General features: G+C 69.0%; 56 protein-coding genes (1 of these 56 cut by a window edge). 17 read left to right on the forward strand and 39 right to left on the reverse strand.

Annotated features, from left to right (window positions below):
• From ABD378_RS04310 to ABD378_RS04340, 7 genes are all read right to left on the reverse strand, one after another.
• On the reverse strand, positions 1-1532 hold a 1532-nt coding region (locus tag ABD378_RS04310), incomplete at its 3' end, for an NADH-quinone oxidoreductase subunit G (RefSeq protein WP_344519010.1).
• Positions 1529-2890 (reverse strand): NADH-quinone oxidoreductase subunit NuoF, encoded by a 1362-nt coding sequence (nuoF, locus tag ABD378_RS04315; protein ID WP_344519011.1) that lies wholly within the window; start codon positions 2888-2890, stop codon positions 1529-1531. The genes ABD378_RS04310 and nuoF, both read right to left, overlap by 4 nt.
• Positions 2890-3696 (reverse strand): NADH-quinone oxidoreductase subunit NuoE, encoded by an 807-nt coding sequence (nuoE, locus tag ABD378_RS04320; RefSeq protein WP_386546739.1) that lies wholly within the window; start codon positions 3694-3696, stop codon positions 2890-2892. The genes nuoF and nuoE overlap by 1 nt, the downstream gene beginning before the upstream one ends.
• 53 nt (positions 3697-3749) lie before the next feature.
• Entirely contained in the window at positions 3750-5072 is a 1323-nt protein-coding gene (locus tag ABD378_RS04325) for an NADH-quinone oxidoreductase subunit D (protein WP_344519014.1), read from the reverse strand.
• The gene (locus tag ABD378_RS04330) at positions 5072-5770 is read right to left on the reverse strand and encodes an NADH-quinone oxidoreductase subunit C (protein WP_386546741.1); all 699 of its coding nucleotides are present in this window, start codon (positions 5768-5770) and stop codon (positions 5072-5074) included. The genes ABD378_RS04325 and ABD378_RS04330 overlap by 1 nt, the downstream gene beginning before the upstream one ends.
• A gap of 29 nt (positions 5771-5799) precedes the next feature.
• On the reverse strand, positions 5800-6354 hold the full coding sequence (locus ABD378_RS04335; protein WP_005313804.1) for a NuoB/complex I 20 kDa subunit family protein: 555 nt from the start codon (positions 6352-6354) through the stop codon (positions 5800-5802).
• Between the two features lie 21 nt (positions 6355-6375).
• Positions 6376-6735, reverse strand: a complete 360-nt coding sequence (locus ABD378_RS04340; RefSeq protein ID WP_003992243.1) for an NADH-quinone oxidoreductase subunit A — start codon at positions 6733-6735, stop codon at positions 6376-6378.
• A gap of 952 nt (positions 6736-7687) precedes the next feature.
• Here ABD378_RS04340 and ABD378_RS04345 point away from each other — a divergent pair.
• Positions 7688-8503, forward strand: a complete 816-nt coding sequence (locus tag ABD378_RS04345) for a C40 family peptidase (RefSeq protein WP_344519017.1) — start codon at positions 7688-7690, stop codon at positions 8501-8503.
• 81 nt (positions 8504-8584) lie between these two features.
• On the opposite strand, the gene ABD378_RS04350 is transcribed toward ABD378_RS04345, so the two are convergent.
• Genes ABD378_RS04350 through ABD378_RS04360 form a run of 3 tightly spaced genes read right to left on the reverse strand, consistent with a single transcriptional unit; the run spans position 8585 to position 11006 of the window.
• Positions 8585-8911 carry a putative quinol monooxygenase gene (locus tag ABD378_RS04350; protein ID WP_344519019.1) on the reverse strand — a complete coding sequence of 109 codons (327 nt, stop codon included), beginning with the start codon at positions 8909-8911 and terminating at the stop codon, positions 8585-8587.
• Between the two features lie 48 nt (positions 8912-8959).
• Positions 8960-9709 carry an IclR family transcriptional regulator gene (locus ABD378_RS04355; RefSeq protein WP_344519021.1) on the reverse strand — a complete coding sequence of 250 codons (750 nt, stop codon included), beginning with the start codon at positions 9707-9709 and terminating at the stop codon, positions 8960-8962.
• Positions 9710-9716: 7 nt separating this feature from the next.
• A complete protein-coding gene (locus tag ABD378_RS04360; RefSeq protein WP_344519022.1) occupies positions 9717-11006 on the reverse strand; it encodes a geranylgeranyl reductase family protein in 1290 nt (429 codons plus the stop codon).
• 97 nt (positions 11007-11103) lie between these two features.
• Here ABD378_RS04360 and ABD378_RS04365 point away from each other — a divergent pair, with 97 nt between their 5' ends.
• Both ABD378_RS04365 and ABD378_RS04370 read left to right on the forward strand, forming a co-directional pair.
• Positions 11104-11628, forward strand: a complete 525-nt coding sequence (locus ABD378_RS04365) for a GNAT family N-acetyltransferase (protein WP_344519023.1) — start codon at positions 11104-11106, stop codon at positions 11626-11628.
• 74 nt (positions 11629-11702) lie between these two features.
• Positions 11703-12014, forward strand: coding sequence for a PASTA domain-containing protein (locus ABD378_RS04370; RefSeq protein ID WP_344519025.1), 312 nt, complete (start codon positions 11703-11705; stop codon positions 12012-12014).
• Positions 12015-12065: 51 nt separating this feature from the next.
• Here the strand turns inward: ABD378_RS04370 and ABD378_RS04375 are convergent, their stop codons facing one another.
• From ABD378_RS04375 to ABD378_RS04400, 6 genes are all read right to left on the reverse strand, one after another.
• A complete protein-coding gene (locus ABD378_RS04375; protein ID WP_344519026.1) occupies positions 12066-14756 on the reverse strand; it encodes a zinc-ribbon domain-containing protein in 2691 nt (896 codons plus the stop codon).
• 254 nt (positions 14757-15010) lie between these two features.
• Positions 15011-15703, reverse strand: a complete 693-nt coding sequence (locus tag ABD378_RS04380; RefSeq protein ID WP_344519027.1) for a demethylmenaquinone methyltransferase — start codon at positions 15701-15703, stop codon at positions 15011-15013.
• 172 nt (positions 15704-15875) lie between these two features.
• Positions 15876-16475 (reverse strand): imidazolonepropionase-like domain-containing protein, encoded by a 600-nt coding sequence (locus tag ABD378_RS04385; RefSeq protein ID WP_344519028.1) that lies wholly within the window; start codon positions 16473-16475, stop codon positions 15876-15878.
• Between the two features lie 7 nt (positions 16476-16482).
• Positions 16483-17682: a cyclic dehypoxanthinyl futalosine synthase gene (mqnC, locus tag ABD378_RS04390; protein WP_344519029.1), complete on the reverse strand. Its 1200-nt coding sequence runs from the start codon at positions 17680-17682 to the stop codon at positions 16483-16485.
• Between the two features lie 71 nt (positions 17683-17753).
• Positions 17754-18473 (reverse strand): prepilin peptidase, encoded by a 720-nt coding sequence (locus ABD378_RS04395; RefSeq protein ID WP_344519030.1) that lies wholly within the window; start codon positions 18471-18473, stop codon positions 17754-17756.
• Positions 18474-18563: 90 nt separating this feature from the next.
• On the reverse strand, positions 18564-21551 hold the full coding sequence (locus ABD378_RS04400; RefSeq protein ID WP_344519031.1) for a BTAD domain-containing putative transcriptional regulator: 2988 nt from the start codon (positions 21549-21551) through the stop codon (positions 18564-18566).
• 442 nt (positions 21552-21993) lie between these two features.
• Between ABD378_RS04400 and ABD378_RS04405 the strand changes: the two genes are divergently transcribed.
• The 3 genes from ABD378_RS04405 (at position 21994) to ABD378_RS04415 (ending at position 24297) form a co-directional block, all read left to right on the forward strand.
• On the forward strand, positions 21994-22626 hold the full coding sequence (locus ABD378_RS04405) for a hypothetical protein (protein ID WP_344519032.1): 633 nt from the start codon (positions 21994-21996) through the stop codon (positions 22624-22626).
• Positions 22623-23711: a hypothetical protein gene (locus tag ABD378_RS04410; protein WP_344519033.1), complete on the forward strand. Its 1089-nt coding sequence runs from the start codon at positions 22623-22625 to the stop codon at positions 23709-23711. The genes ABD378_RS04405 and ABD378_RS04410 overlap by 4 nt, the downstream gene beginning before the upstream one ends.
• A gap of 229 nt (positions 23712-23940) precedes the next feature.
• Positions 23941-24297 carry a hypothetical protein gene (locus tag ABD378_RS04415; RefSeq protein WP_344519035.1) on the forward strand — a complete coding sequence of 119 codons (357 nt, stop codon included), beginning with the start codon at positions 23941-23943 and terminating at the stop codon, positions 24295-24297.
• Here the strand turns inward: ABD378_RS04415 and ABD378_RS04420 are convergent.
• From ABD378_RS04420 to ABD378_RS04490, 15 genes are all read right to left on the reverse strand, one after another.
• Entirely contained in the window at positions 24294-24989 is a 696-nt protein-coding gene (locus ABD378_RS04420) for a hypothetical protein (RefSeq protein ID WP_344519036.1), read from the reverse strand. The genes ABD378_RS04415 and ABD378_RS04420 overlap by 4 nt on opposite strands.
• Positions 24986-25708 carry a hypothetical protein gene (locus ABD378_RS04425; RefSeq protein WP_344519037.1) on the reverse strand — a complete coding sequence of 241 codons (723 nt, stop codon included), beginning with the start codon at positions 25706-25708 and terminating at the stop codon, positions 24986-24988. The genes ABD378_RS04420 and ABD378_RS04425 overlap by 4 nt, the downstream gene beginning before the upstream one ends.
• A 29-nt stretch (positions 25709-25737) precedes the next feature.
• Positions 25738-27066: a WXG100 family type VII secretion target gene (locus ABD378_RS04430; RefSeq protein ID WP_344519038.1), complete on the reverse strand. Its 1329-nt coding sequence runs from the start codon at positions 27064-27066 to the stop codon at positions 25738-25740.
• Positions 27063-27368 carry a hypothetical protein gene (locus tag ABD378_RS04435; protein ID WP_344519039.1) on the reverse strand — a complete coding sequence of 102 codons (306 nt, stop codon included), beginning with the start codon at positions 27366-27368 and terminating at the stop codon, positions 27063-27065. Before ABD378_RS04435 ends, ABD378_RS04430 begins: the two co-directional genes overlap by 4 nt.
• Before the next feature lie 40 nt (positions 27369-27408).
• On the reverse strand, positions 27409-28251 hold the full coding sequence (locus ABD378_RS04440) for a hypothetical protein (protein WP_344519040.1): 843 nt from the start codon (positions 28249-28251) through the stop codon (positions 27409-27411).
• 197 nt (positions 28252-28448) lie between these two features.
• Positions 28449-28985, reverse strand: coding sequence for a hypothetical protein (locus ABD378_RS04445; protein ID WP_344519041.1), 537 nt, complete (start codon positions 28983-28985; stop codon positions 28449-28451).
• 319 nt (positions 28986-29304) lie between these two features.
• The gene (locus tag ABD378_RS04450) at positions 29305-29763 is read right to left on the reverse strand and encodes a TadE/TadG family type IV pilus assembly protein (protein WP_386546743.1); all 459 of its coding nucleotides are present in this window, start codon (positions 29761-29763) and stop codon (positions 29305-29307) included.
• A gap of 2 nt (positions 29764-29765) precedes the next feature.
• Complete coding sequence (locus tag ABD378_RS04455; RefSeq protein WP_344519044.1) at positions 29766-30266, reverse strand: TadE/TadG family type IV pilus assembly protein; 501 nt, start codon at positions 30264-30266, stop codon at positions 29766-29768.
• Positions 30266-30643, reverse strand: a complete 378-nt coding sequence (locus tag ABD378_RS04460) for a TadE family protein (RefSeq protein ID WP_386544261.1) — start codon at positions 30641-30643, stop codon at positions 30266-30268. The genes ABD378_RS04455 and ABD378_RS04460 overlap by 1 nt, the downstream gene beginning before the upstream one ends.
• Positions 30644-30746: 103 nt before the next feature.
• Positions 30747-30998 carry a hypothetical protein gene (locus ABD378_RS04465; protein ID WP_344519046.1) on the reverse strand — a complete coding sequence of 84 codons (252 nt, stop codon included), beginning with the start codon at positions 30996-30998 and terminating at the stop codon, positions 30747-30749.
• A gap of 79 nt (positions 30999-31077) precedes the next feature.
• Positions 31078-32013 carry a type II secretion system F family protein gene (locus ABD378_RS04470; RefSeq protein ID WP_344519048.1) on the reverse strand — a complete coding sequence of 312 codons (936 nt, stop codon included), beginning with the start codon at positions 32011-32013 and terminating at the stop codon, positions 31078-31080.
• On the reverse strand, positions 32010-33086 hold the full coding sequence (locus tag ABD378_RS04475; RefSeq protein ID WP_344519049.1) for a type II secretion system F family protein: 1077 nt from the start codon (positions 33084-33086) through the stop codon (positions 32010-32012). The genes ABD378_RS04470 and ABD378_RS04475 overlap by 4 nt, the downstream gene beginning before the upstream one ends.
• A 7-nt stretch (positions 33087-33093) precedes the next feature.
• Positions 33094-34404, reverse strand: coding sequence for a TadA family conjugal transfer-associated ATPase (locus tag ABD378_RS04480; protein ID WP_344519051.1), 1311 nt, complete (start codon positions 34402-34404; stop codon positions 33094-33096).
• The gene (locus ABD378_RS04485) at positions 34401-35285 is read right to left on the reverse strand and encodes a hypothetical protein (RefSeq protein WP_344519052.1); all 885 of its coding nucleotides are present in this window, start codon (positions 35283-35285) and stop codon (positions 34401-34403) included. Before ABD378_RS04485 ends, ABD378_RS04480 begins: the two co-directional genes overlap by 4 nt.
• 17 nt (positions 35286-35302) lie before the next feature.
• Positions 35303-36040 carry an RcpC/CpaB family pilus assembly protein gene (locus tag ABD378_RS04490; RefSeq protein ID WP_344519053.1) on the reverse strand — a complete coding sequence of 246 codons (738 nt, stop codon included), beginning with the start codon at positions 36038-36040 and terminating at the stop codon, positions 35303-35305.
• Positions 36041-36686: 646 nt separating this feature from the next.
• Between ABD378_RS04490 and ABD378_RS04495 the strand changes: the two genes are divergently transcribed.
• Positions 36687-37586, forward strand: coding sequence for a S1 family peptidase (locus tag ABD378_RS04495; RefSeq protein ID WP_344519054.1), 900 nt, complete (start codon positions 36687-36689; stop codon positions 37584-37586).
• A gap of 89 nt (positions 37587-37675) precedes the next feature.
• Here ABD378_RS04495 and ABD378_RS04500 read toward each other — a convergent pair whose 3' ends face one another.
• The 6 genes from ABD378_RS04500 to ABD378_RS04525 form a co-directional block, all read right to left on the reverse strand.
• Complete coding sequence (locus ABD378_RS04500; RefSeq protein WP_344519055.1) at positions 37676-38287, reverse strand: aldehyde dehydrogenase family protein; 612 nt, start codon at positions 38285-38287, stop codon at positions 37676-37678.
• Position 38288: 1 nt separating this feature from the next.
• Positions 38289-38909 (reverse strand): hypothetical protein, encoded by a 621-nt coding sequence (locus ABD378_RS04505; RefSeq protein WP_344519057.1) that lies wholly within the window; start codon positions 38907-38909, stop codon positions 38289-38291.
• 31 nt (positions 38910-38940) lie between these two features.
• Positions 38941-43527: a DUF6531 domain-containing protein gene (locus tag ABD378_RS04510; RefSeq protein WP_344519058.1), complete on the reverse strand. Its 4587-nt coding sequence runs from the start codon at positions 43525-43527 to the stop codon at positions 38941-38943.
• Positions 43528-43644: 117 nt separating this feature from the next.
• Entirely contained in the window at positions 43645-44286 is a 642-nt protein-coding gene (locus ABD378_RS04515) for a hypothetical protein (RefSeq protein ID WP_344519059.1), read from the reverse strand.
• Positions 44287-44390: 104 nt separating this feature from the next.
• Entirely contained in the window at positions 44391-44948 is a 558-nt protein-coding gene (locus tag ABD378_RS04520) for an NUDIX hydrolase (protein ID WP_344519060.1), read from the reverse strand.
• Between the two features lie 55 nt (positions 44949-45003).
• Positions 45004-45801 carry a hypothetical protein gene (locus ABD378_RS04525; RefSeq protein WP_344519061.1) on the reverse strand — a complete coding sequence of 266 codons (798 nt, stop codon included), beginning with the start codon at positions 45799-45801 and terminating at the stop codon, positions 45004-45006.
• 330 nt (positions 45802-46131) lie between these two features.
• Here ABD378_RS04525 and ABD378_RS04530 point away from each other — a divergent pair, with 330 nt between their 5' ends.
• The 10 genes from ABD378_RS04530 (at position 46132) to ABD378_RS04575 (ending at position 55855) form a co-directional block, all read left to right on the forward strand.
• Complete coding sequence (locus tag ABD378_RS04530) at positions 46132-46446, forward strand: hypothetical protein (RefSeq protein WP_344519062.1); 315 nt, start codon at positions 46132-46134, stop codon at positions 46444-46446.
• Between the two features lie 55 nt (positions 46447-46501).
• The gene (locus tag ABD378_RS04535; RefSeq protein ID WP_344519063.1) at positions 46502-47710 is read left to right on the forward strand and encodes an enoyl-CoA hydratase/isomerase family protein; all 1209 of its coding nucleotides are present in this window, start codon (positions 46502-46504) and stop codon (positions 47708-47710) included.
• 19 nt (positions 47711-47729) lie between these two features.
• Positions 47730-48626 (forward strand): hypothetical protein, encoded by an 897-nt coding sequence (locus ABD378_RS04540; RefSeq protein ID WP_344519065.1) that lies wholly within the window; start codon positions 47730-47732, stop codon positions 48624-48626.
• A gap of 14 nt (positions 48627-48640) precedes the next feature.
• Positions 48641-49315 (forward strand): hypothetical protein, encoded by a 675-nt coding sequence (locus ABD378_RS04545; RefSeq protein ID WP_344519066.1) that lies wholly within the window; start codon positions 48641-48643, stop codon positions 49313-49315.
• The gene (locus ABD378_RS04550; protein ID WP_344519067.1) at positions 49312-49581 is read left to right on the forward strand and encodes a hypothetical protein; all 270 of its coding nucleotides are present in this window, start codon (positions 49312-49314) and stop codon (positions 49579-49581) included. Before ABD378_RS04545 ends, ABD378_RS04550 begins: the two co-directional genes overlap by 4 nt.
• Positions 49582-49612: 31 nt before the next feature.
• Positions 49613-51829, forward strand: a complete 2217-nt coding sequence (locus ABD378_RS04555; protein ID WP_344519068.1) for a hypothetical protein — start codon at positions 49613-49615, stop codon at positions 51827-51829.
• Complete coding sequence (locus ABD378_RS04560; RefSeq protein ID WP_344519069.1) at positions 51819-53186, forward strand: hypothetical protein; 1368 nt, start codon at positions 51819-51821, stop codon at positions 53184-53186. Before ABD378_RS04555 ends, ABD378_RS04560 begins: the two co-directional genes overlap by 11 nt.
• An 81-nt stretch (positions 53187-53267) precedes the next feature.
• Positions 53268-54029: a hypothetical protein gene (locus ABD378_RS04565; protein WP_344519070.1), complete on the forward strand. Its 762-nt coding sequence runs from the start codon at positions 53268-53270 to the stop codon at positions 54027-54029.
• Between the two features lie 147 nt (positions 54030-54176).
• Entirely contained in the window at positions 54177-54836 is a 660-nt protein-coding gene (locus tag ABD378_RS04570) for a hypothetical protein (protein WP_344519071.1), read from the forward strand.
• 8 nt (positions 54837-54844) lie between these two features.
• Positions 54845-55855 (forward strand): hypothetical protein, encoded by a 1011-nt coding sequence (locus tag ABD378_RS04575; protein ID WP_344519072.1) that lies wholly within the window; start codon positions 54845-54847, stop codon positions 55853-55855.
• 25 nt (positions 55856-55880) lie between these two features.
• On the opposite strand, the gene ABD378_RS04580 is transcribed toward ABD378_RS04575, so the two are convergent.
• Together ABD378_RS04580 and ABD378_RS04585 are read right to left on the reverse strand one after the other, a co-directional pair.
• Complete coding sequence (locus ABD378_RS04580; protein ID WP_344519073.1) at positions 55881-56450, reverse strand: hypothetical protein; 570 nt, start codon at positions 56448-56450, stop codon at positions 55881-55883.
• A 3-nt stretch (positions 56451-56453) separates the two neighbouring features.
• Positions 56454-57010, reverse strand: the 3' portion of a protein-coding gene (locus ABD378_RS04585) for a hypothetical protein (RefSeq protein WP_344519074.1). 112 nt of this gene lie beyond the right edge of the window; the window shows 557 of its 669 coding nt (coding positions 113-669); its start codon lies off the right edge, out of view; the stop codon is at positions 56454-56456.

A 57010-nucleotide genomic window follows, 5' to 3' on the forward strand; every position in this document is an offset into this window, starting at 1 on the left:
GACGCGGCCCGTGCGGCGGCGGTGAGCCCGCCCGCCACGGCGGCGAGGCGCTCGCCGACCACGATCACCGCTCCCGAAGTGCGCAGCGCCTCGGCCGCCTTGGCGCCGTCACCCTCAAGACCGGCTCCACCCGCGAGGGCGTCGAGCCACTCCGTCTCGGTGCCGGGAGCCGCGGGCAACAGCGTGCCGCCCGCCTTCTCCAGGCCCCGGGTCCGGTGCGTCGCGAGGGAGTAGGTCCGCTGGCCGTGCTTGCGCCAGGCCTTGCGCAGGCGCAGGAAGATTCCGGGCGCCTCCTCCTCGGACTCGAGCCCGACGAGCAGGACGGCGGGTGCCTTCTCCACGTCCGCGTACGTGACTCCGGTGCCGTCGAGATCCCGGCCACGGCCCGCGACACGGGCGGCGAGGAAGTCGGCCTCCTCGCTGCTGTGCACGCGCGCACGGAAGTCGATGTCGTTCGTGTCGAGCGCCACGCGCGCGTACTTGCTGTACGCGTAGGCGTCCTCCACGGTGAGGCGCCCGCCGGTCAGCACACCGGCACGGCCGCGCGCGGCGGCGAGCCCGGCGGCCGCGGCCGCGAGAGCCTCGGGCCAGCCTGCGGTCTCCAGCTCACCCGTCTCGGAGTTGCGCACCAGCGGCGTGGTGAGCCGGTCCGGCTTCTGCGCGTAACGGAAGCCGAAGCGCCCCTTGTCGCAGAGCCACTCCTCGTTGACCTCGGGGTCGTCCGCGGCGAGGCGCCGCATGACCTTGCCGCGGCGGTGGTCGGTGCGGGTCGCGCAGCCACCCGCGCAGTGCTCGCAGACCGAAGGCGACGACACCAGGTCGAAGGGCCGGGAGCGGAACCGATACGCCGCCGAGGTCAGCGCGCCGACCGGACAGATCTGGATGGTGTTCCCGGAGAAGTACGACTCGAAGGGGTCACCCTCGCCCGTGCCGACCTGCTGGAGCGCGCCGCGCTCAAGCAGCTCGATCATCGGGTCGCCCGCGATCTGGTTGGAGAACCGGGTGCAGCGTGCGCAGAGCACACACCGCTCGCGGTCGAGAAGCACCTGGGTGGAGATCGGCACCGGCTTCTCGAACGTCCGCTTCTTGCCCTCGAAGCGGGAGTCCGTGTCGCCGACCTGCATCGCCTGGTTCTGCAGGGGGCACTCGCCGCCCTTGTCGCAGACCGGGCAGTCCAGCGGGTGGTTGATGAGGAGCAGCTCCATCACACCGCGCTGCGCCTTCTCGGCGACCGGCGACGACAGCTGCGACTTCACGACCATGCCGTCGGTGCAGGTGATGGTGCAGGAGGCCATCGGCTTGCGCTGGCCCTCCACCTCGACGATGCACTGGCGGCAGGCGCCCGCAGGGTCGAGCAGCGGGTGGTCGCAGAACCGGGGGATCTCGATGCCGAGGAGCTCGGCGGCCCGGATGACCAGGGTCCCCTTGGGGACGCTGATCTCGATGCCGTCGATCGTCAGTGACACGAGATCTTCCGGCGGTACCGGCGCCTCGCCCCCTCCGGAGGGAGCGCTGTTGGTGGTCACTGTCATGCGTTCACCTCCGAGTTTTTGGCGGGCCTGTCGGCCCAGAGAGTCGACTTGGCCGGGTCGAAGGGGCAGCCCTTGCCGGTGATGTGCTGCTCGTACTCCTCGCGGAAGTACTTGAGCGAGGAGAAGATCGGCGACGCGGCGCCGTCACCGAGGGCGCAGAAGGACTTGCCGTTGATGTTGTCGGCGATGTCGTTCAGCTTGTCGAGGTCGGACATGACGCCCTTGCCGGCCTCGATGTCGCGGAGCAACTGCACCAGCCAGTACGTCCCTTCGCGGCAGGGCGTGCACTTGCCGCAGGACTCGTGGGCGTAGAACTCGGTCCAGCGCGTGACCGCCCGCACCACGCAGGTCGTCTCGTCGAAGCACTGCAGTGCCTTCGTGCCGAGCATCGACCCTGCGGCGCCCACGCCCTCGTAGTCCAGCGGGACGTCGAGGTGCTCGTCGGTGAACATCGGCGTCGAGGAGCCGCCCGGCGTCCAGAACTTGAGCCGGTGTCCCGCCCTGATCCCGCCGCTCATGTCGAGCAGCTGGCGCAGGGTGATGCCGAGCGGGGCCTCGTACTGACCGGGGCTCGTGACGTGCCCGCTCAGCGAATAGAGCGTGAATCCCGGGGACTTCTCGCTTCCCATCGACTTGAACCAGTCTTTTCCGCGATTCAGGATCGCGGGAACCGACGCGATGGACTCGACGTTATTCACGACAGTGGGGCATGCGTAGAGGCCCGCGACGGCCGGGAAAGGGGGACGCAGTCGCGGCTGGCCACGGCGGCCTTCGAGCGAGTCGAGCAGCGCGGTCTCCTCACCACAGATGTACGCGCCCGCGCCCGCGTGCACGGTGAGTTCGAGATCGAGTCCGCTGCCCAGGATGTTCTCGCCCAGGAATCCCGCCTCTTTCGCCTCACGCACGGCCTCGTGCAACCGCCTGAGCACGGGGACGACTTCACCGCGCAGGTAGATGAAGGCATGCGAAGAACGGATCGCGTAACAGGCGATCACAATGCCCTCGATGAGGCTATGCGGGTTGGCGAAGAGGAGCGGGATGTCCTTACAGGTCCCCGGCTCCGATTCGTCGGCGTTGACAACTAGATAGTGCGGCTTTCCATCTCCCTGCGGAATGAACTGCCATTTCATTCCGGTGGGGAATCCCGCGCCGCCACGGCCGCGCAGACCGGAGTCCTTCACGTACGCGATGAGGTCGTCCGGCGCCATGGCCAGGGCCTTGCGCAGGCCCTCGTACCCCTCGTGCCGGCGGTAGGTGTCGAGCGTCCAGGACTTCTCCTCGTCCCAGAACGCCGAAAGCACCGGCGCGAGCAGCTTCTCCGGGCTCGTCTCGTGGTCGATCTCGGCGGCCAAGGTCATCACTCCCCCTCCTCGGCGGTCGGTCCGGCCGGGTGGGCCGGGTCGGATGCCGAGGTCTCCTGCGGTGCGTCGTGCGAGCTGAGGTGCTCGGCAGGCGCCTCGTCCTGCGGTCCGCCCGTGCGCGGGTGGACCACCCGCGCCTGCGGCAACTCGCCCTTGGCCAGGCGTAGTCCGATCAGCGAGGCCGGGCCCGCGCCGCCGGTCGCCTCTACGGCGCCCGCGCGCTCGTCCGGGAAGCCCGCCAGGATCCGGGCCGTCTCCTTGTACGTGCACAAGGGGGCGCCGCGGGTCGGCTCGACCTGCACGCCCGCGCGCAGGTCGTCGACGAGCCGCTTGGCGGTCTCGGGAGTCTGGTTGTCGAAGAACTCCCAGTTGACCATCACGACGGGAGCGAAGTCACAGGCCGCGTTGCACTCGATGTGCTCCAGCGTGACCTTGCCGTCCTCCGTGGTCCCTTCGTTGCCGACGCCCAGGTGCTCCTGGAGCGACTCGAAGATCGCGTCGCCTCCCATGACGGCGCACAACGTGTTGGTGCAGACGCCGACTTGGTAGTCCCCGGAGGGCTTCCTGCGGTACATCGTGTAGAAGGTCGCGACCGCGGTGACCTCGGCGGTGGTCAGGCCGAGCACGTCCGCGCAGAAGGCCATGCCCGTGCGCGTGACGTGGCCCTCCTCGGACTGCACGAGGTGCAGCAGCGGGAGCAGCGCGGACCGGGAGTCCGGGTAGCGGGAGATGATCTCCTTGGCGTCCGCGTCGAGCCTGGCCCGTACGTCGGCCGGGAAGTCGGGGGCGGGGAGTTGGGGCATGCCCAGGCTGACGCCCGCGCCCTGCCCCGCACCCTGCTGGGAAGGAGTGGTGGTCACCGGTCGACGCCTCCCATCACGGGGTCGATGGACGCGACGGCGACGATGACGTCGGCGACCTGGCCGCCCTCGCACATCGCCGCCATGGCCTGCAGGTTGGTGAAGGACGGGTCGCGGAAGTGGACCCGGTAGGGGCGGGTTCCGCCGTCGGAGACGACATGCACCCCGAGCTCGCCCTTGGGCGACTCGACCGCGGTGTACGTCTGCCCGGCCGGGACCCTGAAGCCCTCGGTCACCAGCTTGAAGTGGTGGATCAGGGCCTCCATGGAGGTGCCCATGATCTTCTTGATGTGATCGAGCGAGTTGCCCAATCCGTCCGGGCCGAGCGCCAGTTGCGCGGGCCAGGCGATCTTCTTGTCCTCGACCATGACCGGACCCGGCTCCAGGCGGTCCAGGCACTGCTCGACGATGCGCAGCGACTGGCGCATCTCCTCCAGGCGGATCAGGAAGCGTCCGTAGGAGTCACAGGTGTCGGCGGTCGGCACGTCGAACTCGTAGTTCTCGTAACCGCAGTAGGGGTCCGACTTGCGCAGGTCGTGCGGCAGGCCCGCCGAGCGCAGGACGGGGCCCGTGGCGCCGAGAGCCATGCAGCCCGCGAGGTCGAGATAGCCGACGTCCTGCATACGGGCCTTGAAGATGGGGTTCCCGGTGGCGAGCTTGTCGTACTCGGGAAGGTTCTTCTTCATCTTCTTCACGAACTCGCGCATCTGGTCCACCGCGCCAGGCGGCAGGTCCTGGGCGAGCCCGCCGGGCCGGACGTACGCGTGGTTCATGCGCAGGCCGGTGATCAACTCGAAGATGTCGAGAACGAGTTCACGATCACGGAAGCCGTAGATCATGATCGTCGTCGCGCCCAGCTCCATGCCGCCGGTGGCGATGGCCACCAGGTGCGAGGAGATGCGGTTGAGCTCCATCAGGAGCACGCGGATGATCGTGGCGCGGTCCGGGATCTGGTCCTCGATGCCGAGGAGCTTCTCGACCCCGAGGCAGTACGCCGTCTCGTTGAAGAACGGCGTCAGATAGTCCATGCGCGTGACGAACGTCGTGCCCTGCGTCCACGTGCGGTACTCGAGGTTCTTCTCGATGCCCGTGTGCAGATAGCCGATGCCGCAGCGGGCCTCGGAGACGGTCTCGCCCTCGATCTCCAGGATGAGCCGGAGCACACCATGGGTGGAGGGGTGCTGCGGACCCATGTTGACGATGATGCGCTCGTCGTCGGACCGGGCAGCGGACTGGACGACCTCGTCCCAGTCGCCGCCGGTGACTGTATATACAGTCCCCTCGGTCGTCTCGCGCGCGGATGCATGTGACGTGCTCATCAGCTGTACGACCTCCGCTGGTCCGGAGCCGGGATCTGGGCGCCCTTGTACTCGACGGGGATGCCGCCGAGGGGATAGTCCTTGCGCTGCGGGAAGCCCTGCCAGTCGTCCGGCATCATGATCCGCGTCAGCGCCGGGTGACCGTCGAAGATCAGGCCGAAGAAGTCGTACGTCTCGCGCTCGTGCCAGTCGTTCGTCGGATAGACCGCGACCAGCGAGGGGACGTGCGGATCGGCGTCAGGGGCACTGACTTCGAGCCGGATCAGGCGGTTGTGGGTGATCGAGCGCAGGTGGTAGACGGCGTGCAGCTCGCGGCCCTTGTCCTCGAGGAAGTGCACCCCCGAGACGCCCGTGCAGAGCTCGAAGCGCAGGGCCGGGTCGTCGCGCAGGGTCTGGGCGACCCGGACGAGGTGCTCGCGCGCGATGTGGAAGGTGAGCTCGTCCCGGTCGACGACCGTCTTCTCGATCGCGTTCTCCGGCAGGAGCCCCTGCTCTTCCAGGGCCCCCTCCAGCTCGTCCGCGACTTCGTCGAACCAGCCGCCGTAGGGGCGCGCGGAGGCGCCCGGCAGGGTGACCGTCCGCACGAGCCCGCCGTAACCGGACGTGTCGCCGCCGTTGTCGGCGCCGAACATGCCCTTGCGGACGCCGATGACCCTTCCGGCCTCGTCGCGGGGGGCGGGAACGCCGTTCCCGTTCAGGTGCTCGTCGTGCTCGTCGTGCGCGTCACTCACCGCAGCAGCCCCTTCATCTCGATGGTGGGGAGGGCCTTGAGGGCCGCCTCCTCCGCCTCGCGGGCCGCTTCCTCGGCGTTGACCCCGAGCTTGGAGCCCTGGATCTTCTGGTGGAGCTTGAGGATGGCGTCCATCAGCATCTCGGGCCGCGGCGGACAGCCGGGCAAATAGATGTCAACAGGGACAATGTGGTCCACACCCTGCACAATCGCGTAATTGTTGAACATCCCGCCGGATGAAGCGCAAACCCCCATGGAAATGACCCACTTGGGGTTGGGCATCTGGTCATAGACCTGCCGCAGGACCGGCGCCATCTTCTGGCTCACGCGTCCGGCCACGATCATCAGGTCCGCCTGCCGCGGTGAACCGCGGAAGACCTCCATGCCGAAGCGGGCCAGGTCATAGCGCCCGGCTCCTGTCGTCATCATCTCGATGGCGCAGCACGCGAGGCCGAAGGTCGCGGGGAAGACGGATGACTTGCGCACCCAGCCCGCGGCCTGTTCGACGGTGGTCAGCAGAAATCCGCTCGGCAGTTTCTCTTCGAGTCCCATTGCTCTTTGCCCCTCAGACCCTTAGTCCCATTCCAGGCCGCCACGCCGCCATACGTACGCGTACGCGACGAAGACGGTGAGCACGAAGAGCAGCATCTCCACGAGCCCGAAAATCCCCAGCGCGTCGAAGGTGACGGCCCAGGGGTAAAGGAAGACGATCTCGATGTCGAAGACGATGAAGAGCATCGCCGTCAGGTAGTACTTGATGGGGAATCGCCCACCACCGGCCGGAGTCGGCGTCGGCTCGATTCCGCACTCATACGCCTCGAGCTTGGCGCGGTTGTACCGCTTTGGACCGATAAGCGTGGCCATGACCACGGAGAAGATCGCAAAGCCTGCCCCGAGGGCTCCCAGCACGAGGATGGGCGCATAGGCATTCACGCTCCTCGCTCCTCTCAGTCGGCACTGACTGTTGGCGGTTGCATTGGACTGCGGCCCGCGAAGATCGCGTACATGTGAAGCAGGTCACAAGCCCAACTGCCCCGCATCTTATGCCCGCCGGTCTGTGATCTGCGACACGGGGTGCGACAACGGCTTTGTGATCTCCACCACCTGACGAAGGATCATGAAGTCGGATGAGCGGTGATCTTCATACGCGAAGCGCCTGAGTGATCACCAGAGGTGACATCTCAGCGAGTTACCGCTGGTCGGGAGGGGGTCGCCCTATCAAGCGATGGCCGCCGCAAGCAAATTGGTGCTGGACACGACGGCTTGATAGTGGCGGCTCGTTCACACTTTGGCGGGAGGGGTGTGGATGAAGGTGGACAGCCGTCGATGCGTGCACGAATTCACGAGCGGAACACGAGTGGCCGGCGCGCGGGCGACGCGGCGTCGGCTCGCGAGTGAGAACGGCGTCGGCCCGCGAGTATGAGCGACACCGACCCGAGGGTCCGAGCGACGTCACCCGAGGACGAATCGGCATCCGGTCCGCATCGCCTCGACACCACCTCGTCGTCGATCCACCGTCGATCCGCCGTCGATCCGTCACCGATCCCCCACGCGGACAACACCCCTGATTTCTTCGGGAGATCTCAGGAAGGTCTCGGCGGGATCTCAGGGAGATCCCCTAGGGTCAAACCTGTGACCTGCGCCACACCGCGCACCGCGGCGGAGAAGCGGGGCTTGGCCAACCGACTCAACGGGTGGTAGTCCACGGGCAATTCGGGCGTATTGCAGAAACCCCATGATCACAGGCGTGATCGCCGGTGTCCGCATCGCCCGTTACGGCGTCAATAAGAAGTGACACGCCCGGGATTCAAGGCCGCCGCGGGCAACTGTGGCGCAGCCCACGTTTCTTGAAGGGAACCCTGACTCCCTGATAGCGGTTGTTCTCATGTCCCACACCGCTCACATACCCAGCCACCGGAAGCCCCGTCGTAGCGCCTCGAAGATGGCCCTGCGCGCCGGAGTTGCCGGTGGCGTCCTCAGCACCCTGGCAGTGGCCGCGGCAGCCGGCACGGCGAACGCCGCCGAGCCGGTGACCGAGACCATCGAAATGCCCACGCTCACCGCGGACCTCTCCACGCAGATCGCGCAGTCCGCGGAAGTCACGCAGCAGACCGCCGACAGCTACGAGCTCCGTGCCGAGCGCAACGCTGCCGTCGTGAAGGCCGCCAAGCAGGCCAAGGAAGACCAGGCGCAGGCCGAGAAGAAGGCCGAGGCCAAGGCGAAGGCCGAGGCCGCCGCCAAGAAGAAGGCGGAGGAGGAGCGCGCCTCGCGTTCCGCCGAGCGCACGACGCTCAGCGCCTCCGGTTCCGGCGCCGACGCCTCCGCCGATGTGGCCGCCCCGGCCAGCGGCAGCGTCGGCACGGTCATCAGCTTCCTCAAGGCCCAGCTCGGCGACGCGTACGTCATGGGTGCCTCAGGACCCAACGCCTGGGACTGCTCCAGCCTCGTCCAGGCCGCGTTCAAGCAGGCGGGCGTGGACCTTCCGCGCGTCTCGCAGGACCAGTCGGTCTCCGGTACGCCGGTCTCGCTCTCCAACGTCCAGGTGGGCGACATCCTTTACTGGGGTGGCGCGGGCTCCGCGCACCACGTGGGTGTGTACATCGGCAACGGCCAGTACCTCGACGCCGCCAACCCCGGCAAGGGCGTTGTCATCCAGGACCTGTCGGGCTACCCCGCCGACGGCGCCGTGCGCGTCCTCTGAGGGCCCTCACAGCTATCTAGAAGGGCCGGGAACCCCCAGCGGGGTTCCCGGCCCTTCTGTGTGTCCAGCGAGGCGCAGGCGTCAGCCCTTCGGCGAGAGCTCGCCCATCTCGGACCAGCTGCTGCCCGGGATCTCGGTGTGGATGATCTCGGGAGTCGAGGCGATCGCCTCGGACATCGTCTCCATGGCGGCCTTGAAGTGGTCGGAACCGACGTGCGCGGCGCCCGCCTCCTGCGAGGCGAAGCCCTCCAGGAGGACGAACTGGTTGGGGTCGTCCACGCTGCGGGACCAGTCGTAGAAGAGGTTGCCCTCCTCCGCGCGCGTGGCCCGGGTGAACTCGGCGGTCCGCTCCAGCCAGGTGTCGGCGTGCTCGGGGCGGACGGTGAACTTGACGGCGATGAAAATCATGCGGCCAGCGTGCTGCCGACCGCCGCGCACGGCAAGCCGGAGATGTCCCTATTCCGGCAGCGTCGGAAACCCGCACCGCGCGGCCCGCGTGAGAACCCGCGCCAACTCCCGCTGCCGCCCTCGGTAGGCGGCGGTCGGCAGCGACACCGACAGGGCCCGCGCGCTGTCCGGCAGCGGCACGGCCACGCAGGTGAAAGCCGGGTCCGTCTCCCCCACCGACACCGCGACGCCCGCCGCACGCACCCGGCGCAGCTCGGCCTCGAAGCGGTCGGGGCTTGTGATCGTGTTCTCGGTGAGGCGCGGCAGGCCGTGCGCGTCGAGATAGCGGCGCCTGGCCGCCCGGCTCAGCGAGGCGAGCAGCACCTTGCCGTGGGCGGTGGCGTGAGCACCGTGATCGAGTCCGACTTCGAACGGATCGTCCAGGTTCTCGCTCAGCGATGCGGTGCTGTCGACGACCGCGATCCGGCTGCCCCGCCGCGCGCTCAGATAGGCATGGGCGCCGGCGGCCCTGCGTACGTCCAACAGCAGCCCCCTGCTTGCCTCGTCGATCCCGGCGTGCCGCTGGAAGGAGCGGTAGAGGGCGGGGACCCGCGGCCCGAGCGCGTACCCGGCGCCCGTGCGCTCCACGTGGCCGCGCGCGGTGAGCGGCGCGAGCAGGTGGTACACGGTCGACAGGGCGCAGCCGAGCTCACGGGCCAGCACCTTGGCGGGGACGGGTCCGGGGGCCCGGGCGATCGCCTCCAGGAGGTCGAGCGCCCGGTCCACCGACGCGGGACCGGTCACCGGGGCCCCGCTCATGGAGTACTCACGCCTTCGGTGCCACCTTGCTCAGGCCGTTGATGATGCGGTCCATCGCGTCGCCGCCCGTCGGGTCGGTGAGGTTGGCCAGCATCTTCAGGGTGAAGCGCATCAGCATCGGGTGCGTCAGGCCGCGCTGCGTGGCGATCTTCATGACCTTCGGGTTGCCGATGAGCTTCACGAAGGCGCGGCCGAGTGTGTAGTAGCCGCCGTAGGTGTCCTTGAGGACCTTCGGGTAGCGGTGCAGCGCCAACTCCCGCTGGGCGGGGGTCTGACGGGCGTGCGCCTGGACGATGACGTCCGCCGCGATCTGCCCGGACTCCATGGCGTACGCGATGCCCTCGCCGTTGAACGGGTTCACCATGCCGCCCGCGTCGCCGACCAGGAGCAGGCCCTTGGTGTAGTGCGGCTGACGGTTGAAGGCCATGGGCAGGGCGGCGCCGCGGATCGGCATCGTCATGTTGTCCGGGGTGTAGCCCCAGTCCTCGGGCATCGAGGCGCACCAGGCCTTCAACACCTCGCGCCAGTCCAGCTCCTTGTAGGCGGATGAGGAGTCGAGGATGCCGAGCCCGACGTTCGACGTGCCGTCGCCCATGCCGAAGATCCAGCCGTAGCCGGGAAGCAGCCGGTCCTCGGCGCCGCGCCGGTCCCACAGCTCCAGCCAGGACTCCAGGTAGTCGTCGTCGTGGCGGGGCGAGGTGAAGTACGTACGGACGGCGACGCCCATCGGGCGGTCGTCGCGGCGGTGCAGGCCCATCGCGAGGGAGAGCCGCGTCGAGTTGCCGTCGGCGGCGACCACCAGCGGGGCGTGGAAGGTGACCGGGGTCTTCTCCTCGCCGAGCTTGGCGTGCACGCCGGTGATGCGGCCCGTGCGGTCGTCGACGATCGGGGCGCCGACGTTGCAGCGCTGGTGCAGGCGGGCGCCCGCCTTCTGCGCCTGGTTCGCGAGCTGCTCGTCGAAGTCGTCGCGCTTACGGACCAGGCCGTAGTTCGGGTAGGCGGCGAGTTCCGGCCAATCGAGCTGGAGCCGTACGCCGCCCCCGATGATGCGGAGGCCCTTGTTCCGCAGCCAGCCCGCCTCCTCGGAGATGTCGATCCCCATGGAGACGAGCTGCTTGGTGGCGCGCGGCGTCAGGCCGTCGCCGCAGACCTTTTCCCTTGGGAACGCGGTCTTCTCCAGGAGGAGTACGTCGAGTCCGGCCTTCGCCAAGTAGTAGGCGGTCGTGGAACCGGCTGGCCCGGCCCCGACGACGATCACATCAGCGGTGTGTTCGGTGAGGGGCTGGGGCTGGGTCACGGCGGGTTCTCCCCAAGGCTCGAAATCTGTGTGCCGGAGGGCACGGGATATGGGCAGTCTATGCAGCGGTACTGATCAGCCACCCGAAGGGCCACCCGTGACAAAGCAGGCACTGCCGACGAAGCCCCTGCCCGCCGTACGCCTGCGCGTTCCGACGCACGAGGACGCCTTCGTCTGGCACCGGCTCTTCGACGACCCGGACGTGATGGAGTTCCACGGCGGCGCGTCGGCCGAGCTCTCCGTGTACGAGGAGCTGACCGCCCGGCAGCGCAGACACGACGCCGAACTCGGCTTCTGCTTCTGGACGTTGCTCGACGCGGACGGCGAGCCGATCGGCTTCACCGGAGCGCAGCCCTGGCCGCACGACTGGGGGCCCAAGGGCGAGATCGAGATCGGCTGGCGGCTCGGCCGCGCCGCCTGGGGGAAGGGGTACGCGACCGCCGCCGCGCAGGCCACCCTGGAGCGGGTGCGCGCGGCGGGCGTACGGAACGTGGTGGCGATGGTCGACGCCCGCAACGCACGGTCCGCCGCGGTCACCCGGCGGCTCGGCATGGAGCTGGCCGAGACCTTCACGATCCCGGCGTCGGAACGGGAGGCACACCGCTTCCGGCTCGCGCTGTAGCGGGTCTACCCTGCGGGTACCGCCGGGGGGTGACAGCTGTGCCGAGGACGCCCAGGACGCCCAGTACAGACGAAGTGCGCGTGCCGCGGCTGGTCGGTCTCATGGCCGCGGACGCGCGCGAGTCGGCCGCGAAGCACGGCCTGCTGCTCGCAGCGCCCGACCGCCCCGACTTCCATCTGATCGTCCTCGACCACGTGGTCCGGCAGTACCCCCTGCCCGGCATGTGGATCCCTCGCGACGCCGTCGTCACCGTCTGGTTCGAGCTCGGCCCCGGCGAGGGCGAGGGCGGCGCGGGCGTACGCGAGCCGCGCCGCCCGGGGCCTCCGGACGGCGGGCTGCGACAGGAGCTGGACGAGCCGGACAGCGAGGTCGGGGCCAGTCGGTGAGGTCGGGGCCAGGCGGTAGGGACCGCCTGGCGTCATCGGCCTCCGGGCGCCTCAGCCGTTGATCCGCCAGTGTTCAAGGGCGGTCCGGTGTACCTTCGCGCCCTCGCCCGCGGGCCAGAAGTCCGCGCGCCAGGAGAGCTGGATGGCGTACTCGGTGCCGTTGTCCGCGACGTAGCTCTGGTTCAGCGCATGGATCTCACGGCCCGCCGTGTCGTTGTAGGTGTACTCCCAGATCGCGCCGCCGCGCCCCTGGAAGGTGTTCGGCTCCAGCCTGATCCGCTGGTAGTCCGACTTCTCCGGGTCCTTCTTGGCGTCCTTCTCGATGGTCGTGAAGTTCTCGTACGAGGTGTACGTGGCGTTCGGCACCACGCCGACGATGAACCCCTCCCGGCCGGTCGACCCCGCGTACACGATCTGCCCCGGCCGTTCCTCGCCCTGCCGGGTCCAGCCCTCGGGCACGGCGAACTCGAAGCCGCTCACATCCGACACCAGGTCGGAGTCCGCGGGCAGTTCAGGGGCGCCGCCCCCGGTGTCCGGGCTCGCGCTCGGCTCTTCGGTGGGAGTGAACGAGGGGGACGGCGATGAGGACGGCGAGGAGGACGGTGAGGGCGAATCGGTGGGGTCCTGGGTCCGGCTGACGGCGGGCTTGTCGTCCTTGCCTCCCGCCTTGTCGGCCTTGCCGTCGTCGTCGTTCTGCCAGAGCAGGACGCCGGCCGCGATGCCGCTGCCGATGAGGAAGGCGGCGGCGAGGGTGCCGACCCAGACTGCGGTGCGGCGGGAGTCGGGCGCGGCGGGCGGCTGCTGGCGCAGCTGGAAGGTGTGGGGGTCGTAGGCGGCGGGGGCGTAGGCGGGGTTCGCGGCCGGGTCGTACGTGGGTTGGGGCGCGGGTTGGGGCGCCGGGGTGGCAACTCCGGGCGAGGGGGCGTCTGTTGTGACGGGGCCCACGGCACCGACGGCACCGACGGCGCCCTCGGTGGGAGCGGTGTCCAGGGAGCCGGGCATGGCAGATGCGGCGGGTGCGCCGGGTGCGCCCGCGGGGCCGTTCGGCATCGGCGGGAGCGGCGGCATCGGCGCCGCGATGATCCCCGTCCGCTGCCCCGCCATCTGCAGCAGGTACGGCGCGAGGAGTGCCGCTACGAAGACCCAGAGCAGCCCGAAGAGCAGCGCGTCCGGCACGCTCACGCCCGCCTCGAAGCTGCCGTTGCCCGAGCCGTTCGCGCTTGTGCCCGAGCTACCGCCGAACTCCGACGACGCGCTTCCGGTGGCGTCGATGCTGAGCCCGCCGACCCCGGCGAGGAGCAGGAAGAGCCCGAAGAAGACACCGGCGGCGAGCAGTTGTTCGCCCCGGTGCGCGGAGCGGCGCGCGGCGAGGACGCCGAGGACGAGCGCGCACACGAGCCCGAGCGCCAACGCCCCCACGATCGACCAGTCGTTGGTGATGTCCCCCAGCTCGGAGAGCCCGAAGGACTCGCTCTCGCGGCCGCCGCCGTACGCCGAACTGCTCCCCTGCACCGACGCTTCGAACGGCGCTCCCCAGCCGAGACCGAGGGCGGCGACGCCGAGGTTCGGCAGCACGAGCAGGGCGATGAGCAGCGGGGAGACGTCGGCGTCGTCGAGGTCGGTGATGCCCGCGAGGTCGTCGGTCTGGGCGAGGCTGATGAAGGCGACGACCGAGCAGAGCGCCAGCACGATCGCGAGCGCCCGCAGCGCGGTGCCGGTGGCGCGGAACGCCGCCTGCCAGCCGGGCCGCCCGGCCTGCCAGTGGGCGAGGTCGTGGCGGTGCAGCACACCGCCGGAGACGGCGAGTCCGAGCACGAAGGCACCGAGCGCGGCGAGCACCGGCGAGGAGGAGAGCTCGACGCCCTCGATCTCGGGCTGCGCGAAGAGGCTGAGCGCGAGAATGCCCACGGTCACCAACAGGGTGACGCGCACGGCCGCTTCGAGCCCCGGCGTGCCGCCGCCGTGGCCTCCGCCGTGGCTTCCGGCGCGCAGGAGAACGCGGTTGCGCAGGATGCGTACGCCGATGAAGAGCGCCCCGATCCACAGGGCGGTGGCGGTGAGCGGGATGAGGTGCAGCGTGGCGCTGCCGTCGAAGGCGACATCCACACTGGAGCTTTCGCCGCCGAAGACGGACGACTGCTGCCGCTCGCTCCCCGAGATCTCGAAGCCGCCGCCCACGGCCTGGAGCAGCAGCGCGAGGGCGATCCGCATCCGCTCGCCGAACCCGACGACGACGTCACTTTCGTCGCCCTGCCCGTAGGAGGGAATGGCCAGCGCCACAGCCGCGACGAGCACCAACCCCACCGGCCACAGCGCGGCTTGGGCGGCCCCGGCCCAGTCCCCGCGGAACGCCCGCCCGAAGAAGGCACCGAGCGGCGAGGGTGCGGAGGGCGCCCCCGGCACGTATCCGGGAGGGGGCGGGGACGCGGGGGCGGGGGCGGCGGGCACCGGGGAAGGCGGAAGTGCGGGAGCGGGAAGGGAGGTTGCCGTGAACCCGGGTCCGGCAGGCGTAGCTTCGGGCACAGCGTCGGGCGCAGCTTCGGGCGCCTCGCTGCCGGGTGCGTCAGGCTCAGGTTCCACCGGCGCCGCGTCCGCGGAGGTCGGCACCCCCAGCTCCGCCGCGGGCAGCTCCGCGGGCCCCGCGTCCACCGAGGTGTCACGCGGACGCTCCCGCCCGCACTTCATGCAGAAGCGGGCCTCGTCAGGGGTGGGTGCCCCGCAGTGAGGGCAATACGACGCCATGGGAACGCTCCGTCATTGGGGAGATGACCAGAAAGGCCGACCCGTGCCGAACGATCCCGCGGCGGGCGATGCGAAAGAGCGGATTCGCACCGACACCGTCGCGTCGGCGGAGTCGTATCACAACGGACACATCTTGCCCGGCGGCTGGTTCCCGTCAACTCGGTTCACAACGCAGGATTCTGCGCGCCCCGGCTCAGGCGCCCCCGGTTCAGGCGGCCGGGTTCAGGCGTCCCGGGTTCAAGCGTCCGGCGGGGCTAGGCCTTGAAACCCCGGTGCAGCGCGACGACTCCACCGGTCAGATTCCGCCACGCCACCTTCGACCAGCCCGCGTCCTGCAGCCGCGCGGCCAGCGTCGGCTGGTCCGGCCAGGATCGGATGGACTCCGCGAGATAGACGTACGCGTCGGGGTTGGAGGAGACCGCGCGCGCGACCGGCGGCAGCGCCCGCATCAGGTACTCCTCGTAGACCGTGCGGAACGGCGCCCACGTCGCGTGCGAGAACTCGCAGATGACGACCCGGCCGCCGGGCTTCGTCACGCGGTACATCTCCCGCAGCGCCTCGTCCGTCTCGTGGACGTTGCGAAGCCCGAAGGAGATCGTGACGGCGTCGAACGTGTCGTCCTTGAACGGCAGCTTCGTCGCGTCCCCGGCCGTGAACGGCATCCAGGGGTGGCGCGCCTTGCCGACCTGCAGCATGCCGAGCGAGAAGTCGCAGGGCACGACGTACGCTCCCGCTCGGGCGAACGGCTGGGACGAGGTGGCCGTCCCCGCGGCGAGGTCGAGCACCTTCTGCGCGGGGCGCGCGTCGACCGCCTTCGCGACCTCCTTGCGCCACAGCCGGGCCTGCCCGAGCGACAGCACGTCGTTCGTGAGGTCGTACCGTTCCGCCACGTCGTCGAACATCGAGGCGACTTCGTGCGGCTGCTTTTCCAGGGAGGCTCGCGTCACCCGGCCTATTGTGGCAGGCCGGTCTTCTACCTTGGCCGCGGCCCGCCTGCCTGCGGCTGGCACTTCGCCTGCGGCGGGCTTTACGCAGGGGCGTCTGCCTGGTGGGGCCGTCTGGCGGGTGCGGCTAGTTCTGGGTTGCTCGCGCAGTTCCCCGCGCCCCTAAAGGCGGCCCTCAGCGGCCCCGGTACACCATGCGTCCGCCCACCACCGTCGCCACGCACGTTCCCGCGCCCTGGCGCACCAGCTCCGCACGCGTGGGTACGTCGAAGATCGCGAAGCACGCCGGGGCGCCCTCCTTCAGGGGTGGCAGGAGGACCAGTGGGGTCGGTGACAGGGACGGCGGGCCCGGAAGCTGTGGTGGGCGTTGGCCGATCGCCAGGCCCGCCCTGCGGACGGTGTCGAGCACGGGCCTGACCCGCAGTTCGCCCGCGATGGCCACCGTGCCGTGCGCGAAGAGCCGCTGCACGCCCCGGCGGGCGCTGGCGCCCACCCGGGACGGGTTGACGCGGAAGAGGGCCCGCGCCCGCTCCCCGCCGATGGGCTCGGTGCCGAGCCAGTCGGCCTCGCGCGGGTCGGGGTGGTAGGTGGCTTCGAGGAGTTCGGGGCCGTACGGGTTGAGCAGGCCCGGCGTGAGGATGCCGGGCCAGCGCCGGACGCGCGCGGCGGGGTGCGCCGCAGCCAGCTCTTCGTACGGGCCGACGGCGGCGATGACCGCCCCGTCGACCAGTACCGCCGCCTCCGGTGTCCCTTCGGCGACGTGAAGTGTGCGCACAGCGGCCTCAGTTCGTGGCGAGGAGCTTCAGCTCGGGGTGGGCCGTGCCGCCCTCGATCGCCGTGGAGGAGATGTGCGAGGCGACGCGGTCGTCGGTCGGGTCGTTCGCCGGGTCGTCGTGCACGACGAGGTGCTCGTACGTCGTGGCGCGCTGGGCCGGGACGCGGTCCGCGGTGCGGATCATGTCGATCATGTCGCGCAGGTTGTTGCGGTGCTTGGCACCGGCGGAGGAGACGACGTTCTCCTCCAGCATGACGGAGCCGAGGTCGTCCGCGCCGTAGTGCAGGGTGAGCTGACCGGCCTCCTTGCCGGTGGTCAGCCAGGAACCCTGGATGTGGGCGACGTTGTCGAGGAAGATCCGCGAGATCGCGATCATGCGGATGTACTCGAAGATGCTGGCCTGCGTCCGGCCCTTGAGGTGGTTGTTCTCGGGCTGGTACGTGTACGGGATGAAGGCCCGGAAGCCCCCGGTCCTGTCCTGTACGTCGCGGATCATCCGCAGGTGCTCGATGCGCTCGGCGTTGGTCTCGCCCGTACCCATGAGCATCGTGGACGTCGACTCGACGCCGAGCCCGTGGGAGATCTCCATGATCTCCAGCCAGCGCTCGCCGCTCTCCTTGAGCGGGGCGATGGCCTTGCGCGGGCGGGCCGGGAGCAGCTCGGCGCCCGCACCGGCGAAGGAGTCGAGCCCGGCGGCGTGGATCCGCTGGATCGCCTCCTCGGCGGACACCTTCGAGATGCGGGCCATGTGCTCGATCTCGGAGGCGCCGAGGGAGTGGATGACCAGCTGCGGGTAGTTCTTCTTGATCGCCGAGAAGTGCTCTTCGTAGTACTCGACGCCGAAGTCAGGGTGGTGTCCGCCCTGGAACATGACCTGCGTGCCACCGAGCTCGACGGTCTCGGCGCAGCGCCGCAGGATGTCGTCGAGGTCGCGCGTCCAGCCCTTCTTGGTGTCCTTCGGCGGGGCGTAGAAGGCGCAGAACTTGCAGGCGGTCACACACACGTTGGTGTAGTTGATGTTCCGCTCGATGATGTACGTCGCGATGTGCTCGGTACCCGCGTACCGGCGGCGGCGAATCGCATCGGCGGCGGCGCCGAGCGCGTGCAGCGGGGCATCGCGGTAGAGGTCGAGCGCCTCTTCGGCGCTGATCCGCCCACCTGCGGCGGCACGGTCGAGGACGGACTGAAGTTCGGCCTTCTCGGTCACCGGGGCGTCCCTTTCGTAAGGGTTCTGGACGGACCGATCCAGCGTACGCCAGCTGTTTGTGGCGCCCGACGTCAGGCGGCGTACGCCCCGATGAGCAGCCCCACGAACGCCCCGCCGATCAGGAAGGGCCCGAACGGGATCGCCGTCTTGCGCCCGGCGCGGCGGGCGATGACGAGCCCCGTCCCGTACAGGGCGGCGAGCAGGAACCCGGCGAAGGTGCCGAGCAGCACCCCGCCCCAGCCGTACCAGCCGAGGACGGCCCCGAGGCCGAGCGCGAGCTTCACATCCCCGAAGCCCATGCCGTTCGGGCTGATGAGGAAGAGCACGAAGTACGCGGCGCCGAGCGCGAGGCCCCCGTACAGCGCGTGGATCCAGGACCCGGCGTGCTCGGGCAGCAGCGCGGCGCCCCCGAGGAGGGCGAGCGCGGCGGCGGCGAGCGGGAGCGTCAGCACATCGGGCAGCCGGTGCACGCCGAAGTCCACGACGGCGAGCAGTACGCCGAAGGGCGCGAGCAACAGCCAGACGCCCAGCTCGGGCCGCGCGCCCGTCGCGGCGGCGAGGGCGGCGCAGACGAGGGCGGTGGCGAGGGAGACGGCCAGGGTGCGGGGCCCGAAGCGATCTCCTTCCGGGCACCGCGCAAGCCCGACCCAGCCACTCAGGGGATGCCCGTCGGGGCAGCTGTCGCGCCAGGCCTCATCGGGAGACACGGAGAGCCGGTACGCGGCGCGCGGGACGAGGGCCCCGAGGAGGGCGCCCCAGAGGAGGGCGCCGACGATGAGCGTCACGTACAAGAGGTCCTTCCCCCGTTGTGGGCAGGCGTTCCGCAAGGCGGAACGGGTGGGCACAACGCCGAAGCTGCTGGGTTCCGATGCAGCCGGGCGTCAGCTGACCGCGGTGAGGCCACTACGCCAGGTAGGAAGCAACTCGTCCAGCAGGGCTTCGGTCCGCGGCGGCACGCCCCGAGCCCCACTCCGGGCAACGAGATCCGCGGCCACCTGCTGAAGGCGACCCGGGTCGCCCACCGCATGCGTGGCCCGCAGCAACTCGTTCCAGAGCCGCTCATCCCCCGGCGCGGAATTCAGCGAAGCGTTCAACGCCTCGATGGCCTTCTCCGCGCGCCCCTTCTCCAGGTGGAACTCGGAGAGCGCGAGCCCGATGTCGGCGACGAGCAGCGGCAGCTGCGCGTCGATGATCTCGTGCGTGAGCCACGCGTACCGCCCCTGAGGCCGGTCCGAGAGCAGCGGCCCCCGCACGAGCACCAGGGCATCGGTAAGCATCCGCCCACGCACGGCCCGACTGTTGGCCCCGCGCCCCTGAGTCGCCTCGTGGTACAGCGACCGCAGAACATCCAGATCAGAAACCACGGACTTGGCGAGCGTGAGCCGCCCGCTCCGGTCGGCCCGCAGCCGCGGCGACCCGTCCGGCTCGGTGCCGAGCCACTCCCGCAGCCGGTCGACGAGCGCGTCGCGTACGTCCTCGGTGACACCCCGCGGCCACAGCGCGGAGGAGAGCACCCGGGGGTGCACACCCTCGCGGTGCAGCAGGAGCAGCGCAAGCGCCTCGTGCATCAGCGGGCTGCGTTCACCGTCAGGCGTGTCGAGGCCGATGATCTCGTACGTACCGACGAGGCGCGCGTACACCGCGGGCCGCCCCTGCTCGGTGACGTCGACGAGGAACGGCGGAGTGGCGCCCGTACGACCGGAACCGGCAGAACCAGCTCCCTCACCCTCGCCCGGGTCGGCGTCGACGAAGAGCTCCACGACGGCCCGCTGCTGGGCCTCGGGCAGCGCCTGCGCCTCGAGCTCGAGCCCGAGCAGCGGGGCGAGGAGCTTGCCATCGGGGGTGATCTCCATCTCCCAGGCGGCACCCGGCAGGTCACCGGACTCGGTGCCGACGAGGTACCCGATGCCCAACCGACCGGCGTCGGCGGCCAGTTCGGCGAGCTTCACGGCATCGTCCCCTGCGGGCTCGGCTGCGAGGAGCACCAGGTGCGGCGCCCAGCGGGTGTGCTGGGCGGGCCCCGTACGGCCGGTGAGCACCGAGTCGTGCCCGGCCGCCCCCAGGGCCCCGCGCCGCTGCCGCGTCTCGGCCTCCATCGTCTCGATGAGCGCCTCGATGTCGTCGAGGTGCCGCAGACGGTTGGGCGCGAGCGGCGTCAGGTCCTGCCCGAAGCCGACGAGGGTGATGGTCATGCGGTCGGACCACCCGTTGGTGGCGAGCTCGGCGGCGACGGAGGCGAAGACGGCGGCACGGTCGGCCTCGCGCCCGCTCAGCGACACGACACCGGGCACGGCTTCAAGGTTGAGCAGCAGCCGCGAGTCATCAAGCGTTCCGAGACTGACGAGCCCCGGATAGGGAGCGGCGGTATCCACGTCCTCGTACCGCTCGGCATCCGTACGCGCCAGCATCCAGAACGTCTGGTCCTGCCCCAACTGCCAAGGAGCGGGCGGCCGTCCGGCGGGCTGGGCGAGCTGCAGATGCAGATCGCCGTTGCTGAGCCAGGCGGCGTAGACGGTCGGCAGGGCCCGCGATTCCTCGGCGAGCGAGGCGGCGAGCCCACGGAGCGAGAGGTCGAGAAGCCGTACGCCCTCGGGGTCGGCCCCCACGAGCAGCGCGTCCTGCACATCGGCCGCGCCCCCGGTCGGCGTCGGCGGCTCCATGCCGCGACGTCCGCCGATGGCACCCATGGCCGACTGCCACAGCGCGTGCCGCCGACGGCGTCCGAGCGCACCGAGGAGACCGGCGGCGAGGAGAGGAGCCCCGATGAGAGCCTCGGGCAGCCCGAAGGAAGAACCCTCGGACTCACTCCCGCTGCCGGCGACGGGCGCTTCCTGCTGCCCGCCCTGGGAGGGCCGCTGCTCGGGAATGGTGATGTGCGCGGTGTCGCGATCGCCGGAGCCAGACCCGGAGCCGGACCCGGACCCGCTGCCGCCTTGCTGACCGCCGCCCTGCTGGTGATCGCCGGACTTGGCGTAGTCGGAGATCTGCTCCTTCACGTCCTGCGAGACCTTGGGCGCCTCGTCGGGCATCTCGACGAGCTCGCCGCCGTGCGCGTCCGCGGGCATCTCCATGATCCATCCGGGCCGGATGAGGCTGGCCTCGGAAAGCCGCGACCCGTCGGGCTGCTCACGGTCCTTGTTGAGCTGGTAGATCTCCTTGTACCGGCGGCCGTCGCCCAGGTGCCGCTCGGCGATCTCCCACATGGAGTCGTGGTGGCGCCCTTCAGGCGGCTGGATCCGGTAGTACTTCGTGTCCCCGTCCTTGGCGCTGCTCCCCGCGTGGGCAGCCGCCTGCTCGGCCTGCTCGGCGACGGCGCTGGCGGCGCTCCCGGCCTGCTCCTGCCCGAAGAGACCACCGGGTGTCTGCTGGGCGGAAGCGGCGGAAGCAGGCTTCTGGTTCCCTTCCAACGACTGCCCGAACTGCGAGAGCCCCGGCGCGAAGCTGGCGGCGGTGGCGCCCACCAGGAGCAGGGCTGCGACGAGTTGCCGGGCGAGGAGCTGGCTCCCGCCGGCGCCGGGAATACGGCCAGGCATGCCGACACCGGAGAGCGCTGCCTTGACCTCGACCAGCACACAGGCGGTGAACTGGGCCCAGGCAAGCCAGACGACAACGGTCAGTACGTTGATGAACGTCCCGACCGTGATCTCCTGCTGCAACCAGTCCAGCGAGGGAGCACCGCCCGGAAGCGGCCACCCCACGGCGTACGCGAGGGCGCCAGGCACGCCGAAGACCAGCGCGGCCAGCGCGACGAAGGCGAAGAACGCCTTGACGAAGTCCCCGAACGTACGACGACGCCGGGGCAACGGCTGCGGCGTCCGGTTCCGTGGAGCCGACGGGCCGCCTGTCGAACTTGAAGTGGTGCGCGCCATGGCGGGTGTCCTGATGTCCTCTGAGAGGGAGCGGATGGAGATCTGCGATCAGCGGTGGTCTGTGCGCTGAGCGTACTGAGGCGATGGTACGGAAGGGGCCGGAGGTCAGACAGAGGCAACGGCTCCCGAGGCGCCCCAAGGGACTTCTCCCGCTGCCCGTTTACGCCCGAGTTGCACCGTAAGCCCAGCTCTTCCTGAGCGGTTGCCGTCCCGTGATTGACCGCCCGGAACAGCATTCATCCCCACGCGTCACAGTTCCGGAACGGATTCGCTGCGCCCACGTAGCACTTGGAGACCCTTCACTTCCGTCACCGCACGGAACGCGGGAGCCTTCACAAGACCCACCAGTACTGGAAACCCACGACTGGTAACGTCGTCCGGCTCCATTCTCTCCTGCATACAAGTCGAACTCTGGGGGACTGCAATCGTGGCCCGTCGCACCATGCCCATCGTGACCGCTCTGGTGACGAGCGCGGCTCTGCTTCTGACTGCCTGTGGGGGCGGTGGGAGTGATGACTCCTCGGACAAGATCGAGGGTGCGGGGGGCGGCTCGGAGAAGTCGAAGTCTTCGCCGCCCGCGAAGCCCGGCGAGCCGGACCTCGGCCTGCCGAGCGACCTGAAGGTCGAATTCGGCTCCTCAAAGCCCTCCGATCTGCGTCACGCGGCGGCTCAGGAGAACGCCGAGAACTACATCCGGGCCCTCAATCACGGGATCACGGCTCAGGACCCCAAGGATCCGGCGTACCAGTTCTATTCGTTGGGCAATGCCACCCGCTATGCGCAGAAGCAGATCAAGTCGTGGGTGGACGACAAATGGACCGCCACAGGAACGGACAGCTACTACCGCGCCAAGACCGACAAGGTCGGCACGGCAGGCGTGCTCGTCACCATGTGCCGCGACCAGAGCAAGTTCTACGGCAAGAACGTCGAGACCGAGAAGATCAGGTACACGAAGCCGAGCCTCGACGACTACCAGGAATTCCGTCTCCTCATGAAGCAGCCCAAGGGTTCGGAGAAGATCTGGAAGGTGCTGCAGATCGAGGTCGAGGGTCGAGTGAAGGAGTGCCGGCGATGACATCCTCACGACGTGCAGTGCGATGGTCCGCGGCATTGGCGGCGACAGCCGTGCTGTGGTCGGCCGGAGCCGCCCACGCGGCAGGGCCGGGGGACAACACCACCCAGCCTCCGTCCAGCGAAAAGCCGAGCGGCGGATCCGACAAGAACGGCAACCTGTCCGCCGGGGTCTCCTCGATCCAGCTGTCGTACCCCACCGGTGGTGACGGCGGCGGCAAGAAGGGCAACCTCGCCCCGATCGACCCCAACTGGGAGCCACCAGCCTGCTGGTACGAGCCGGCCTTCACCTCCAAGGAACTCAAGGAGTTCGTGGACAAGGACGGCGGCGGCGACGTCGGCATTCACGAGTCCTGGTTCGGCAAGGGGCTCTGGACCGACCACTACCGGGACGGCAAGCCTGCCGACAATTTCGACCTGCACGCGGACTCGAACAGCCAGGCCGAGGGCTACAAGGACTACAACGAGGGCAAGGACGGACGCTTCTGGCGAGGCGTGGCGCCCGACTCCTCGGACCCCAAGTCGTGGGACTGCGGCCGCATCATGTTCTGGGTGAACGCGAACGAGATCCCGGACGACCCGAACGCCCCCACGCCGAAGATGCTCGCCGAGTACGCGTACGACAAGGTGAAGGTCCCCGACACCAAGGTCGAGCTGAAGCCCGAGGCCAAGTCGACGGTGAACCTGCCCACGTGGGTCTGGCTGGACAAGGGCACGTTCAAGGACGTCACGGTCCGCGCCGAGCTCCCCAACACCCCGCTCTGGGCGGAGACCACGGCAAAGCCGAAGAGCCTCCACCTGGAACCGGGCACGGCGGACGCGGAAACCTTCCCCTCGTCCGGCGAATGCAAGATCAACGAAGACGGCAGCATCGGCACGCCCTACACCAAGGGCAAGTCGAAACAGGACCCGCCGTGCGGCATCAACTACCTCCGGGCAACGGGCGGAAAGCCGTACCAGCTGACGGCCTCCATCACCTGGGAAATCTCCTGGGAGGGCTCGGGCGGCACGGGCGACACGATGCCTGACGGCACCTTCGAGACGACCCAGGACATGAACGTCCAGGAAGTCCAGTCGATCAACCGCTGAGGTATCGCCCAATTCGGGGAGTTCGACTGGTAATTCGCTGGGGGGGGGACGCAGGGATGCCGGGTTTCGGGTTTCGGGAATGGCGTTGACCGCGATTCGCGGCCGTGGTTCTGACTGTCGCCCGGACAGACGGACGGACGCATGAACGGACGGACAGACCTGCTTCCGAAGGGGCACGCGATATCGTCGCTTCCCGTCGGCGGGACGCGGAGAGCAACGCAAGGGGGACATGACGATGGCCGGTAAGGGCAAGAGCGACCTCGCGCTGCCGCTCAGCGACCTGGAGGACTACGGAGGCCGGTTGCGGTCCGTGAAGGACCGGATGAACCGCACGAAGAAGACCTTCGAGTCCTACAAGGACGACATCGGCGACGGCGGGGTGTACGACGCGCTCGAGGACTTCGAGTCCAACTGGGAGGACGGCCGCGAGGACATCACCCAGCAGCTGGACGCGCTGGCGGACATGTCCGACGCGGTCGTACGAGAGTTCAAGAAGCTGGACGACAAGCTGGCGAAGGACGTCTCCGAGGGCGTGAAGGACAAGGGTGGCAAGGGGAAGGGCAAGGGCAAGGGAGAGGGCGACTAGCAGGTCGCCCGAGCCTTACCCGGTTCACCCTCAAGTGGATTCTCAAAGCTGACCAGTTCCGTGATCTGACGGAGCAGCGTCCTGTACTCCTCCCGGCGAGCCGCAGCCGCGGTGCTCAGGGTGAGGACTGCCATGCGCTTACCCGTTGGATGCGGGAGGTGGGCGTGGAGTTGAAGCAACGGGCCTCGGGGGTGAGGGAGGCCTGTTGCGGGGGCCGGTGCCCGCAGGGTTTCGCTGAGGGTGGCCGGACCGCACGGCAGGTCGGCGTACTCGACGCGAGTGTGGTGGTCGGCGGTGGCCACGGCCCGGGCGGCAGCGAAGGAGCGTGGGGCCCACGCCGTGTCTCTCCAGGTGATCGTGAAGAGGGAGAGGAGGGGGCTGCCGTCGCCGTTCTCCGTGTCGTCACGGTGCAGGCCGATCGAGCTGTGGACCGTGCCGATTTCCCGTAGGGCCAGCAGGAGTTGTTGGGCCGTGGCCAGTTGGGCGATGAGCGCCTGACGGCTCGCGGCGTCCGGAGCAGCTTCGAGGAGCGGGCCCAGGGCGATGTGTAGCTGGGCCGCGGCAGGGGTGCCGGGGGTTGCGAGGATGGTCACCAGCGGGAGGTCGGTGAAACCCGCGGGGAGCGCGTACCAGATCGCCGTGTCGGGGGCATGGACGGAATCGTGGAGCGTGAAGCGGGGGACAGCGCTCATGTTTTGCTCTGATCGGCCTGTTCGTTGTCGCGGTGCCGTGCATCGCGGGGGTGTGGGACCGGGTCGGGCAGTCTGGCTCCGGCGCGGCGCGCACGCTCGAGAGCTGCGGGGCTTGCGTCCCACCCAGCGTTATCGGTGCGCCGGTTGAAAGCAGTTCGCTGATAGAGCAGGTGCAGGCGCTTCGGGGCTTTGGCGTTGCGGCCTGGTGCTGCGACCACGGCCAGGAAGCGGGGGTCTCCGGCGAACCAGATCGGTTCGATCTCGGCCTTCAGCCGCGGGTCTGTACGAGGGCCACCGATTCGCCTCATCCACCAGTGCTGGCGGCCATGGGCGAGGAACACCAACGGGATCTTCTCCGCGGGGCTCTCCGGATTGAGGAGCTCGAACCACATTCCGTCCTCCGGCGCCTCGGGGTGCTTCCCCAGGCCACGGGGGACGTCGGCGAGGACCTGCCAGGGGTACTGCGACAAGACGCGCTGCATGCGTACGGCTGCGGGAAAGTAGCCCTTGAGCTGGAGGTAGACGCGGTGGGGCGCGTAGAGGAAGTACGGCATGAAGATCCACACGACCCAGTCGGGCGTGTTCGTGGAGATGCCGAGGAGCGCGATCCACCCGCCGATCCAGCCGACGAGGCCGACGGCGTTCATGGCCATGTGCTGGAACCAGGCACGACGTGTCGGCGGATGGTCCCAGGCCGTGGGGTGATCGGTGAGGTTCATCGGAAGGGTCTCTCTTCAGGGGGAGATGGTCAGGGGAAGGCGTGCCGGGCAAGATCGATGAGTCCGCCGCTGTCGAGGCCGAGCCGTACGCCATCCACCCCGGTGGTGCCGCCCGTGGCCGTGTCGTTGTCGAGTGCCTCCGCAGCACTGACGGCCAGGCCGTAGCCCGCTGTGGCGACGCCGAGCGAACTGGACGTCACCTCGACGACTCTCCCGGCCTTCTCGGCGTCCGATGCGCCGCGCACCGTGAAATCGAGGAACGGGTTGCCCAGGCGGGAGATGGCACGGGCCTCGTCCACGGTCTTGGTCCCGACGGTGGTCAGTCGCTGCCCGAGGGTGACGGCTTCGGCTCCTGCGCTGAGGCTGCGTACCGCTCCAGCGCCTCCCTTGACGATTGCGCTGAGCCCGGGTGCCATGCCCACCACGTCGCTCGTCACCCCGACAGCATTGCCCCAGAAGTCGGAGTCCAGCTCGCACTTGGTGACGCCGTCCCACAGGGATGCCTGCACCGCCGGATCCGAGACCCGCAACCCGACTGCCCCCGCACTCAACGCCCCCGCCACCAACAACAAGACCGCAGCCGCAACCCCACCCGTAACGACGAACAACGCGACCAGCCCCACCACCCCCGCCACAAAGCTGAGGATGTCCGGCAGGTTCTCGGTAAGCCACTCGCCGATCTCCTCGAAGAGACCCGGCTCTTTGGGTGCCAGCTTTCTCGTCGCGTCGCGGATCTTGCGAGCCCGGTAGCCCGCCTTCTCCTCGTGCTCCGAGGCCAGGCGCCGCGCCTTGCCGAGGATGCGGTCGAGCTCGGCCTGGGCTTCGTCGACCTTGCCGGTGGCTCGCTTCAGGGCAGCCTTGCGGTCGTCGGCCCCGTCCGGCACCTCGGAAACCCGACCCTGCGCCGCCTCCACCGCGGCCCTCGCGTCCTTCGCGTCCTCGTTCAGGAGCTTCGCGCGCCGTTGGAACTCGTCGAGCTCGTCGTGCCAACGACACAGCTGCTTGGCCGCCTTCGTCAGCGAATGCGCCGCATTCTTGAGGTTCAGGGGAAGCGGGCCCCCGTCGATCTGCTCGCGGAAGGCGACCGCCGCGTCGCCTTCCCAGTAGCTGCCGGCCATGAGCTTGGTGACCTGGCCGTGGGTGTCGTCCAGAACCTTGGCGCAGTTCGCGAGCTTCTTGTGCAGGGAGCGCACCGTGTCGGGACTGCCGGGTACGGGGTTGAAGCCCAGCGCCGGGTAGGTGGGGTTCGGGATGTGGGGCGCGGACTTCAGGCCCTGGGGCTTGGTCAGGTCGTCCAGGGTGCCCTGGTGGGAGGAGGCGGACCGGCGGGGGGTCTCCTGCCCCGGCGCGTACGTCATCCCTTGTTCCGCCTCGCCTTCTCCAGGGCCTCCGCCAACGCCTTGTCGACCTCCTCGTAGCTGTCCTTGCTCTGGCCGATGATCTTCGCGAGGTCCTCGGTCTGCTCCCCGATCTCTTCCGCGCCGTACTTCCAGTCCGACTGGAAGTCCTCGCAGGCGCAGTCGAGATCGTCGGTGCCCAGGCCGGTGATGGTCGCGTTGCTCAGGGCCTTGCGGAGACCCTTGAGGGAGTCGGTGGATCTGTTCAACAGCTTCATGAAGTGGGCGAGTTCGTCACCGTCGGTCTTGAGCTTGTCGGCCATGGAGGGCTCCTGGGCTGCCGGACCTGGTCAGGGGCCAGGGTCAGCGGTTCACGGACTGGATCTCCTGGACGGGAACCCGCTGGGTCGCGCCGAAGGAGCCGGACGGCAGCGTGCCGCCCTCGCCGGTGGTGCTGGTCCAGTGGATCTTCCAGGTGAGGGTGGCCCGTAGGGGGTACGTGGCGTTCGCCCCCGGGGAGCGCCGGTACGTCACCCCGCAGGGCGGTACCCGGTTCGCCTTGCCCCGCGCGTAGGGCTCGCCGATGCCGCCGCCCCGCTCGGCGAGAGCGCAGCTCCCGGATGCCGGGAAGACGTCGGCGTCTGCCGTGCCCGGCTCGATGCGCAGGGACTCCGGCTCGGCGGTCGTCGTCGCCGAGAGGCCCGTACCGGGCAGGCTCGCGGAGACGCTGACCTTCTTGAACCTGCCCTTGTCCAGCCAGACCCAGGTGGGCAGATTCACCGTGGATCTGCCGCTCGGGGCCATCTTGATCTCGGTGCCGGGGACGGGGAGTTCGTCGTACGCGTACTGGGCGAGGATCTCCGGCGAGGCCGCCATGGGCTCGGCCGGGGTCTGCCCCTTGTCCACCCAGAAGGGCTGCCGGTCGCACGACGTCGCCTCGGGGTCGTCCTCGCGGTTCGGGTTGACCACCGACGCCCAGAACATGCCCTCGCCTTGCTTGGAGAGGTTGTAGTTCTTGTACGGATGGCCGTCCTTGTAGCGGTGATCCAGCGCTTCGCTGATGACGTGGCCGATCCCGCCGACGAGCGGAGCGGTCGCCCCGAAGGTCCGCCACGCCTTGACGACGCTCTGGATCTCCTTCGGCGAGAACGCGGGCTCGTACCAGCAGGCCGGGGAGGGGCGGCTCCCGGCCGTGACAGGGGTCAATGTCCCCGTCTTCGACGAGGCAACGCTGCCGCTGACTGCCGTGCGGATCCTGGTCTGAGCGTGGATCTGGCCACCGCTCGAACCGCCTGTGGCGGCGACGTCCCTCTTACCGGCTCCGCCCGTCCCGATGCCAAAGGCGGGCAACGACCACGCAGCCACTGCCAGAACCACCACCGTCACCGTGGCGCAACGGCCCTTCACCGCGGGAGGCACGTGTCAGCCCCTCGCTTCGAGAATCCCTCAATGCTCTGCCAGACACCCTTCGAGTTCAGTGTCAGCCGCGTGTTGTAGAGCACGTAGTTGTCATCGCGCCGCGTCTGGCCGGACTTCCTGGTCTTGCCGGTCCTACGGTCGGTGTTGACCGCGCCGCTCTCGTCGGCGCAGTAGACGAGCGTCGCCGTCTTGTCGTCGACGACGGTCACCCGGCGGTCGAAGTAGCGGATCGTGCCCTTGTAGCTGATGCCTCCGTCCAGGAAGCTCTGCACGTACTTGACCTCCGACAACAAGGTCTCGCCCTTGTTGTAGAAGCGCAGGGCGGCAGAGGTCGGAGTGCCTCTGACGATGGCATCGCTCTCGGCGTCGATCCCGCGCTCGCTGTCCGCGAGCACCGCGTCCTTCGCCGCATCCCCCGTCCTCCGCCCCTCAAAGACGTTCTTCACGCCGTTCGGCAGTTTGATCACCGGCCGCTCGATGGCGTCGCCCGTGGCGGAAGGTGACGGCCCCGCCGACGTCACGGTCGATGAGTCCGCACCCGCGATCCTGTCCGAACCACCCGGCTCGCCCCCGCTGCACCCCACCGCCAACAGCGCAACCGCACCCACCCACGGCAACCCCACCCTCATACCCACCCGGCCCGACCTCCTGTACCTCCCGCAAAGGGGAACAGGCGGTAAAACCCCCCGCCCCCGCCGAAGGTCACCGCAAGATCGAGGACCGGCAGAGTGAAAGTCGGATGAGTCGGGTGACCCTCCGGGTGGACGGGCCCCGGACCTCGGACCTCGGGCCCCGGACCGCGGACCTCGGCCCCCTGCCCCCGGACCCCGGGGTCCATCCTCAGCCGACCGCGTTCTCCGCCACCGCGCGCCCCCGCACCGTCACATCGCCGCCGTAGAACATCCCGGTGAACACCGGGCTGTAGGTCAGCTGGACCTCGACCTCGACCTGATTCGCGTTCGCCGTCACGCACTGCGTCGCCGCGACGTCCGCGCCGCTCATGCCGGTCGAGCGTGCGTACTGCTGCGCTCGCGCGCCGCAGTTCTCGAAGTTGATGGGCGCGCCCTTGGCGCCTTCGTATATGCCCTCGCGGTCGATGTCCTGCGCCGCGTAACGCGCTGCCTGTTCCGCTATGTCAGCGGCCCGCTCCCGCTTGGAGATGGACAGGCCGCCGTCGATGACGAACGCCGACAGCGAGAGGAAGACGAGCGCGAAGATGATGACGGCGCCCGCACCCGAGCCGCGGTCGTCGAGGCGTTCGCGGCGGGCGGCGGCCCATTCTCGTATGCGAGGACTGATGCTCACGCCGACCTCCGGAGCGGGTCCAGTGAAGAGCTGAAGCTGGCCTTCAGTGTCGTCTCCATATCAAGGCCGAGGATCGCCAAGCCCCTTACCTGACAGCTCACTTCGACCGTGAAGAACGTGCCGGACTCAAAGCCCGTGCTCGTCTGGTTGACGCTGACCGGACCGACACACATGCCCTCGAGGTCGGCCTCCGCCGCCGCCTTCGCCTCGGCCATCGCCGTGCCCTGGTCCTTCTGGATCGAACCGGCACGCGCGGCGTCACGCGCCGCCCCGTCAACGCCTCCCCGGGCGTCGACGAGCTGGCCGAAGGCCACCAGGATCAGGATGAAGAGGATCATCACGGGCGCGAGGATGACCACCTCGATGGTCGAGAGCCCTCGGTCCGACCGGCTGATCGAGAACCTCCGGTCCGACCGGCTGGTCGAGAGCCCTCGGTCCGAGCGGCCGCCCGACGCGCGCATCCCGTGGAGGACGGCACGGGCCCATGCGTTCCTCATCAGCCGTTGTCCTCCACGAACCGCTCCACCGGGCCCGACGACTGCGCGCGCACCGTCATGTCGAGGCCGGGAAAGACGGACGGCACCTTCGCGGTGATCTCCACGCCGACCGTGTTCGCCTTCGGCTCGACCGTCTTCACGTCCGGGCCGAGCACCAACTGCGGTCCCAGCTGCTGGATGTAGTCGTCGACCACGTCACGCGCCTCGCCCCGCCATCCGCCCGGGTTCTCGTCGGCCGTCGCGCGGGCCTTGCGCGCGCCCGCCTGGGCCGCGGCCTGGGCGACGTGATCCGCGAAGAAGTACAGCGCGAACTGCACCGTCGCGAAGATCATGAAAAACAGCACCGGGGTGAGCAGCACGAACTCGATCGCGGTCATGCCGGATTCACCGCGGTTGGAGGCTGCCTCCACCCTGCGGCGTACCCATCGCTTCACACGCCCGCGCACTCGTCCCCGCCTTCGCTCCCCGGTAACCGACTGATCAGCAGGTCTTGCCGGCGTCGGCACCCTCGATGCAGTCCTTGACGTCTTCCGCGCCACCCTTCAGCGCACCGTTGATGACGGCGGCGACCACACCGACGATCGCCACGACGACCGCCGAGATGATGACCCACTCGACCGCGGACGCACCGCGGTCGAGCTCGCCGGAGCGGGCACGCTGCACGCGGCCCTTCAGGAAGGTGACCAGGAAGTCCATAGCCGGGATCCCGGTGTTGAAGTTCCGTCCGTTCATGGTGAGTTGTCCTCTCAGGAGTGGGGGGAGGTTGTCGGGCCGCCCCCGTCGGCCGGCCCGTCCGTCGCCGTAAAGATCGCTAGACCTGGAACACGCGCATCGCCGCCGGGAAGATGAGGAAGACCAGGAAGCCCGCGCAGAGAAGGAGCTGAGCGACGAGCATCGACTGCGACTTCTCGCCCGCGCTGCCCTCGATCTCCGCCATCTCGCGGTGCCGCATCGTCTCCGCACGGGAGGCGAGCGACTCGCGCACCTTGGCTCCGTCGTCGGCCACCAGGCCGAGCGAGGCCGACAGGTCCTTGAGCTCTTCGACACCCAGCTGCTCGCCGAGTGAGCCGAGCGCCTGCCACTGGCTGATGCCGGTGATACGCGCATCGGCCAGCGCACTTCGGATACGTTGCGTCGCCCAGCCGTCGGAGATCTCCGCCGCCGCCATCAGGGCCTCGGGGAGGCCGCGGCCGCCCGCCAGGCTCATCGACACCAGGTCCAGATACGCGCCGATGACGCGACGCAGGTCGCGCCGCTTGTCCGCGGCGTCCCTGCGCACTTCGAGGTCGGGAAGGAAGAAGAAGAGGACGCCGAACATCAAGGCGAGCCAGACCGGGATGATCGGGCTGCGACCGACCCCCAGCGTCCAGATGATGACGAACATGAACGGCCCGAAGAAGACACCCGCGGCCGCCAGCAACGTCTTCGTGGCCAGGAACTTCTCCCAGCTGCGGTCGAGCACCGCCAAGTCGGCCCGCAGCGAGCGCTGTTCCCAGCCCTGCGCGAGGTAGAACTCGGCGACCCGCATGCCCACCCGGGAGCGCGTCGAATCCAGTCGGCCGGAGTTCTTCCTGGCGTCACCGGACGGTGAGCGGTGCGACTCGTAGGCCGCGCCCCGCGCCCGCATCGCGTCGATCCGCGCGACGGTCGCGACCGCGCTCCGCTTGGAGGGCATCAGGGCACGTACGAGGGCGTAGATGCCCAGGCCCATGATGGCGCCGATCACTATCGGCATCGTCAGGCTCATCGACGTACCCCCTCCGGGTTCGAATAGCCGGTCGGGCCGGGCTGACCGGGATGACCGGGCTGACCCGCTTGCCCTGGCTGACCCGGCTGCCCGTACGGACCGGCCGGACCCGTCAGCGGCGCCTGCTCACCCGACCCGGCGGGGGCGCCCCCGCCCGGGCCCCGAGGTCGCACGAACTGCACGCCGGGCTCGTCCCTGACCAGGAAGCGGTCCGGGGTCTCCACCGTCGAGAGCTTGCGCAGCCACCAGAAGCCGAGCGCGAACAGGCCGCAGACACAGGCGAGTACGAGCTGCCCGACCGGCGTGCCGTAGGGCGCGACGAAGTCGCGGTTGAAGATCGAGAGGCCGAGTACGAACGCGATCGACACCGCGACCACGATCTGCACCGACCGCCGCGTCGACGCCCGCTGCGCCATCACGCGCTGGCGCATGTCGACCTCTTCGCGCGCCGACTTGGCGAGTGCGCCGAGCACCTGGCGCAGGCCGGGTCCGCGCAGCTTCGCGTTCAGGATCAGCGCCGCCACGATGATGTCGGCCGACGCGTCGTCGATCTCGTCGGCGAGGACCTGAAGGGCCTCGGGGAGCGGCGTACGCGCACGCAGCCGGTCCACCAGAGCGTCCAGGTGGGGGCGGAGCACCGGTGCGGCTGCCCGCGCCGAGGCGGGGATCGCCTGCTCCAGGCCGACCGCGCCTGCGATGGTGTCGCGCAGCGACTCCGTCCACGCGGCGAGGGCCTCGACACGCTTCATCTGAGCGCGCTCCTCGGCCGCGCCGCCGAACAGCTTGTCCCAGAAGAAGACGAGGATGCCGGATGCGATGCCCGCCACCGCCCAGCGCGTGAGCAGCAGGACGATCAGGCCCACGCCGATCGCGAGCGAGCCGCGCCGGCCCGCGAAGCGGATGAGTTCGCCCATCCGCTCGCTGGCCCGCTGCTTCTCGTGCTCGGGCTTCACCGGCAGTCCGCGCAGCGCCATCGCGAGGACCGCGAGGCCGCCGCCGACCGCGAGGCCGCAGCCCAGTGCGTACAGGACGGGCAGCGAGAAAAGGCCGCCCATCGAGCCGAGTGAGTTCATGTCGTGCTCACCCCCATTGCCCGGCGGGGCGGTAGCCGAACGCGGCCAGGTCGTCCATGCAGGCTATCGGCGCGTGCGCGACGACCTGCCCGTTCGAGGCCTCCGCGAAGACCTCACTGGACAGGACGCGGCCGTCGACGCCGTTGACCTCGCGGACCGAGGTCACCATGCGCTGGAGCTTGCCGCCGGTCTGGTAGTTGTTGCGCCGCTGGATGAAGACGACGAAGTTGACGGCTCCGGCCACGAGCATCTGGCTGGCCTCGATGGGCAGCCGCTCGGTGGCCTGGAGGGCGTACGTCGAGATGCGGTTGAAGACCTCACTCGAGCTGTTGGCGTGGATCGTGGAGAGCGAGCCGTCGTTGCCCTGCGACATCGCGTTGAGCATGGTCACGATCTCGTCGCCGAGCACCTCACCGACGATGACGCGGGAGGGGTTCATACGGAGCGAACGGCGTACGAGCTCCGCCATCGAAATGGTGCCCTGCCCCTCGGAGTTGGGCAGGCGCTCCTCGAAGGCGACGACGTTCGGGTGCAGATCGGCGTACTGGTCGAGGCCGAGCTCAAGGGCTCGCTCGACGGTCACCAGACGCTCGTGCGGCGGGATCTCGTTCGCGAGCGCGCGAAGGAGAGTGGTCTTTCCGGCGTTCGTCGCGCCCGCGATCATGATGTTCTTGCGGGCCCGCACCGCGCACGCCATGAAGTGCGCGACCTCGGGCGTCACCGTGCCGTTGCCCACCAGGTCCGACATGAAGACCTTGCCCATGCGGGCACGTCGGATGGAGAGCGCGGGGCGCCGCGTGACGTCCATGACGGCCGACAGACGCGAGCCGTCCGGGAGCCGGAGGTCGAGCTGCGGGTTGGCGGAGTCGAAGGGGCGGGAGGAGAGACCCGAGTAGGCACCGAGGATCTGGATGAGCTCGATGAGCTCCTCGTCCGTCTCGGCGACCGGGTCGCCCTTGGCCTCGCGCCCGTCGGCGTATCCGACGAAGACCTGGTCGTACCCGTTGATGTCGATGTTCTCGACCTCGGGGTCGTCGAGCAGCGGCTGGAGCCGTCCGACGCCGAAGAGCGCCGCGTGCACGGCAGCCGCGTACTTCTCCTCGGTCTCGGCGTCCAGCGGTGTGCGCCCGGCGTTGATCTCTATCCGGGCGTACTCCTCCAGGATCTGGGCGATGACGGCGCGGGCGTACTGCCGCTCGTCCTCGCCCGACATGGGGGTGACGCCCGAGACCTGGTCCAGGCGGCGCTGCTCGGCGATGCGGTCACCGGCGTCCTGCCGGAACCGCTTGACGAGCTGGTGATCGACGGGAACGCTCATCGGCCGGCCCCGTGCGCGCCGGCTCCGTGCGCACCGGCTCCGTGCGTGCCCTGCATGCCCTGTGTGCCCGCGGCCGGGTTGGCCCAGGCGGCGCCGTACTGCTGGTACAGGTCGACGGTCACCTTGCGGGCCGAGCGGATCAGCATCGACTTGTCGAGACGGCCGCGCTTGCGGCCCGCCAACTGCTCGGCGCCCGCCGGGTCCTCGGCGAGCGTGCCGACGACGCGGGCGCCGGTCTGCGCGGCCACCAGCATGTCGTTGACCTGGTGGACGAGCTTGGCGGACGTCGAGGGGTCGGCGATCAGGAGTACGCCGATGAGCGGGGTCGCGAGCGACGCGGCCCCACGGGATCCGCCGTGCAGCTTGGCCGCGAGGGCGGCGGCACGGTCTCGTACGCGGGCGATGGCCTCGGGCTCGGTCCGCGAGACGAGCAGCACGAGGGCCGCCTGCGGAAAGAGCTCGACGGCCGGGGTGTCCCCGCTGACGCGGCCGCAGTCGGCGATGACGTCGGCGGGCGCGTGCGGGGAGTCGGCGAGCTGCGAGAAGGCGCGACCGAGGGTCGGCCAGAGCCCCGCGAGCCCGGCGGCCTGCTCGGCCACACCAAGACCCACGAGCACTTCGAGCCCACCGGCCAACGGCTGGGTGTGGTCCCAGAGTTGGTCGGGCACGAGGCCGCGGCGAGCGGTGGCCGCGATGCTGAGCATCCCGGTGTTGGGGTTGAGCGGTCCGCCGTGCGCGGCGGCACTGCGGTAGACCAGGTCGCCGCCTGCGGGGTCGGTCTCCGCGACCAGCACGCGCCGCGGCCAGACGGCTGCGAGCGCGACGGCCGCGGTGGTGACTCCGGGAGACCCCTTGTCTGCGGCGAGAGCAATGAGCGCCATGTCTCTTCTACTCGCCTCTAGTTGCCGTTGGGAGACACTTGGACGAGAGCGACCTCACCGGCGGACGCGGCCCTGGTGACGGCGGCGGCGTCGGCGCTGTCCACCTGGAGCGTGACGCCGAGGGCGCCGGTGCTCACGGTGGCGTCGCTCGTGTCCGCGATGGAGCTGACGCGGGCGGCCGAGACGATGGGCGAGTCACCCGTACCGGCGCTGCCGGCGGAGCCGCCCGTCTCCTTGTCGCTGGACCCGGACGAGGCGGAGTCGCCCACCTGGTAGACGTCCACGGTGTCGCCGGCCTTCAGGCCGTCCGCGGGGTACTGCCCCTCCTTGAGGGAGACGCCGACGGCCGACTTGCCCGCGGGCAGGCCGCTCTTGCTGGAGAACATCTCGCCGACGGCCACGGCGCCCTTGGGGATGGTGTTGGTGGCCTTGAGCGCCTTCAGCTTGTCGACCTGCGACCACTTCACGTAGTTGATGCTCGTGTCGTCGGCGACCATGACGGAGGTGACGTTGTCGTCACTCACCGACTCCCCCGCAGGGATCTCCGCCGTCACCTTCACGACCTCGACACGGTCTCCGGCGCGCAGCACGAGAACGGTGGCGCCGAGGGCGCCGATGAGGATGAGCAGAACGGCCAGGGCGGCGAGTGCCGGTTTGCGCTCGCGAGGCGGCGCGGGAAGGCGCTCACCGACCGCTGGCTGAACCGGCGCGGCGGAACGGCTGTTGCCCGCCCCCGTACGCTCTTGGATCTTCACGCAACTGCTCCCCGCACGCCCAAGAAGATTCGGTCATTTTCAGACACTCGCGACTCTCTTCGCCCGCCTCGGGCGGGCTATTCAGCCCCAGGCACAGTGTCAAGTCATCGCACCGTATCAGCAGCACATAAGCCCCTCAAGGCGCGTTAAGACTGCCGCGGCCCGTACCCCTCATCGTTATCCACGCGCAATCCGTACTCCATGGTTCCCACGCATTCCTGGACGGGAAGAGGAGACAAGGATGTGCGTACGCGAATAACTACCGTTTGCGCAACGGGCGCCGCAGGGCGCGGTGATGAGGAACACCAGCTGATCGGTGACTGATCGGTGACTGATGAACGGTTGATCCATCAGCCGGACGGATGACGCCGGGAGGGGTGGGGGTGGTTCCCGGGGTGGGTGGAGTTCAGCCATGACGGTGGTGGGGGGCGCCGCGTGAAGCCGGGGGGGGAGCCCCGGGGGGCGAAGAGCGCCCCACTCCCAAATGAACCCCCACCCACCCTCCTCCGTCTCACAGTCCGGCACGCCAAGACCCCCGTAGCAACGGCGAGTCAGTCGGTCGGCGTACCGCACAACTCGGCGTGCCGCATAACAGAATCCTGCTCTGCTCGACCTCTGCTCGACACGGAAGAGAAATTCAACCCCCATGAGACTTTCCTTTCCCTCGCACGTACGACGTACCTCACGGAGGGCGTCTCGTAAGACCCTGGCGGTAACCGGCGTAGCCACGGCGGCGCTGGCCATGCTGGCCACCGGCACACCCGCCGCGCACGCGATCATCGGCGGCACCGAAGTCTCCAACGACGCCTACCCGTTCATGGCGGCCGTGATGGACAAGGGGTCCGGCAGCCCGCTGGACCGCCAGTTCTGCGGCGGCAGCCTGGTCACCGCGGACACGGTGATGACGGCGGCCCACTGCCTGGTGGACGACGCGGGCAAGCCCCTGAAGCCGAAGAAGCTCCAGGTGGCGGTCGGCCGCACGGTCCTCTCCGCCGCCGGCCAGGGCCAGATACGCAACGTGGCCAAGGGCGGCGTAGTGGTGCACCCCCGCTACCTCAAGGGCCAGGAGGCGTACGACGTAGCGTTCATCCAACTCAGCAAGCCGGTGCGGGGCATCTCCCCGGTCGCCCTCCCCACGCAGGGCACGGACGCGCTCATCCGCCCGGGCCAGAAGGCGACGGTCACGGGCTGGGGAAACACGGACACGGAACTCCCCAACACTCCGGACCGCCTGCGCCAGGTAAAGGTCCCGATCCTCTCGCACGCGGAATGCGGGACGAGTTACGGGGAGTACGACTCAAAGGTCAATTTCTGCGCGGGAGTTGAGACGAAGGACTCCTGCCAGGGCGACAGCGGCGGCCCCATCTTCCGCAACGTCCCCGGCCGCAGGGCCCCGATCCAGATAGGCGTCGTCTCGTACGGGGACGGCTGCGGCGGCCAGGGCGCTCCGGGGGTCTACACGTCGGTGAGCTCGTCGAAGCTGTGGAAGACGCTGGATGAGTCGGCTGCGGGGAAGAAGGTGAAGCGGGGGTTGAACCGCCGCTGAGCCGGACTGATCCGGCGCGTTGATCACGCGGGCGGGGGAGCCGGTAGCGCCCCTCGGGGCCGAGGCTCTCCCGTCGGCATTACTGGTCACTAACCACGAACATGGTCTGAGAACTCAGTGATCAGGCTCTGAGGATTGGCTGCCTCTGTCGCCTCGAGCTCCCATTCAGGGCGGTCCATGTCGAAGACAACAATCGGCACTGCCCTACCGAGGGCGGCTTCTAGTTGACCACTGGCATGCAGGTGGCGGGCAATGTCAATGCATACTTCATCGAAGTCAAGTACAAGCTGCTCGTCCACAACATCCCGCATGTCCTCCACCCCGGCCTCGACTTGTGGTCGTTCCAGGGGTCCAACCTCACCGTCGTACCAAATCCCCTTGTTCCTCATCTCCTGCACGTAGAGCTCGCCACCGACGGGATCCTCGGGAACGCGCCCGAGCATTTCGAATCCCTCCAACAGCCAATAGGAATACTCCCACCGAGCCGCTCCCTCGTACGAGCACTCCGTGTCCAGTACGCGGCGGACCTCACTCTCGGTGTTGTAGCCGATGGTCACGTACGGGAATCGGGGGTCGTAGTTGACACGCCAGATGCTGAACGAGACGACATAGATCTCAGGCTTGAGCGCCTCAGGGAACCTCGCCAGGATCTCCTTCGCGCCCCGACGCATATGGTCCCGGAAGGCCATGGGAACACTCACGTCAGAATCCCCAGGGATTGGGGTGCGGATCGAGCGTGGAGTCCTCCGACCAGACAAGGCGAATCTCCAACTGATCCCCCAGAAGATCGGCCAGGCGGTCCACCATCCACCCGTTCCAGCAGACGCCGATGGGAAATTGCGTAGATCTGAACGCCGGGAGCTCGGCGGGAACCGCATCCGGCCGGAACACCGAGGTCTGGATTCGGCCGAGCTGGTCCGGAGGCGACGACCTCTGCGGATCGAGGCAGTCGACCGCGCGCTCCACGAGGTAGAGAAAGTACTCATCTTCCTGGAGTACCGGGGGCCTCGATGACTTTTCAGGATATTCAATGTGCACCGGCAAGAGGCTGCCGGCCCTAGTGAGGTCGTTTCTCAGGTGATCAACCACACGGCGACTGAGAGCGGGCGTACTGGGGTCCCCATTGGGGAAATCGCTCTTACGCCACCGCGGGTCGCCTCCCCATTCGGCAGTGAAATCAGTGGGGTGGTCCCCCTGGGAGCCATTGAGCTGCCAGCGCATGACATCCACCACAGTATTGTCGAGGCGAAGGACTTGAAACTCCCGCATGCTTGGCAGTAGCCGATACACGGAAAGGGGCCTCTTCTGGTCTTCACTCGTCATACGCTTGCCACCTTCTGCCTTCTGCTTTCCGTCAGGGGGTCAGCCTCGTCCAGGTTGCGGTGGGTGAAGGTTTACCATTCACCATCTGACTGGGTGAAAGTTCATGTTGCACCTGTTTCCCGATGCTTCGCAATTCCTGACGGATCGAGTCACCGATCTTAGCGACGCTATGGCCTTGGGCCAAGCCGATCCGCTCCGTGGCCACCAGATGCTGGTTGAGCCTGATAAGGAACTTGTCGCGATGCGTGAAGTTGTGGGGCTTCGCATGGCCCAAAGGTATCCCGTTCGCCGCATCGTTGATATCGACGTTGTACCGCTTCAATAGATTACGGCTGTCGACGGCGAGGGACTTCGGTCGTTTGATTCCGGAGGGAACAATGTGCGCCGCCGCCTGGCCGGGCAAGACGGGGCGTCCGTCCGCTGCCAGGTTCTTGCCGAGGATCGCGGAATTGCAGAGAAGCCCCAAGTAGTCGGTCCAGCGCTGGGGATTGGCCACATAGGCGCGCGCGTTGGGCCCCGCGTCAAGTCCCAGGGGGTCGGGACTGATGTAGGTCGCAGTGGTCGGGTCGTAGTGGCGGAGGTTGTTGTAGTGCAGTTCGGTCTCGGGATCGAAGTACTGGCCCGGGAACCGGAGAGGGGTGGAGGTCCTGGCATCCGCACTCCACGTGGTGAGCCCCCAGAGCGTGGTATCGGACCGCCAGGCGACGATGCCTTCCTCGTCGACGAGTTCAGTCGGGGCACCAACGAGATCGGTGACGATGGCGAAGAAGCGTTCGTCGATGTCTCCTGAGGTCGCGCCGCCCTGGGGTGCACCATCCATCGTCGTCCGTACAGTCTGGGCGACCGGGATCAGGCCGTCACGATCCCACGTGATCGTTGTCGACTCGTCGGTGCTGCTCGACGGCCAGGTCGTCTGCTCCACCAAGTGCGGCCCGTCCCAGACGAAGCGGATCTCCTCAATCACCGACTCCCCGTCCGCGGCGAGCCGCCGCTTGGCGACGCGACGCCCGAGTGAGTCATACGCGTATCGCCAGCGGGTGCCGTCCGGGGTGGTGACAGCAGTGAGGCGGTCCTCCCCGTCCCAGCTGTACCGCCAGATATCCGGCTTGCGGGACAGCCGTGTCTTACGGCGCAATACGACACGTCCGGCACCGTCGTACTCGTAGTGGACGGAGCCGGCGCGCTTGACACGGCTGCCGGTGTAGGAACGATCGCCCCGGGCGTCTGCGCCGTGAAACCGGTCCGGCCACGTAGCCCGCGTCTGATTGCCCGACGCGTCGTAGGCGTACGACTCGCTCCAGCCATCGGCTCGCACGGCCGTGACATGGCCCATCGTGTCGAGATCGAATTCCCTCCGACCGGTCGCGAAGTCGTCCATCGAGATGGCGTTGCCGTCGGCGCGGTAGGCGTAGGCCCGGCGCAGGTGCGGCGGTGAGCTGCCCGGGCCGGTCAACATCTGCCCGGTGAGGCGTCCCTCGGCATCCCAGCTCAAGGCGAGGGATGTGCCCGTACCGCCGATGCCGCGGGCGACCTCGCGCCCAAGGTCGTCGTACGCAGACGTCAGGGTGTGGCCCGAGGCGGTGAGCATCGTGCGGCGCCCCGCCGTGTCATAGCGGTACGTGCTGGTGGCTCCCGCAGGAGTGGTACGTCGGACGGGACGACTCAGAACGTCGTACGACGTCGTCAGCGCGCGACCGTCGATGGCCTCTGTGGTCTTGCGGCCCACTTGGTCGTACGTGTACGTGAGCGTGGCATCGGGGCTCACAGCCCTCAGCACACGGCTCGCGGCGTCGTGCATGTAGACCGTCGTCACTCCGTCCACGCACTTCTCGACCTGGTTCCCCACCGCGTCATAGGTGAAGGTCGTTGTCTGCCCCACGGCATTGGTACGACTGAGGAGTTGTCCGGCTGCGTCGTACTCGTAGGCGATGGTACGGCCGTCGAAATCGGACTCCGATGTGAGCCTGCTTGCTGCGTCGTACGCGTAGTCCCATGCGAGCCCGGCGGGTCCCATTACCTGAATGAGCCTCAGCTCGGCGTCGTGGGTGAAGGTGTAGCGGGCTCCGTCCGGTGTGGTGCGGGAAGCCAGCAGCCCGAAAGCCCCGTAGGTGTGGCGGGTGACCTGACCGAGCGCGTCGGTGTGCGTCAGCCAGTTGTCTTCACCGTCATACGTCCAGGACTCGATGGAGCCGTCGGGGTGTGTCCTGGCCGCCATCTGCCCTTCGACGGTCCAAAGGAGTCGCGTCGTCGCGCCCAGGGGGTCGCCAACGGCAGTTTGGCGGCCGAAGGAGTCGTACTCGTACCGGGTCACCGCGCCCAGCGGGTCCGTCGCAGTGAGCTGCTGCCCGGCCTCGTTGTTCGTGAAGCGGGACACCGCCCCCAGCGCGTCCGTCACCGATGTAAGAGCACCGGTTCCATCACGGGTGAACCGCGTGGTGGCCCCGTCGGCTTCTGTCAGCGAGGTGCAGTTGCCCCGCTCGTCCCACTCCTGCCGCACCACACTGCCGTCATAGGAGGTTTGCTCCTCCGGCAAGTTGAGGTCGTTGTAGCTCACTCTGGAGGTGGCCCCGTCGGGCAGGTGGACGACCGTGAGGTTGCCCATGCCGTCCCGCTCCATGCGGAGAGTGCGCCCCAGCGCATCGGTCCAGGACAGCATCTGGTCGCGGTGGTCCCACTCCTGGCGAACCGTGTTCCCCAGGGGATCGGTCTCGGCGACGAGCTGGTAGGAGTCATTGAACTGGAAGCGCGTGCTGAATCCGAGTGCGTCGACCACGGTCGTGACGTGTGCCTCGTCGTCATAGTCGAAGGTGTTGTTGAGCAGGCCGTCCACTCCGCGCGTAGCCACGCAACGACCGCCAGCGTCGTACTCGTACCGGTACCACGCGCCGTTGCGGTCCTCCCAGCCGTTGATGCGGTGCTGGTCGTCGTGGAAGAGCTTCTGTGGCTGTCCGGAGGAGTCGTACACCTCGGCCAGGCGACCGTGCTCGTCGTACCCGTAGCGAATCAGGGTGGGTTGCTCGGGGTGGCTGCGCAGGGCCAGTTCTGTGACCCGTCCGTCCGCGCACGTCACGCCGACGCGGTAACCACCGTGGTGGGTGACCTCGTCAGGCATGCCGTCGGCGTCGTAAGTGACCCCGATGGTGTTGTCGTTGCGGTCACTGATCACGGCCAGCGGAAGCTCGTCAGGGGAACCCCCCTGCAACGGTCGGAAGTGAAGACTCAGGCCGACCTCGGGCTGCTCCACTGTGAGCGTGCCACCGGGGTGACCATCCCAGCTCAACGGCCAGGCCGGGCCCTCCACGGGGAGGACAGGCACGTCCTGTTCCGGCACCGGGTAGACGAGGATCATCCCGTCGGCGGTGGCAAGCAACGCGCCCGTGGCGTCGAGTCGCAGCCGTTGATCGAGGGTGGAGGTCCAACTTTGCCCGAAGAGGCGGCCGTTGTTGACGCTCGTGCGGTAATGGCGCTCCAGCACAAGAGGAAGCACGCCACTCAGCTCAACGTCGGTTGCGGACATGACCATGTCGCCGGTGGCCATGTCGATCGGGTCGCCGCAGGTGAAGAGCTTCTTCACCTGCCGCCCCATGGCACGCGCGCCCTTCCCCAGGCCCTTTGCTCCAAGAGCCAGGCCCTTCATCCCTGCCTTGAGGCCCATCATGCCCTTGGCGAGGCCGCGGAGGGAGGTCAGGCCCTTCATGCCGGGGATGCAGTCCAGGGCGGCGAAGGCGACGTCGAGTAGCCCTGCTTCTCCGTTGGCGTATTTGTTGAGGGTGTCGGCGAGGACGACGAGTGCGGCGATGAGGACGATCGCGCCGAGGATCGGACCGCCGATGATCATCGCGATGATCCCCAGGACGGCGACGACGACCTTGCAGACGGCGACGATGGTGTCCCAGTTGTCGGTGACCCAGTCGCCGACCTCCTCCCACCACTTGCGGTTCTGGATACCGGCGTCGGAGGCGTCTTCCAGCTTCTTCTTCGCCGTCCCCGCGGCGTCCTCGCGCATCTTGCGCGCGTCCTCGGCCATCTTCTTCGCGGCGTCGAGGTTGCTCTTCGCGGCGGAGACATCCGACTTCGCGGCTGTCTGGGCCTTTTCGGCGGAGGTGGCGTTGCGGGTGGCGGCCTTGACCTTGTCCGGGTCGGGCTTGGGGACGTCCTTGGACTTGGAACCGCCGTCGTCGTCCTTGTACTTGTCGGCTTCCTTGCCCGCCTTGTCCATCCAGGAGTCGGCGGAGGTGAGCCGGGTCTGGGCGGAGGACAAGTCGCCTTGCGCTTCGCGGCCCTTGACCAGGGCCTTGTCGGCGAGGGCCTGGGCGCGCTCCAGCTCCGGCCAGTACGTCGACAGCGCGTCGCCCGCCATCTCGTAGCTCTTCTTGAGCTTCTTCAGCTTGCCCGGCGCGTCCTCGAACTCCGCCGTGAAGGACTCCGCGGTCTTGCCCGCCCAGGTGAGGATCGCGTCCTCGCCCGCCATCCCCTTGATGTCACGGAGCACCTTCGACACGTCGTCGGCGAAATCGTGCAGGTTCTTGGCCAGGTTCCGGACCCGGTCCGGATCACCGGGAGTCGGGTCCTTGTCCAAGTCCAGGACATGCCAATCCGCCGGACGATTCCCCGCCATGCCGCAACCCCCGCCACTTCCGCCCCACAACTACCCGTACGCACATGCGAAGTTACTATCTGCGTGCGGCGTACGGGAAGGCGGCAGGGCGGTAGAGCGTCAGCGCTTGGGCGCCGCCTACTCCGCGAAGCGGAACGTAGACGTCACCGCGTCGAAGATGTCGAAGAACGACTCCGCCAGGTCCAGGACCTGGCTGCTTCCCGCCACCAGCGCGACCTTGCCCTCCTGGCCCGGCACCGGGATGAACGTCTGCATCAGTACGACGCGGATCGTGCGGTCGTCGCCGGGGACCGAGACGTCCTCGATGCCGTAGGTGCGGGCCGCCAGCCCCACGCCCGGGATGTCGACCGTCGTCACCTTGCGGTACGTGTCGCCCTCGCGCTTGGCCTCCCGTACGCCGAGCTGGGCCACGATCGCGGCGGGGTCCGTCGGCATCACTTCGCCGCTCGACGTGCGGGCGCCGACCAGGGAGACCGTGACCGAGCCGGTGATCGGCACATCGCCGCCGAAGCTCTCCGCCATGCAGCCGCAGTACAGGGCGCCGGACTGCCAGGCCTCCTTGGACGCCTTGCGCAGGAAGCCCTCGAAGGTGTTGCGGTGCGGCTCCAGCTCGGGGCGTTCGCGTACGCGGTCGTTGATCATCTGGCGGATGCTGGCGTCACGCGACTCCGGGCGGACGTCGAACTCCCACCAGGTCTCCGGCACCTTGATGCTGAATCCACCGCGCTCGATGGTCTGCGCTTCCGTGTAGCGGGCCATGGTCGTCCCCGTCCCCTCGTTGGCTCTGGCAGGTCAGCCTACGAGGGGTCCGACCGGGCGAGGGCTGGGGCCCTGCGTAGGCGGCACCCGGGCAGCCGGTCCGGCTAGACGGGTCCCTCCTCCTGGGCTTGCACTACTCGCGCGATCAGATCGTGGATCAAGAATTCGCCGGGCGAGCAGTTCTCTTTGAGGCGGGCGAGGTCGTCGGGGCCGAACCAGCCATAGGCGGAGTGCTTGGACCATTCCGGGGCGGGATGGTCCAGGTCACCCTCGACCTCGATCAGATAGTCGGCCTCATGACGGATTCCAGCTCCGTCGTCGCCGGACCAGGCACTGGTGCCGAGGAACCGGCACACTCGCCGAAGATGCCAGCCGGTCTCTTCCTCGACCTCTCGCGCGAGCGCGTCCAGGAGGGTTTCTCCCGCCTCGACGTGGCCGCCCACGATGTCCCACGCGCCGGGAAAGAGGTGGCGATCCGGGCTTCGCTTCTGAGCGAAGGCTTCGCCCTTGGAGTTCAGGATGACGGCGCCGACCGTCCAGACCTCGCCGGGGGCGGGAACAGGCACCTCGATGTCACGGTCCACGGAGAAGGGCCGGCTGCGCGCGTCGGCTCGGAAGTCGTGGTGTTCCGTGTCCCGGTCGGCCGCCCTCACGTGCTTCATCTGATGGAGCTTTCCATGAGCCGGGAGGGCAATGGGCGGTCGGCGGTCGGCGCGGCTAGTCGCGCAATCTCGCGTGGGCGAAGGCGAGCAAGTCCTCCAGGTCGATCTCGCGCGGGGCAGCCGCATCGGGGTCCTGCGGAGGGCCCGCCGCCGTTCCCCACTCCCCCAGCAGCCACGGCCCGTCGTGCCACTCGACCCGCCACACCTTCCCGTGGCGGTTCTCGAACTCCACGAAGCTGCCGGGGGCGTTCTCCAGCAGGCGGAGTTCCTGCTCGAGGTTCTGTTCCTTGGTGAAGCCCCGGCCCCGGTTGGTGCTCCGTCCTCGTGTGCGGGTGTTGGCGTAGCGCATCTTGAGGTACGGGACCGGGTCCCGGCGGTCGAACTCGTTCAGCCGCAGCATGCGGTAGCGGGTGATCGCCTCGTCGAGCGTCTCCCGTCCCGAGAACTCATGGGCGTACGCGGGGAATACGAGGCGTACGTGCGGCGTCAGGTCGGGATTCTCCACGCGGTAGAAGCCGTGGGTCTCGGGGGCTATGCCGACGACCACGTCGAAGGCGCGATGCTCGCCCGCGGCCGTCCGTGGTGGGGTGAAGCCGTCCGCCGTGCCGAGGTGGGGGTTGCGGGCGAAGATCTCCGACTCCCGCTCCCGGGCGAACTTCATTGTGGCGACGGCCAGTTCCTCGTCGAACCAGTCGCGACAACTCAGCTGCAGCAGGCGGCGTCCGTCGGCGGACAGTGCGCCGGCGAAGTTCAGGGTGCGTACCGGGGACCAGTGCCAGGCGTCGGGCAGGCCGGGGAGCGGGGTGACGTTCTTGAAGCCGTGCACTGCTGCTCGGATTGCTCGGGTGTCCATGCGTCGACGCTAGCCCTCCCCCGCCCCTCCCTGCGGCTTAGCCAGGCATGCCGCCAGGGCGCCCCAGAAAGTAAATGGAAGCAAAGCGGAAGGCAAAGAAGAAGCAAGGTACCCCCAGGCCTCGTTGTGCCTGCACCTACCTGGTTCGCACCCACCCGCCCGCTATCCCGCACCTCACAGCAGTTCGCCCTGGCGAATTCATGCATCCCGCAGTTATCGTCGGTCCCGGCGCCCTTCCCTTCCCGTGCGCCTGCCAGCCGACGATGACCACCAATGACTGCCGATGACCGACCTGACCGACGTGACCGCCGAGGGGAACACACCGCGGACATGAGTGACCTACGCCTCGACGACACGATCTTCGAAGATCTGCGCAAGACCTTCTCCACGGTCAGCGATCGCATGGATGCCGCACGCCGCGCCTTGCGCAACACCGACGGCTCGGCCGTCGGCGCGGGCAAACTCGTCGAGGACGTGCACGAGTTCGCCGACGAGTGGGGCTACGGCGTCAAGCAGCTCGGCAAGCACACGCACGGCGCCGTCAAGATGATCGACAAGATCGGTGAGAAGTTCGGCGAGCTGGACCAGGAGCTGGCCGAGTCGCTCAAGTCGGCGAAGGCGGACTCCAAGAAGAAGGGCAAGTGACGTGGGGCGTCGGCCTGCCTTCACTCATATCGGCTGGGACCCGACCCCCGGGGACGTGACGGACACGCGGGAGCTCGCGAAGAAGTTGGGCGGGCTCGCGAGTGAACTTGGTTCTGCGGTACGGGACTTGGAGAGGATCGAGTGCGGGGCCTGGAAGGGCAAGACCGCGCTCGCCTTCACCGAGTACATCGGGCACGACGTCACTCCGCTCGTACGGAAGAGCCACGAGTCGTTCGACAAGGCCTCCCGGGCGCTGCACAGGTGGGCCGGTGAACTGCAGGACTTCCAGGACGAGGCGGACCGGCTCGAGAAGTCGGCCGGGCGGAAGCTGGAGGCCCGGGAAGAGGCGAAGCCCGACAGCGAGGAAGCCGCCAAGGCGTCGGGGGACGTCGACGGGGTTGCCCAGCAGGTGTATGAGCTGGAGGGCCGCTACAGCCGCGCCGCGGGGGCCATCAGCAAGGAGCTCGACAAGGCGGGCGACATCGCGCCGGACGAGCCGGGCTTCTGGGACAAGCTGGGCAAGGGCATCTCGGATGCGTGGGACGCCACGGGTGAGTGGCTCGAGGACCACGCCGATCTGATCAAGCTGATCGGCGACGTACTCAGCGACCTCAGCGGCATTCTCGCCTTCCTCGCCATCATTACTCTGCCCTTCGAGCCGCTGGGCGCCATCTTCGGTGCGGCAGCCCTGCTCACCAGCGGGCTGGCCCTGCTGAGCCACGGCATCGCGATGGCCGCCGGTGCCGATGTCAGTTGGATGTCCATCGGATTCGACGCCCTGGGGCTGCTGCCCGGTATCGGCGCGTTCGGCAAGGAGGGCGTCGCGATCGCCAGGGGCGCCAACGCCGCGAAGGAAGCCAAGGTCTTCGGGGCCGGATTCAAGAGCCTCGGTCCCAGGGCGGCCCGCAATCTGATCTCGTTCGGCGAGGACGCCGGGGTGGCGGGAGGGAAGTCGCTCTCACGGTTCGGTAAGACGGTGACCCTGTGGGGGACCAAGGAAGTCCAGTTGGTCGGACATGAGAGCACGAAGCTCAACCGTCTCGCCGGTGTCATGAACGCGGGCTACCGGCCGGGACAGCTCATGGGCACCAAGGGCTGGAACCTCCTGGCACCCGAACGGCTCGCCGCCGATCCCCTGGGCAAGATGGGCCGGGGCATCGACGCGACGGTCAAGATCGCTCCCAAGCTCTGGTCCATCCCCCAGCATGTGGGCGAGGCGGTTCACCTCGGCGACCGCCTTGACCAGTCCGCCACCTCTCACTGAAGGTCTGAAGGTCCAGCTCATGTCCGTGACCGCATGGCAGCCGCAGCCGGGCGAGACTCAACTCGCCCGCGACCTGGTCGCGTTCGCCACCGGCGTCGCACCCCAGGTTTCCGGAATGCGCTGGTTCCGGGACACGAACCGGCTCGACGTCCAAGACCACCTGCCCGGCTGGCCGGAAGGCCCGCGGTACGCGCCGCGGACCAAGCCCGAGCAACGCACCCGATCAGCGGCGCGATTCGGCCTGCGCGGTCTGTACGCCGTTGTCGCGGGCGGTCTTGAGACCCTGGCGGGATCGGGCAGCGTCACCAAAGTCCCCCGGGCGATCGGGCATCCACCCGAGGATCCGGACAACGAGGTCGAGGACTTCCCCGTCCTGTGGGCGGCGCCCGACTCCCTCGCCCGCACCCTGCCCTGGCAGCTCGACCCCGGCCGCCGCCCCGCCGGCTACCTCACGTACGCCGTCGTCACCGACCGCCGTGTCGTGATCCTCGGCCGCGCCGACGACGGACGCGCAGGGCCCGAAGTCCTGTGGGAGTGCGCCCGCACGGACATCGCCGGTGCCGAGCGGCGGAACTTCAGCAAGGAGAACTCGGATGCGGTCATCCGGTTCACCGACGGCTCATGGTGCCGACTGCACGTGTCCTTGCCTTACGGGCTGCTCCGCTATCTGGCCACACCGCACGAACTGCTCGGCGACGACCGACTCAGCCCAGGTCAGCGCGAGGCCGTCGCAGCCTTCACCGCCAGGCACGCGCTCGCCACGCGCCCCGTGGTCAGCCGCCGCCCCAGCGGAAACGTCCTCGTCGAGTACCGCACGGGAGACGGGCCGCCCCCGGCCCCCGGGTCCGGCACCGGGGGGTACCAGCTGATGGGCCCCGACGGCGAAGACGTCGAAGACCAGCCCGACGACTACTGATCAGGACCAAGGCCATGGCCACCCCCACGGACGTCATCCCGCCCGCTCCGGGCGGCGGCGCCCCGCTCCCGCCGATGACATTCACCGCCCCCGAAGGGTTCTTCGCCCTCCCGTTGGCGGGCACGGCCGAGGAACGCGCCGCGCTCGCCGACACCTTCGTACGAGAGCTCTACTCTCGCGGCGACGAGTCGATCTGGACCCCCGCGGCGCCCTATTACGCCGCGATCGCCGAATACCTGGCGCAGAGCGGTCTGGCCTACTCCGCCATGGGGCTCTTCTCCACGGACGAGGGTGGCGTGGCGCAGTGTGCCTTCACCGTGGCCGCCGTCGAGACCGACCAGCCCGACCCCGACATCGCCGCTCAGGGCATCCTGTCCGCCCTCGGCCACGACCCGCTCAACGACGCCCGTTGGATGGACCTGCCGTGCGGCCCGGCGGTCTCGTGCGTCACCCTGCGGGAGATCAGACTCGGACCGGACGTGTCGGCCACCGGCGAGGAGGCCGGCTTTCGGACAGGGCAGATCCAGGTCCACGTACCGTTCCCCAACGGCCCCTACACCGCTGTCTTCACCCTCTTCACAGCATCCCTGGACTACTGGGGCGAGTTCTGCGACATGGTCGTGGCGATTCTGGGGACGGTGAGCTTCACCGACCCCATGGACGCCACGCGGTCGGCCTCGAGTCCTTGACCACCGCGCAGCGGATGACGGTCATGGCCTTCGCCGCCGCACATTCGGCTGCCGGTACGCCACTCGTCACCCGCCGCACCGGCGGCGAATTCCTCGTCGCGATTCGGTCGTCGGACAGGGTCAGCCCGACCTACGTCCTCTGCGAAGGCTTGCGTGACATGGTCATGGGGCCGGACGGCGAGGAGATCAGGGACCCGCGGGCCGCCAGCTCCCTCACCCCGCCTCGTCACGGCGTCCCCATGGAAACGCCTCCGTCGCGACAGTAAAGTGCGCCCAATGAATTACGGGGTGGGGCTGGTGAGCGTGACAGGGAACCGTGCCGGCGAGCGGGCGGACAGGGGCGGTGGTGGCGGTCCCGGCGGTGGTGGTGGTCGCGGCATACCGCACGTGAGCCCCTGCGGGTGGCGCCGCCTCGCGTTGCTTGCTGCCCTTTGTCCGCTCCTCCTGTTCGGCGTCGGCGTCAGCACCGGAACCGGTGCTGGCACGGCCCATGCCGCCGCGAAGTCCGGCACCGCGACCGCCCCCACCCAAGCCGCCGCCCTCGCCGACCTCCTCCGCGCCGACCCCGTCTACGTGACCGACCAACTCCCCCGCGACGTCCCCCGCTCCACCGCCCCGCAGTTCAAGAAGCTGGCCCAGCGGACCAAGGTCCCCACCTACGTCCTCGTACTGCCCGAGCAAGGCGTCGGCAGTGACCGGCTGCTCGCGGCCGTGCATGACCGGCTGGGGCGGGACGGGCTGTATGTGCTCGTCGACGACATGGGCGTCGCCGAGGCCACCGCCTTCGGGGTGCGGGCGCCCGCCGACGACGCGTCGACCGTCGCCCTCTATGAACTCCCCTACGACGCGGGCCCGTTGCTCAGCTTCGAGCGGTTCACCGACGTTATCGCGCAGGGCGGCGAGAAGGCCGCCGAGCGCGCGGAAGCCGCCCGCGAGAAGCACGGCGAGACCGGCGGGGAAGCCGCGAAGATGCACATCGATCCCGTCGACCGCGACAATCAGTCGTTCGTCACCGGGATCGCCCTCAGCGGCGTACCGCTGCTGATCGTCGGTATCAGTCCGTACGTACGCAGGTGGCGTCGTCGCGTGACGGGCGCCGGCGCCCCGAAGGCGGCGGCCCCCAAGGCAGCGGCCCCCGAGGCAGCGGTCCCGCGCCGTCTCACCGCGCGTCGCGTGGAGGCGGGCGCGGCCGTTCTCGTCGCCGGGGCGATCGCCCTCGGTGCCTCCCTCGTCTTCGACCAGGAGACGTCCGGCGCGGCGCCGCCTCCCACCGCCTCCGACCTGTCGAGCCGCGTGGAGCGCGTCGCCGACGGGCTGCGCAAGAGCGGTCCGGTCTACGGCGATCCCGAGAGCCCGCGCGTACTCGACTCCGCGCAGAGGCGTGAACTGGGCGACCGGGTAGCGGAGTTCGGGCGTGGGCCGGTGTTCGTCGCCGTCGTGCCGCAGCTCACCGAGGACGAGTCCGCGGGCGATCCCGAGCAGTTCGTGGAAGCCGTGCGGCAGAAGATGGGCGCGAAGGGCGACCACGGCGTGTACGTCGTCGCCGATCCGCTCGGGGGCTCCATCGACGTCGTGACGTACGACGTACGCATCGACGCCAACCTCATCGCCTTCGATCTCCCCGACTCCATCCGCTACGGCGATGACGACGACCGCTCCGCCGACCACCGGCTCGGCGAGCGGCTCGACGACCTGATGACGTTCCTCGGCAAGGCACCGCGCACCGAGCAGCCCGAGACCTCATCGCTCGCCATGGACGACGCGCCGGACCCCGTCGAGGAGAACGAACTCTCGCCGCTCTTCTCCGGCGACTTCTGGCCGGGGCTCCTGGTCGGCGCGTTCGCGGCCGGTCTCGTCTTCGGGATCGTGGCCGCGCTGCTCGGGCTGCTGCGCCTCGCGGTGCCGGGTCTGCGTCGGCCACGTACGACGTCGACCCCTTCCGCCACCACCTCCTTCGAGGCTCCCCCGGACCCTTCCCTCGGCTACCTGCGCCGCACGGCGCGCGACGAACTCGACGCGCTTGCCCGCGAGTTCGACCAGCAGGACCAGCAGGACCAGGCCGCGCTCGCGTCCGCCGTCCGTACCCGCGTCTGGGACTGCCTCGACACCGCGACGCTCCTCGCCGACCGCGATCCTGACGGGCACATCGACGACGACGCCACTCCCGCCGACCTCGCGGCCGCCGTCGTCCTCGCCCGAGCGGGCCGCGGCGCGCTCGTCGGGGCCGACAAGACCTGCTGCGCGCTCAACCCGCTGCACGGCCCGGCCACGGGATGGCGCGACGCCCAGTACGCGCCCGACGACCAGCGCCTGCGCACCATCCCGGTGTGCGCGCAGTGCCGCGTCCTTGTATCCGTGCAACCGCGCCTCGCCTACACGCTCCGGCTCACGCTGCCGGGCCCGCGGCGGGGCGAGCGCGTGCCGTACGAGGAAGTGCCGGGTCCGCTGCCCGCGGCTCGTGACGGGATCCCTCAACTCATCCGCCAGGTAAGGGAGTACGCAGGTGTCCAGTGACGTGAAGCGTGCCCTCACGACGGCGGGCGTCGCCCTCGCGGCGCTCGTCGCCGCCGCCTTGCCGGTGGACGCGCAGGCGCCCGGGGCGCCGAGTCCGGGCGAGAAGGTGGCCGACGCGCTGCGCCGGTCGCCGGTGTACGTCGATTCCGCCTACGCCGACTCCGTGCCTCCCGCCCGCCAGAGGCAGCTCGTACGACAGATCGAGAAGACCGGGCTGCCGATCAAGGTCGCCTTGGTGCCGATCGTGCAGGGCGACGCGTACGACGGCGAGGCCGACGCCTTCGCGGAAGTCGTGCACGACCGCGTCGACCGCCGCGAGCTCATCCTCGTCACGGGCGGCGACAAGTGGAGCGGAGACCTCAACGGCTACGAGTGGCCGGACGACGCCAAGCACCAGGCCCGCGACGCGGTGGGTGCGGTCGGTTTCCTCGACGAGACGAAGGACGCGGGGCTCGCGGAGCAGACGGAGAGGGCCATCGAGCTGATCGCGGAGGGCGACGGCACGAAGGTGTACGAAGACGCCACGGAGCATCTGCGGGACGGTGACGGTGGCAGCGGGGACGGCAGCCTGCCACGCGGGGACACCGACGGGGCGGATGCGGATGACAATGGCTCCGCCTGGCCGCTGCCGGTCGCGGTCGCCGTCGCCGTCGCTCTCGCCCTGGCCGCAGGGGTTCTGCTCTTCTTCGTACGCGCACGTGTACGTGTACGCCGCCGGAACCGAGGGAGCAGCAGGAGCACCGGCCCTCAGCGCTACCCGAGCGCGACCGGCTCGCCCTTCGCCTTCCCCCAGGCGGTGTTCGCCGCGGCGCGCACGGCGGACGAGGCGGCGCTGCGCCGCCAGACCGAGGCGGAGGTCCTCGCCCTCGGCGAGGCGGCCCAGTCCGCCGACACATCAACTCCCGGCCTGCAACGCGCACTTGACGCCTACGCCGCAGCGGGCACGGTCCTCGACGCGGCACGCGGACTGCCGGACCTGGCGGGCGTCCTTGCCCTGGTCACGGAGGGCCGGGACGCGCTGGAGGAGGCCACACCCGCGCCGCTCCCCCTCTGCTTCTTCAACCCACTGCACGGCCGCGCCGACCTCCGCATCCGGTGGCGTCCGCTGGGCCGACGCGATCAGCTGGACGTCGCGGCGTGCGAGGAGTGCGGGGCGGCGGTCCGTGCCCGCCGGGCGCCGGAGGTACTGACGGACGAGGGTGCCGATGGCCGCAGGGTGCCGTACTTCGAGGTGCCGGGCGAGCGGAGCGTGTGGGCGGCCACGGGGTACGGGTCGCTGCTGCGGGGCGCGGACGGTGAGAGCGAGGGGCTTGCGGCGCGGGTAGGGCGGGGGGACTCTTCGCGGGGGCGGGGGTAGGCCCTGGTGGAGCCGACAACCCCACCGCTAACGTCAACCACTCCACCCCCACACATCCCTCACCCCCACCGGGAGCCCCCAGTGAACGGCCGTACCCTGCCCATCGCCGCCTCCCTCACCACAGCAGCCGCGCTCCTCCTGACGCTGACGGCCTGCGGCAGCGGCGATGACGACAAGGGGGGCAAGGGCAGCAAGGGCGGAAGCTCCGACAAGGCGGCCGGCTCCTCCGCGCCCGCCGCCAAGAAGAAGCCCACGAAATCGGCCGCCCAGCTCGCCCTGACCAAGAACGAAGTGCCCGCCCACGCCGTCGTAGAGCCCTCCGACAACTTCGTCTTCGCGAAGTCGAGGGACAACATCAAGCTCAGCAAGCCCCTCTGCGCCCCGCTCGGGTACGCGATGAGCCAGTTCCCCGTCGGCGACACCCAGGACAGTTTCGTCCGCGTCGCCGAGAAGAAGGAGTTCGACGGCACCTTCACCTACGTCACGCTGGCGACGTACGCGCCCGGGAAGGCACAGGCCGCCATGGCCGACATGGCCAAGGCGGTCAGCGGCTGCAAGGGAGGCTTCACGGCTAAGGGGGACAAGGCGTCCAACGCGTACGAGTCCGTCACCCCCGAGACCACCGGGACCGCCCCGACGCCCGGCGCCGACGAGTCCCTGGCCTTCAGGGCCATGACCAAGTACCAGAGCGACACGCACACCGTACGCACCCAGGCCACCCGCCACGGCGACACCATCGCCGTCTACTTCGCCGTGGACGGCAACGCGTTCATGCAGTCACGTTCCGGCGACGCGAAGGTCTTCCCGGCTGTGGTCAAGTCCCAGGAGAAGAAGCTCAACTGAGGTTGCGGGCCTCCCACTTCGCGTCACGACACGATGACAGTTCACCGAAATCTGCCTCCTTGCCCCGTTATCAACTCTGGTGGAACCAGCAACCTCACGGATAGCGTCGGCGCTTTGGAGACCCCCTCGCCCCACCGGGAGCCGACTGTGAACCGCCGCACCACGCACGTCGCCGCCGCGCTCGCCGCGACCGCAGCCCTGCTTCTGACGGCCTGCGGGAGCGGCGACGACGGCGAGTCCAAGGACAAGGACAAGATCGCAGGCGCCGACCAGGGCGACGCGAAGAAGTCCGCCTCACCGAGCGCATCCGCTGACGACAGCGCCGGCCGCCCGAAGGTGAAGCTCCCCAAGGACGACGTACTCGTCTTTGAGGGCGGAAAGACGGGTGACGCCAAGAAGGACGCCGTACTCGTGGACAACGCCGAGCGCCACCGCGCCATCGACGCCGCCATCATCAAGGGCGATCCGAGCTCCGAAGCCGTCCAGTTCTACTCAGAGGGCGAAGGCGCCACCAGCGCTGTGGAGTGGATCAAGTCGGTCGTGGACGACGGCTACTCCGTCACGGGGACGGTCCGGTTCTTCGACCGCACCGTGGCGTTCCGCGAGGACGGCTCCGCACGTCTCACGTACTGCAGCGACGAGAGCAAGTGGTTCGGCAAGGACCGAAAGACCGACAAGCCTGAGAAGACTCCGGTGACGAAGAAGTCCTATGTCTTCTACGACGCCAGCCTGAAGCGCAGCGCCAAGGGCGTGTGGAAGACCACCGCCGTCTCGTCGGAACGGGGAGCCAGCCAGTGCCAGCCGTGAGAAGGCCCTTGAGGGGTACCGCACTCGTACTTGCCGTCTTGGGCATCTCGGTCATCCCCAGCAACGCCTTTGCCGACGGGCCCGGCGGCGGGTCAGAGGGCAACGTCGAGCAGTCCGGTGAGAAGAACGACGAGGAGATAGCCTCCGTCGTCCGGTTCGACCTGTCCCGCAACGGCACCGGCAAGGCCCGCGGACCACTGACGGTGTCCTCCGCCGACTGGGCCCCGCCGCCCTGCTGGTACGAGCCCAAGTACACGCCGGAGCAGCTCAAGGCGGACCACCAGAAGACGAAGAACCTCCCCCACGCCAGTGGGCTCGGGGAAGCGGTCGCCGCCTTCGAGAAGCACTACGTCGAAGGTCACCCCTACAAGAACTACAACATGGACAAGAAGGGAAAGGGCATGTTCTGGGACCGTGCCGCCCTTCCCTACGAAGAGGGCGGCGACATCTTCGCCTGCAAGAAGCCGCCCTTCTGGGTCGACAACGGCGAGCCCCCGAACGTCGAGAACGCGGTCACGCCCGAGGTTCTTGCCGAACTCGCCTACGCGAAGATCAAGATCCCCGGAACCAAGGTCACGCTCGCTCCGGACAACGTCACGAAGGTGAATCTCCACACCTGGGCCTGGCTGGACAAGGCGAAGTTCAAGCCCGTCTCGGTGACCGCATCGCTCAACGCCGGCGGCCAGAACATCGAGGCCACGACCACCGCCGAGCCGCGGTCCCTCCGGATCGAGCCCGGCACGAAGGACGCGAAGAGCCATCCCGCCTCCGGGGAGTGCGCCATCAACGAGGACGGCAGCATCGGCTCCCCGTACGTCCGGGGCAACGCCGAGAAGACCCCACCGTGCGGCGTGACCTACCTCCGCTCGTCCGGCGACGGGACGTACGAACTCAAGGCCACCATCACGTGGAAGGTCACGTGGGAGGGCACAGGGGTCCCCGGCGGAAATCTCCCCGCGGGTACCTTCGGCACCACGCAGGACATCACGGTCGAGGAAATCCAGTCCATCAACCGCTGACCAGCCGGGGCGGCGAGGCGTCTGCCTAGCTCGCCGCCCGGCTCTTCCCCTTGCCCTTCTTTCGCAGCTTTCGCAGCCTCGCCTGCTGTACCGCGCGGCGCTGCTCCTCGCGAGCGCTCCGCACGCGGTACGTTCCCCAGCCCACGGCCGCCGCGGTGACGGCGTACGTCAGGAGCGCGGGGAACGCGCCGTCGATTTCCTCGCAACTCGGTGACGAAGAGCCGCAGTTGCGGCCCGGGAGCGCCGAGAGGACGTACAGCGTCAGGAGCAGCGGCAGGGCCCAGCACGCTGTTGTGGCCGTGCGTCGAGCGATGCGTCGCGGGGCTTCCGTGCCCTGGAGGGCGCTGGATGCCCACAGGCCTGCGTACGCTCCGGCCACCGCAAGGACCCCCGCCATGATCCCGAAGACCCAGGGGCCGCCCGGCCAGTCCGCGATCAGGTTCGGGGACTCGCGGATCACCGTGCGCCAGGTGTCCTTCGCCCAGAAGAAACCGGCGGCCAGGGCGAGCAGCGCCAGTACGAAGGCCGCGATGGCGAAGCCGTCGCGGGTCCGAGAGCGGGGGCCGGGGTCGGGGGCGCCGTCTGTGCGTGTCATTGGTCAGTCCCAGTGCAGCGTTCCGGCCACGACGTCGAACAGCTCCACCATCTTGTCCGCCAGCGGGTCCATGGGCGTGGAGAAGTTCAGGAGCAGCCAGCTCTTGGTCGCGGGGATCGGGACGTAGTACGTGACGAGGGTGTTCGGGAGCGTGCTGCCGAGCTGCGACGAGGGGTCCGGGGACTCCCTGCGGCGCTGGCGGACGGCCTTGCCCGCGGCCGCCAGCGTCACCACGTCCAGTTCTGCACGGGACTCGTCGGGCTCGTCGGGATCGTCGGACGCGTCGGGCTTCTCCCGGTCCTCGGAACTGGTGGTGCTCTTGGATGCCAAGTGCTCCGCCAGGTCATACGGGTCCGCGATCTTCGGCCACTCGTCGGGTCCCGGAATGCTGATGAGGAGCGAGGAGGACAGCGGGAGCTGGCCGACCGTCAGGGTCGAGATGTAGAGCTCCGTGCCGCCGACGTTGTAGGCGTCCTTTGCCCTGCGCTGCAGTTCCCGCATGAACTGCTTCTTGATGTGCGGGGCGTTGTCCACGCCGCGGAACTGCTGGTCCGCGAGGG

The organism is Streptomyces rectiviolaceus, assembly GCF_039533825.1.
Taxonomy (GTDB): domain Bacteria; phylum Actinomycetota; class Actinomycetes; order Streptomycetales; family Streptomycetaceae; genus Streptomyces; species Streptomyces rectiviolaceus.

Bases quoted from the DNA above. Each gene is read 5' to 3' on its own strand.
- nuoF (WP_344519011.1), bottom strand. From the start codon at position 2,890: ATGACCTTGGCCGCCGAGATCGACCACGAGACGAGCCCGGAGAAGCTG.
- nuoE (WP_386546739.1), bottom strand. From the start codon at position 3,696: ATGCCCCAACTCCCCGCCCCCGACTTCCCGGCCGACGTACGGGCCAGG.
- ABD378_RS04325 (WP_344519014.1), bottom strand. From the start codon at position 5,072: ATGAGCACGTCACATGCATCCGCGCGCGAGACGACCGAGGGGACTGTA.
- ABD378_RS04335 (WP_005313804.1), bottom strand. From the start codon at position 6,354: ATGGGACTCGAAGAGAAACTGCCGAGCGGATTTCTGCTGACCACCGTC.
- ABD378_RS04345 (WP_344519017.1), top strand. From the start codon at position 7,688: ATGTCCCACACCGCTCACATACCCAGCCACCGGAAGCCCCGTCGTAGC.
- ABD378_RS04350 (WP_344519019.1), bottom strand. From the start codon at position 8,911: ATGATTTTCATCGCCGTCAAGTTCACCGTCCGCCCCGAGCACGCCGAC.
- ABD378_RS04355 (WP_344519021.1), bottom strand. From the start codon at position 9,709: ATGAGCGGGGCCCCGGTGACCGGTCCCGCGTCGGTGGACCGGGCGCTC.
- ABD378_RS04375 (WP_344519026.1), bottom strand. From the start codon at position 14,756: ATGGCGTCGTATTGCCCTCACTGCGGGGCACCCACCCCTGACGAGGCC.
- ABD378_RS04400 (WP_344519031.1), bottom strand. From the start codon at position 21,551: ATGGCGCGCACCACTTCAAGTTCGACAGGCGGCCCGTCGGCTCCACGG.
- ABD378_RS04405 (WP_344519032.1), top strand. From the start codon at position 21,994: ATGCCCATCGTGACCGCTCTGGTGACGAGCGCGGCTCTGCTTCTGACT.
- ABD378_RS04410 (WP_344519033.1), top strand. From the start codon at position 22,623: ATGACATCCTCACGACGTGCAGTGCGATGGTCCGCGGCATTGGCGGCG.
- ABD378_RS04415 (WP_344519035.1), top strand. From the start codon at position 23,941: ATGACGATGGCCGGTAAGGGCAAGAGCGACCTCGCGCTGCCGCTCAGC.
- ABD378_RS04420 (WP_344519036.1), bottom strand. From the start codon at position 24,989: ATGAGCGCTGTCCCCCGCTTCACGCTCCACGATTCCGTCCATGCCCCC.
- ABD378_RS04425 (WP_344519037.1), bottom strand. From the start codon at position 25,708: ATGAACCTCACCGATCACCCCACGGCCTGGGACCATCCGCCGACACGT.
- ABD378_RS04430 (WP_344519038.1), bottom strand. From the start codon at position 27,066: ATGACGTACGCGCCGGGGCAGGAGACCCCCCGCCGGTCCGCCTCCTCC.
- ABD378_RS04435 (WP_344519039.1), bottom strand. From the start codon at position 27,368: ATGGCCGACAAGCTCAAGACCGACGGTGACGAACTCGCCCACTTCATG.
- ABD378_RS04455 (WP_344519044.1), bottom strand. From the start codon at position 30,266: ATGAGGAACGCATGGGCCCGTGCCGTCCTCCACGGGATGCGCGCGTCG.
- ABD378_RS04460 (WP_386544261.1), bottom strand. From the start codon at position 30,643: ATGACCGCGATCGAGTTCGTGCTGCTCACCCCGGTGCTGTTTTTCATG.
- ABD378_RS04465 (WP_344519046.1), bottom strand. From the start codon at position 30,998: ATGAACGGACGGAACTTCAACACCGGGATCCCGGCTATGGACTTCCTG.
- ABD378_RS04470 (WP_344519048.1), bottom strand. From the start codon at position 32,013: ATGAGCCTGACGATGCCGATAGTGATCGGCGCCATCATGGGCCTGGGC.
- ABD378_RS04475 (WP_344519049.1), bottom strand. From the start codon at position 33,086: ATGAACTCACTCGGCTCGATGGGCGGCCTTTTCTCGCTGCCCGTCCTG.
- ABD378_RS04480 (WP_344519051.1), bottom strand. From the start codon at position 34,404: ATGAGCGTTCCCGTCGATCACCAGCTCGTCAAGCGGTTCCGGCAGGAC.
- ABD378_RS04485 (WP_344519052.1), bottom strand. From the start codon at position 35,285: ATGGCGCTCATTGCTCTCGCCGCAGACAAGGGGTCTCCCGGAGTCACC.
- ABD378_RS04495 (WP_344519054.1), top strand. From the start codon at position 36,687: ATGAGACTTTCCTTTCCCTCGCACGTACGACGTACCTCACGGAGGGCG.
- ABD378_RS04505 (WP_344519057.1), bottom strand. From the start codon at position 38,909: ATGACGAGTGAAGACCAGAAGAGGCCCCTTTCCGTGTATCGGCTACTG.
- ABD378_RS04510 (WP_344519058.1), bottom strand. From the start codon at position 43,527: ATGGCGGGGAATCGTCCGGCGGATTGGCATGTCCTGGACTTGGACAAG.
- ABD378_RS04515 (WP_344519059.1), bottom strand. From the start codon at position 44,286: ATGGCCCGCTACACGGAAGCGCAGACCATCGAGCGCGGTGGATTCAGC.
- ABD378_RS04520 (WP_344519060.1), bottom strand. From the start codon at position 44,948: ATGAAGCACGTGAGGGCGGCCGACCGGGACACGGAACACCACGACTTC.
- ABD378_RS04525 (WP_344519061.1), bottom strand. From the start codon at position 45,801: ATGGACACCCGAGCAATCCGAGCAGCAGTGCACGGCTTCAAGAACGTC.
- ABD378_RS04530 (WP_344519062.1), top strand. From the start codon at position 46,132: ATGAGTGACCTACGCCTCGACGACACGATCTTCGAAGATCTGCGCAAG.
- ABD378_RS04540 (WP_344519065.1), top strand. From the start codon at position 47,730: ATGTCCGTGACCGCATGGCAGCCGCAGCCGGGCGAGACTCAACTCGCC.
- ABD378_RS04545 (WP_344519066.1), top strand. From the start codon at position 48,641: ATGGCCACCCCCACGGACGTCATCCCGCCCGCTCCGGGCGGCGGCGCC.
- ABD378_RS04580 (WP_344519073.1), bottom strand. From the start codon at position 56,450: ATGACACGCACAGACGGCGCCCCCGACCCCGGCCCCCGCTCTCGGACC.